The organism is Teichococcus aerophilus (assembly GCF_014490485.1).
GTDB lineage: Bacteria > Pseudomonadota > Alphaproteobacteria > Acetobacterales > Acetobacteraceae > Pseudoroseomonas > Pseudoroseomonas aerophila.
In genome coordinates this window covers 1-46,632 of record NZ_JACTVA010000046.1, presented here as the reverse complement: position 1 = coordinate 46,632, position 46,632 = coordinate 1, and the positions used below count along the sequence as shown (strand labels likewise).

42 protein-coding genes and 1 pseudogene are annotated in these 46,632 nt (G+C 68.9%); 22 read left to right on the top strand and 21 right to left on the bottom strand.

The window, feature by feature from the left end:
- From IBL26_RS20070 to IBL26_RS19995, 16 genes and pseudogenes are all read right to left on the bottom strand, one after another.
- Nucleotides 1-190: pseudogene (locus tag IBL26_RS20070) on the bottom strand (OmpH family outer membrane protein); the annotation flags it as partial.
- 125 nt (nt 191-315) lie between these two features.
- Nucleotides 316-2,649, bottom strand: coding sequence for an outer membrane protein assembly factor BamA (gene bamA, locus IBL26_RS20065; protein WP_187786291.1), 2,334 nt, complete (start codon nt 2,647-2,649; stop codon nt 316-318).
- 266 nt (nt 2,650-2,915) lie between these two features.
- Nucleotides 2,916-4,007, bottom strand: a complete 1,092-nt coding sequence (gene rseP / locus IBL26_RS20060; protein ID WP_187786294.1) for an RIP metalloprotease RseP — start codon at nt 4,005-4,007, stop codon at nt 2,916-2,918.
- Nucleotides 4,008-4,184: 177 nt separating this feature from the next.
- Nucleotides 4,185-5,351 carry a 1-deoxy-D-xylulose-5-phosphate reductoisomerase gene (gene dxr / locus IBL26_RS20055; RefSeq protein ID WP_187786290.1) on the bottom strand — a complete coding sequence of 389 codons (1,167 nt, stop codon included), beginning with the start codon at nt 5,349-5,351 and terminating at the stop codon, nt 4,185-4,187.
- Nucleotides 5,348-6,238 carry a phosphatidate cytidylyltransferase gene (locus IBL26_RS20050; protein WP_241749603.1) on the bottom strand — a complete coding sequence of 297 codons (891 nt, stop codon included), beginning with the start codon at nt 6,236-6,238 and terminating at the stop codon, nt 5,348-5,350. Before IBL26_RS20050 ends, dxr begins: the two co-directional genes overlap by 4 nt.
- Nucleotides 6,204-6,950: a polyprenyl diphosphate synthase gene (gene uppS / locus IBL26_RS20045; RefSeq protein ID WP_187786289.1), complete on the bottom strand. Its 747-nt coding sequence runs from the start codon at nt 6,948-6,950 to the stop codon at nt 6,204-6,206. Before uppS ends, IBL26_RS20050 begins: the two co-directional genes overlap by 35 nt.
- A gap of 28 nt (nt 6,951-6,978) precedes the next feature.
- On the bottom strand, nt 6,979-7,551 hold the full coding sequence (gene frr / locus IBL26_RS20040) for a ribosome recycling factor (RefSeq protein WP_187786288.1): 573 nt from the start codon (nt 7,549-7,551) through the stop codon (nt 6,979-6,981).
- Between the two features lie 28 nt (nt 7,552-7,579).
- Nucleotides 7,580-8,299, bottom strand: coding sequence for a UMP kinase (pyrH, locus tag IBL26_RS20035; RefSeq protein WP_187786287.1), 720 nt, complete (start codon nt 8,297-8,299; stop codon nt 7,580-7,582).
- 188 nt (nt 8,300-8,487) lie between these two features.
- Nucleotides 8,488-9,399 carry a translation elongation factor Ts gene (tsf, locus tag IBL26_RS20030; protein ID WP_187786286.1) on the bottom strand — a complete coding sequence of 304 codons (912 nt, stop codon included), beginning with the start codon at nt 9,397-9,399 and terminating at the stop codon, nt 8,488-8,490.
- A 26-nt stretch (nt 9,400-9,425) separates the two neighbouring features.
- On the bottom strand, nt 9,426-10,289 hold the full coding sequence (gene rpsB, locus IBL26_RS20025) for a 30S ribosomal protein S2 (protein ID WP_187786285.1): 864 nt from the start codon (nt 10,287-10,289) through the stop codon (nt 9,426-9,428).
- 230 nt (nt 10,290-10,519) lie between these two features.
- On the bottom strand, nt 10,520-11,179 hold the full coding sequence (locus IBL26_RS20020) for a DsbA family protein (protein ID WP_187786284.1): 660 nt from the start codon (nt 11,177-11,179) through the stop codon (nt 10,520-10,522).
- A 1-nt stretch (nt 11,180) separates the two neighbouring features.
- Nucleotides 11,181-14,609 carry a DNA polymerase III subunit alpha gene (gene dnaE / locus IBL26_RS20015; protein WP_187786283.1) on the bottom strand — a complete coding sequence of 1,143 codons (3,429 nt, stop codon included), beginning with the start codon at nt 14,607-14,609 and terminating at the stop codon, nt 11,181-11,183.
- Nucleotides 14,610-14,663: 54 nt separating this feature from the next.
- Nucleotides 14,664-15,350, bottom strand: coding sequence for an ABC transporter ATP-binding protein (locus IBL26_RS20010; RefSeq protein ID WP_187786282.1), 687 nt, complete (start codon nt 15,348-15,350; stop codon nt 14,664-14,666).
- Nucleotides 15,343-16,596: a lipoprotein-releasing ABC transporter permease subunit gene (locus IBL26_RS20005; protein WP_187786281.1), complete on the bottom strand. Its 1,254-nt coding sequence runs from the start codon at nt 16,594-16,596 to the stop codon at nt 15,343-15,345. Before IBL26_RS20005 ends, IBL26_RS20010 begins: the two co-directional genes overlap by 8 nt.
- 4 nt (nt 16,597-16,600) lie before the next feature.
- Nucleotides 16,601-17,917 carry a proline--tRNA ligase gene (gene proS, locus IBL26_RS20000; RefSeq protein ID WP_187786280.1) on the bottom strand — a complete coding sequence of 439 codons (1,317 nt, stop codon included), beginning with the start codon at nt 17,915-17,917 and terminating at the stop codon, nt 16,601-16,603.
- 394 nt (nt 17,918-18,311) lie between these two features.
- Nucleotides 18,312-18,572 (bottom strand): DUF1467 family protein, encoded by a 261-nt coding sequence (locus tag IBL26_RS19995; RefSeq protein ID WP_187786279.1) that lies wholly within the window; start codon nt 18,570-18,572, stop codon nt 18,312-18,314.
- Nucleotides 18,573-18,839: 267 nt separating this feature from the next.
- On the opposite strand from IBL26_RS19995, the gene IBL26_RS19990 reads away from it, so the two are divergent.
- The 9 genes from IBL26_RS19990 (at nt 18,840) to IBL26_RS19950 (ending at nt 28,635) form a co-directional block, all read left to right on the top strand.
- On the top strand, nt 18,840-19,955 hold the full coding sequence (locus IBL26_RS19990; protein WP_187786278.1) for an acyltransferase family protein: 1,116 nt from the start codon (nt 18,840-18,842) through the stop codon (nt 19,953-19,955).
- A gap of 127 nt (nt 19,956-20,082) precedes the next feature.
- The gene (locus IBL26_RS19985; RefSeq protein ID WP_187786277.1) at nt 20,083-20,322 is read left to right on the top strand and encodes a hypothetical protein; all 240 of its coding nucleotides are present in this window, start codon (nt 20,083-20,085) and stop codon (nt 20,320-20,322) included.
- Between the two features lie 117 nt (nt 20,323-20,439).
- Nucleotides 20,440-20,952, top strand: coding sequence for a hypothetical protein (locus IBL26_RS19980; RefSeq protein ID WP_187786276.1), 513 nt, complete (start codon nt 20,440-20,442; stop codon nt 20,950-20,952).
- Nucleotides 20,953-20,957: 5 nt separating this feature from the next.
- On the top strand, nt 20,958-21,944 hold the full coding sequence (gene dapA, locus IBL26_RS19975) for a 4-hydroxy-tetrahydrodipicolinate synthase (protein ID WP_187786275.1): 987 nt from the start codon (nt 20,958-20,960) through the stop codon (nt 21,942-21,944).
- A gap of 372 nt (nt 21,945-22,316) precedes the next feature.
- Complete coding sequence (locus tag IBL26_RS19970) at nt 22,317-24,761, top strand: ligase-associated DNA damage response DEXH box helicase (RefSeq protein WP_241749605.1); 2,445 nt, start codon at nt 22,317-22,319, stop codon at nt 24,759-24,761.
- Between the two features lie 270 nt (nt 24,762-25,031).
- A complete protein-coding gene (locus IBL26_RS19965; RefSeq protein ID WP_187786273.1) occupies nt 25,032-25,595 on the top strand; it encodes a DUF1003 domain-containing protein in 564 nt (187 codons plus the stop codon).
- Nucleotides 25,596-25,670: 75 nt separating this feature from the next.
- Complete coding sequence (gene pdeM, locus IBL26_RS19960; RefSeq protein WP_187786292.1) at nt 25,671-26,414, top strand: ligase-associated DNA damage response endonuclease PdeM; 744 nt, start codon at nt 25,671-25,673, stop codon at nt 26,412-26,414.
- The gene (locus IBL26_RS19955) at nt 26,411-27,883 is read left to right on the top strand and encodes a cryptochrome/photolyase family protein (protein WP_187786272.1); all 1,473 of its coding nucleotides are present in this window, start codon (nt 26,411-26,413) and stop codon (nt 27,881-27,883) included. The genes pdeM and IBL26_RS19955 overlap by 4 nt, the downstream gene beginning before the upstream one ends.
- A complete protein-coding gene (locus IBL26_RS19950) occupies nt 27,880-28,635 on the top strand; it encodes a metallophosphoesterase (protein WP_187786271.1) in 756 nt (251 codons plus the stop codon). Before IBL26_RS19955 ends, IBL26_RS19950 begins: the two co-directional genes overlap by 4 nt.
- A gap of 83 nt (nt 28,636-28,718) precedes the next feature.
- Here the strand turns inward: IBL26_RS19950 and IBL26_RS19945 are convergent, their stop codons facing one another.
- Entirely contained in the window at nt 28,719-29,471 is a 753-nt protein-coding gene (locus IBL26_RS19945; protein ID WP_187786270.1) for a FadR/GntR family transcriptional regulator, read from the bottom strand.
- Nucleotides 29,472-29,633: 162 nt separating this feature from the next.
- On the opposite strand from IBL26_RS19945, the gene IBL26_RS19940 reads away from it, so the two are divergent.
- The 8 genes from IBL26_RS19940 to IBL26_RS19905 all read left to right on the top strand — a co-directional run bounded on the left by IBL26_RS19940 (nt 29,634) and on the right by IBL26_RS19905 (nt 37,090).
- On the top strand, nt 29,634-30,818 hold the full coding sequence (locus IBL26_RS19940) for an alpha-hydroxy acid oxidase (RefSeq protein WP_187786269.1): 1,185 nt from the start codon (nt 29,634-29,636) through the stop codon (nt 30,816-30,818).
- A 104-nt stretch (nt 30,819-30,922) separates the two neighbouring features.
- The gene (locus IBL26_RS19935; protein WP_187786268.1) at nt 30,923-31,459 is read left to right on the top strand and encodes a SixA phosphatase family protein; all 537 of its coding nucleotides are present in this window, start codon (nt 30,923-30,925) and stop codon (nt 31,457-31,459) included.
- An 11-nt stretch (nt 31,460-31,470) separates the two neighbouring features.
- Nucleotides 31,471-33,015 (top strand): CYTH and CHAD domain-containing protein, encoded by a 1,545-nt coding sequence (locus tag IBL26_RS19930; RefSeq protein ID WP_187786267.1) that lies wholly within the window; start codon nt 31,471-31,473, stop codon nt 33,013-33,015.
- 61 nt (nt 33,016-33,076) lie between these two features.
- Nucleotides 33,077-33,637, top strand: coding sequence for a thermonuclease family protein (locus IBL26_RS19925; RefSeq protein WP_206684270.1), 561 nt, complete (start codon nt 33,077-33,079; stop codon nt 33,635-33,637).
- Between the two features lie 115 nt (nt 33,638-33,752).
- Nucleotides 33,753-35,048: a citrate synthase gene (gltA, locus tag IBL26_RS19920; RefSeq protein ID WP_187786265.1), complete on the top strand. Its 1,296-nt coding sequence runs from the start codon at nt 33,753-33,755 to the stop codon at nt 35,046-35,048.
- A gap of 302 nt (nt 35,049-35,350) precedes the next feature.
- On the top strand, nt 35,351-36,010 hold the full coding sequence (locus tag IBL26_RS19915; protein ID WP_187786264.1) for a hypothetical protein: 660 nt from the start codon (nt 35,351-35,353) through the stop codon (nt 36,008-36,010).
- 113 nt (nt 36,011-36,123) lie between these two features.
- Nucleotides 36,124-36,348: a hypothetical protein gene (locus IBL26_RS19910; protein ID WP_187786263.1), complete on the top strand. Its 225-nt coding sequence runs from the start codon at nt 36,124-36,126 to the stop codon at nt 36,346-36,348.
- Nucleotides 36,349-36,436: 88 nt separating this feature from the next.
- Nucleotides 36,437-37,090, top strand: coding sequence for an LbetaH domain-containing protein (locus IBL26_RS19905; protein ID WP_187786262.1), 654 nt, complete (start codon nt 36,437-36,439; stop codon nt 37,088-37,090).
- A gap of 44 nt (nt 37,091-37,134) precedes the next feature.
- Here the strand turns inward: IBL26_RS19905 and IBL26_RS19900 are convergent, their stop codons facing one another.
- Entirely contained in the window at nt 37,135-38,073 is a 939-nt protein-coding gene (locus tag IBL26_RS19900; protein WP_187786261.1) for a ring-cleaving dioxygenase, read from the bottom strand.
- 129 nt (nt 38,074-38,202) lie between these two features.
- Complete coding sequence (gene wrbA, locus IBL26_RS19895; protein ID WP_187786260.1) at nt 38,203-38,814, bottom strand: NAD(P)H:quinone oxidoreductase; 612 nt, start codon at nt 38,812-38,814, stop codon at nt 38,203-38,205.
- A gap of 99 nt (nt 38,815-38,913) precedes the next feature.
- Between wrbA and IBL26_RS19890 the strand changes: the two genes are divergently transcribed.
- From IBL26_RS19890 to IBL26_RS19875, 4 genes are all read left to right on the top strand, one after another.
- On the top strand, nt 38,914-39,843 hold the full coding sequence (locus tag IBL26_RS19890; RefSeq protein ID WP_187786259.1) for a LysR family transcriptional regulator: 930 nt from the start codon (nt 38,914-38,916) through the stop codon (nt 39,841-39,843).
- An 80-nt stretch (nt 39,844-39,923) separates the two neighbouring features.
- Nucleotides 39,924-40,577: a hypothetical protein gene (locus IBL26_RS19885; protein ID WP_187786258.1), complete on the top strand. Its 654-nt coding sequence runs from the start codon at nt 39,924-39,926 to the stop codon at nt 40,575-40,577.
- 81 nt (nt 40,578-40,658) lie between these two features.
- Nucleotides 40,659-42,197 (top strand): serine hydrolase domain-containing protein, encoded by a 1,539-nt coding sequence (locus IBL26_RS19880; RefSeq protein WP_187786257.1) that lies wholly within the window; start codon nt 40,659-40,661, stop codon nt 42,195-42,197.
- The gene (locus IBL26_RS19875; RefSeq protein WP_187786256.1) at nt 42,197-43,786 is read left to right on the top strand and encodes an ABC transporter substrate-binding protein; all 1,590 of its coding nucleotides are present in this window, start codon (nt 42,197-42,199) and stop codon (nt 43,784-43,786) included. Before IBL26_RS19880 ends, IBL26_RS19875 begins: the two co-directional genes overlap by 1 nt.
- A 67-nt stretch (nt 43,787-43,853) precedes the next feature.
- On the opposite strand, the gene IBL26_RS19870 is transcribed toward IBL26_RS19875, so the two are convergent.
- Together IBL26_RS19870 and IBL26_RS19865 are read right to left on the bottom strand one after the other, a co-directional pair.
- Nucleotides 43,854-44,726, bottom strand: coding sequence for an amidohydrolase family protein (locus IBL26_RS19870; protein ID WP_187786255.1), 873 nt, complete (start codon nt 44,724-44,726; stop codon nt 43,854-43,856).
- 69 nt (nt 44,727-44,795) lie between these two features.
- Entirely contained in the window at nt 44,796-45,677 is an 882-nt protein-coding gene (locus IBL26_RS19865) for an LpxL/LpxP family acyltransferase (protein ID WP_187786254.1), read from the bottom strand.
- Nucleotides 45,678-45,811: 134 nt separating this feature from the next.
- Between IBL26_RS19865 and IBL26_RS19860 the strand changes: the two genes are divergently transcribed.
- Entirely contained in the window at nt 45,812-46,564 is a 753-nt protein-coding gene (locus tag IBL26_RS19860) for an SDR family NAD(P)-dependent oxidoreductase (RefSeq protein ID WP_187786253.1), read from the top strand.
- The last annotated feature ends 68 nt before the right edge of the window (nt 46,565-46,632 follow it).

Genomic DNA, 46,632 nt, shown 5'->3' with positions numbered 1-46,632 from the left:
CGCGCTGCGGCGCCTGGGCCGGCCGCTGCGCCGGCGGGCGCTGCTGCTGCTGCGCCGGGCGCTGCTGCTGGGCGCCGCCCTGGCCCTGGCCAGGGACAAACCATTCCTGCTGCTGAGCCATGGCGGCGCCGCTCAGCAGAGTGCTGGAGAGAAGGATCGCCGCCAGGGCGACAGGTGCGCGTCGCGCCATCGTGGGAAAACTCCGTGGAAGCCGGGTCGCGGCATCCGGGCTTACGCCCTGGATGGCCGCGCCAGCATGTTGAGCGAAGGGCGTCATGCCGCCCTTCGTTGGCCGTGAAAACAGCCGGGACACAATCAGAAGCGGGTGCCGAAGCCGAAACGGAAGACCTGCGTCTCGTCGTAGTCCTTCTTCACCACCGCCTGGGCCAGATCGATGTTGATCAGACCGAACGGGCTGCGCCAGGAGATGCCGACGCCGGCACCGACGCGCGGGCTGGAGTCGTCCACCACGCCGGAACGCGCATCTACGTCGCTGAGCGAACCGACATCGACGAAGGCGCGGCCCAGCAGGCCGAGCTCGGACGGCACCGGCAGCGGGAAGCGCATCTCGGTGCTCTGCGTCCACATCACGCGGCCACCCAGCGAGTCGCGGTTGACCGAGCTGGTGTCGCGCGGGCCGGCGCCGGCGACGGCGAAGCCACGCAGGTTCTCGCCACCCAGGAAGAAGCGGTCGACGATGCGTTCCGGCTTGTCGGCGAAGCTGCGCATGATGCCGGCGCTGCCGGAGATGGCCAGCACGTAGTCCGGGTCACCCAGCCAACGCTCGAACGGAATGAAGTAGCTGCCATCCAGGCGGGCGCGGACATAGGCCACGTCGCCACCCAGGCCGGCGAGGTCGGTGCCGAGGCGGATGACGTAGCCGGTGCGCGGGTCGAGCCGCGAGTCGCGAGTGTCGTAGGTCAGCGTCTGGCCGACCTGGGACAGCCACGTCACGCCGCGCTGCTCCTGAATGGCCAGGCTGGCATCGCTGTCGATGTTGAAGACGTTACGGCGCGTCAGGGTATAGGCCCAGGACTGGCGCAGGCGCTCGTTGAACTCGTAGCCGGCACGGAAGCTGCCACCGACGCGGCGCTCCTCGTAGCCCGAATACTCGGTCAGGTCGCGGACCACGTAGTACAGGTCGAAGCCGAGCGCGAGGTTGCGATCCAGGAAGGATGGATCGGTGACCGACATCTCAACCTGGCTGCGGCGCTGCGCGATGACCGTGTTGATGCGGCCGTCGATGCCGGTGCCGAGCAGGTTGCGCTCACGCAGGCCCACATCGGCCAGCGCGCCCGCATCGGTCGAGTAACCACCACCCAGCGACAGCTCGCCCGTCGCACGCTCGGTGACCGTCGTGGTCAGCACGGTGGTGTCGGGGCGGGAGCCCTGCACGTTGGTGATCTGCACGCCCGGGTCGAAGTAGCCCAGGTCGCGGATACGCTGGCGGGAGCGCTGCACCTGTACGGCGTTGAAGGCATCGCCCTCGGCCAGGCGCATCTCGCGGCGGATGACACGGTCCTGCGTGCGGGTGTTGCCGGTGATGTCGATGCGCTCGACATACTGGCGCTGGCCCTCGGTCACCTCGAACACCACGTCGATGGTCTTGCCTTCGACGTTGCGGGTGATGCGCGGGTTCACCTCGACGAACGGCGCGCCCTGCGTGTTGGCGCTGTCCGAGATGGCCTGCGTCACGCGCTCGATGGCATCGCCGTCGTACCAGTCGCCGGACTGGATCTCGATGACGCGGCGCAGCTGGTCGGCGGTCACGTTGCGCAGGGTGGAGGTGATGTCCACCTTCGCCATGCGGTAACGCGGGCCTTCGTTGATCGTGTAGGTAACGAAGAAGCTGCTGCGGTCCGGGGACAGCTCGGCGGCCGCGCCCGTCACCTCGGCATCGGCGAAGCCCTGGCGGCGGTAGTACCGGCGCAGCAGCTCGCGGTCGAAGTTCAGGCGCTCCGGCTCATAGGTGTCGGAGGAGGAGAAGGGCCGGTACCAGGCTTCCTCGCGGGAGGAGACGATCTCCTTCAGGCGGCTGTCCGAGAACGCCTCGTTGCCGACGAAGTTGATGCGGGAGATCAGGGCGGTGTCACCCTCCGTGATCTCGAACACCACGTCCACTCGGTCGCGGTCGCGCTGGATGACCTTCGGCTCGACGCGGGCGGAGAAGCGGCCGCGGCGGGCGTACATCTCGATGATGCGGGTGCGGTCCGCCTGCGCCGCGGCGTCGGTGTAGACCGATCGGGCGCGAAGCTGCACTTCCTTGCCCAGCACGTCGTCCGAGAGCTTGCTGTTCCCCTCGAACACCACCTGGTTGACGATCGGGTTTTCCTGCACCTGCACGACGACCGTGTTGCCGTTGCGGCTGATCTGCACATCGCGGAACAGGCCGGTGGCGAACAGGGTGCGCAGGCTGCGGTCCTGGCGGTCGCTGTCGAAGCGATCCCCCGGCTGCAGCAGCATGTAGGAGCGGATGGTGTCCGCCTCGATTCGCTGGTTCCCGCGGATCTCAACCGCCTGGACCACATCGCCCGGGGCGGCGGCCGGGCGGGCTGGAGCCTGCCGCCGTGGCTGGGCCTCGGCAGCGGGTGACAGCATCACCGGGACAAGGCAGGTAGCGGCAAGCAGGATGGCGCGTGTGACGTGCAAGGCTTCGGTCCAGGACCTGGAGAAAAACGGGCGTCGTGATCGAGGCCACTGAAGGGCCGAGAGGCGGGCCGGAGGTTAGCCGGGAAGCCCCCCCGCCGCCAGCCCCCGTGGCCCGCCCCCGTTTATGCCGTGTTCACCTTCAGTTGCAACACGTTGCTGAGAAGCGGGCCCAAGCCAGGGCCCGGGGCGGAGCCAGCCACGCCGCCGTTCCGCCTTCTCCCCGCATGGCGCTCGCCTTTCGGCAAACGCCCCGCCACGCTCTGGCTTCAGCCGAACAGGCTGCTGAGCCAGCCGATATGCCGCACGTCGTTGAACGTGGAGAAAACGAACAATGCGATGATCACCACGAAGCCGGCGCGGAAGCTGTATTCCATGACCCGGGGGGAGACCGGGCGGCCGCGAATGGCCTCCGCCGCGTGGAACACCAGATGGCCGCCATCCAGGATCGGCACGGGGAACAGGTTGATGAGCCCCAGATTCACCGAGAGGACGGCGATCAGCATGATGGTGCTGGCGATTCCCATCTCGGTCACCTGGCCGGAGATCTGGGCGATGCGCAGCACGCCGCCCAGCTCCTCGGTGCCCCGGCTGCCGGTCAGCATCTCCCACACGCTCACCAGGGTCTGTCGGCTGACATCGATGGTCTGGTCGATGCCAGCCAGCGTCGCGGCGATCGGGTTCAGGCGGCGGAACTCGACGGCACCGGCGGTGACGCCGAGCACGCCGACCGTGGCGCCGTTCGATTCGCGGGCGGCGGGGGTGACGCTCAGCGCCTGCTCCGCCCCGTCGCGGCTGATGCGCAGTTCCACCGGCTGGCCGGCACGAGGCTGGATGTAGCGCTGGATCTGCTCAAATCGCTCCACCGACTGGCCGTCCAGGGCCAGGATGCGATCACCCGGGCGCAGGCCGGCGCCGGCAGCGGCGCTGCCCTCGGCCACGGTGCCGATGCTGGCGCTGGGCTGCGGCTGCCCGGCCGTCATGTACAGGCCGGCGAACAGCAGCATGGCGAGGACGAAGTTGAACACCGGGCCCGCGGCGATGACGATGGCGCGGTCCCGCACCGGCTTCTCGTGGAAGGTCTGGCCGGGGCGCCAGGCGGCGCGCTGCTCCGGCGTCACGTCATTCGGGTCTTCCTGGCCATGCAGCTTCACGTAGCCGCCGAGCGGCAGCCAGGAGAGGCGCCATTCCGTGCCGCGCCGGTCCGTCCATTTATGGATGGCCTTGCCGAAGCCGATGGAGAACGCCTCCACATGCACGCCCCGCCAGCGTGCCGCCAGGTAGTGGCCCATCTCGTGCACGAAGACGAGCACGCCCAGCACCAGGATGAAGGACAGGGGTGTACGCAGCCAGTCGAGCAGGGAATCCAAGGTCTTCTCTCCGCCCCCGATACGCGGGGGTTCGTGTCGGTCCGCGCGGCGGCGCGGGGTCGGAAACGCCGGGTGGCCGGTGGCCAGGGTAGAGGTACCAGCGGCGCAACGCACGCCGGGCAACAAGACATTACAGCGCTGCCATCAGTCCGGCGCGGGTTAGCACTCTTACAGCGCCCGCCGCCCGGCCTCGGCCGCCGCATGGCGGCGTGACGCGGCGTCCAGGACCAGCACGTCGCCCAGCGCCGGAATCTCCGGGCTGCCCAGGGCGTCCAGCGTGGCTTCGACGACCGCCGCGATATCCAGGAAGCCAAGGCGGCGGGCGAGGAACAGCTCCACCGCCACCTCATTGGCTGCATTCAGAATGGTGGTGGCCCCTGCCCCCGCCTGCAAGGCCTGCCGCGCCAGGCGAAGCGCCGGAAAGCGTTGGGGATCAGGCGCGTAGAATTCCAACCGGCCCAGCGCCACCAGGTCCAGCCTGGGCACATCCGCCCGCATGCGGCGCGGCCAGGCCAGCGCGTGCGCGATGGGCGTGCGCATGTCCGGTGTACCAAGCTGCGCCAGCACCGAGCCATCGGCGTATTGCACCATGCCGTGCACGGTGGATTGCGGGTGCACCAGGATCTCGATCCGCTCCTCCGGCACCGGGAAGATGCGTGCGGCCTCGATCAGCTCCAGCCCCTTGTTCATCATGGTGGCCGAATCGACACTGATCTTGGCGCCCATCGACCAGACCGGGTGGCGCACCGCCTGCTCCGGTGTCGCCGCCCGCATCTCCTCGAGGCTGGCCAGCCGGAACGGGCCGCCCGAGGCGGTGATGATGAGCTTCTCGATCACCGAAGGGTCGCGCGAATCCAACGCCTGGAAGATGGCGTTGTGTTCGGAATCGACCGTCAGAAGCGTGGCGCCGGAGGCCGCGGCGGCGGCCAGCACCAGATGCCCGGCGCAGACCAGCGATTCCTTGTTAGCCAAAGCCAGGGTGCCACCACGGGCCAGTGCCGCCAGGGTCGGCTCCAGCCCCGCGGCGCCGACAATGGCCGCCATGGTCCAGTCCGCCGGCAGGGCGGCGGCCTGCAGCACCGCGTCGCGCCCGCAGGCCCAGCGGATGCCGCTGCCGGCCAAGGCGGCTTCCAGCGCCGGCGCGGCGGCCTCGTCGGCCAGCACCGCGATCCGCGGGCGCAGGCGGCGGGCCTGCTCCGCCAGCCCGGCGGCATCCCGCCCCGCCACCAGGGCGGTGACGATAAATTCGCCTGGCGCGGCGGCATCCAGCAGCGCCACCGTGCTACGGCCGACCGAACCGGTACTGCCGAGGATGGTGATGCTGCGTGGGCTCACCGCCACAACACCACGCCGTAGCCGACGCCCATGGCAATCAGCGCGGCGATCGGCGCGGCGGCGATCAGCCCGTCCAGTCGGTCCAGCACGCCGCCATGGCCGGGGATCAGCGCGGAGCTGTCCTTGACGTTGAAGTGGCGCTTGAAGCCGCTTTCCAGCAAGTCGCCCGCCTGGGTGGCGATGCCCAACAGCGCGGCAATCATGGCCGCCTTCAGCATGTCGTCCCGGTACGGCGTGGCCCAGGCGGCGGTCAGCGCGCCGACCAGCATGCAGCAGAGCAGCCCGCCCACAGCACCGGACCAGGTCTTGCCGGGGGAGATGGAGGGCGCCAGCTTCGGCCCGCCGACGACGCGGCCGACCATGTAGGCACCGATATCGCTGGCCCAGACCACCGAGATCAGGAACAGCACGTTGGCGCGGCCGGCGTCGTTATCGTGCCGCAGCTCGATGAGGCTGATACCGGCGAGGCCGATATACAACACGCCGGAGGCCAGCCAGACCGCCGGGGCCGGCGCGCCATCCCGCCGGCGGATCCAGCGCGTGCTGGCCCAGGTGGCGGCGGACCCGACCACCAGCGCCAGCAGGGCCAGCGCCGTCAGTTGGAACACCGCGAAGCCGCAGGCGACGAACACCGCCAGCGGCACCGCCACACCCGGCAACTCCCGGCTGCGCAGGCCGCAGAGATGCACCCATTCCCACACCAGCCCGGCCATGGCGACAGCCATCAGCACAGTGAAGGGCAGCGCGCCCAGCCATATGCACAACAGGGCGCCTGGGCCGAGGATGGCCGCCGAGATCGCCCGCTTCTTCAAGTCCCGCCAGCGTTTGCCGGCTGCGGCGTCCGTCACGCCCTCAGCCCGCGCCATAGCGGCGTTCGCGGCGGGCATACTCGGCCACGGCCTGGGCAAGGTCGTTGGCGCCGAAATCCGGCCACAACGTCTCGGTGAACCAGAACTCGGCATAGGCGGCCTGCCACAGCAGGAAGTTGGACAGGCGCTGCTCGCCGGAGGTGCGGATGATCAAGTCGGGGTCCGGCATATCGTGCGTGGAGAGATGGCGGGTCAGCGAGGCTTCATCGACCGCCTCCGGGTCCATCCGCCCGGCCGCGACTTCGCGCGCCAGGAAGCGCGCGGAGGCGGCGATTTCCGACCGGCTGCCGTAGGAGAGCGCGACGGTCAGGTTCAGCCCGGTATTGTTGGCGGTCAGCGCCTCCGCATCGCGGATGGCGGCGGTGGTCTCGGGCCCGAAGCGGTCACGCTCGCCGATCACGCGCAGCCGCACCTTGTTCTTGTGCAGCGCCGCGATCTCGTGCCGCAGGTAGAAGCGCAGCAGCCCGGTCAGCTCCCGCACCTCGTCGTCCGACCGCTGCCAGTTCTCGGATGAGAAGGCGAACAGGGTCAGCCAGCCGATGCCGCTCTTTGCCGCGGCCTCCACCGTGCGGCGCACCGCATCGGCGCCGGCTTTGTGGCCCAGCGCCGCCGGCAGGCCGCGCGCGCGGGCCCAGCGGCGATTGCCGTCCATGATAACACCCACATGGACCGGTACGCCCGGAGGCGTACCACCACTGATGGCCGGGGCCGCGCCTGGCGCCGCGCTCATTGCCGTTCCGTCTGGCTGGAGGAGGGAGTCAGACCGTCTTAATATCCTTTTCCTTGTCCACGAGGGCCTCGTCCACCTTCTTGATGGTGGCGTCGGTCAGCTTCTGCACCTCGTCGGACCAGCGCTTGGCGTCGTCCTTGGAGATCTCGGACTTGGTCTCCCAGCCCTTGATCTGCTCCATGCCGTCGCGGCGCACGCCACGGGCGGCGACCTTGGCGGATTCGGCGTATTTATGTGCCTGCTTGGCCAGTTCGTTGCGGCGTTCCTGCGTCAGGGGCGGCAACGGCACGCGCAGGGTCTGACCCTCGGTCTGCGGATTCAGGCCCAAGCCCGAATCACGGATGGCGACCTCAACGGCCTTAACCGCCGAACGGTCCCACACCTGCACCGACAGCATGCCGGGGCCGGAGACGGCGATGTTCGCCACCTGGGTCAGCGGCTGGTTGGTGCCATAGACCTCAACGCGGATCGGCTCCAGCAACGCGGGGGAAGCGCGCCCGGCGCGAAGCCCGGAGAATTCTTTCTTGAGGGACTCGAGCGCGCCATCCATGCGACGCGACAGGTCCTGCTTCAGGGCGGGGAAATCGGCGGGAGCGGCCATGTCGGGGCGTCCTTCTTCTGGTCCAGGCTTACTGATCGACAACCGTAGTGAAGCGCCCCTCGCCCTGCATGACGGCGGTGAAGGCACCCGGCTCATGGATATTGAACACGATGATCGGCAACTTGTTCTCACGCGCCAGGCTGATGGCGGCGGCGTCCATCACCGCCAGGTCGCGCGCCAGCATCTCCAGATAGGTCAGCGTGGTGTAGCGCTCGGCGGTCGGGTTCTTGCGGGGATCGGCGGAATACACGCCATCCACCTGCGTGCCCTTGAACAGCGCGTCGCAGCGCATCTCGGCCGCGCGCAGGGCGGCGGCGGTGTCGGTGGTGAAGAACGGGTTGCCGGAGCCGGCGGCGAAGATCACCACCCGCCCCTTCTCCATATGCCGCTCGGCGCGGCGGCGGATGAAGGGCTCGCAGACGCTGCTCATCGGGATGGCGGATTGCACGCGGGTGGTGACGCCGGCGCGCTCCAGCGCGCTCTGCATCGCCAGGGCGTTCATCACGGTGGCCAGCATGCCCATGCTGTCGGCCTGCGCCCGGTCCATGCCGGAGGAGGCACCGGCGACGCCGCGGAAGATGTTGCCGCCGCCGACGACGACGCAGACCTCCACGCCCAGCTCCACCACGCCCTTGATGTCCTGTGCGATGTCCTTGACCGTCTGGTTATCCAGGCCGTAGTCGCGGTCGCCCATCAGCGCCTCCCCCGAGAGCTTGAGCAGGACGCGCTTGTAGATCGGGGCGGACATGCGGGGCAGACTCCGTGATTGTTACGGGGTAGTCAAATTCGGCGGGCGCCGAACGATAGGCAGGCGGCCGGGGCGCGGCAAGGCCGGCCGGGCAACTGAAGCGAGGCAACAGGGTCCGGCGGGCCTTCACGAAGACGGGGGCGCCGGCCATGCCGGCACCCCCGCCCGTCGTTCAGACCCGGCCGGTATCAGACCGTGCCGGCGGCAGCGGCCACTTCGGCGGCGAAGTCGCTGGTTTCCTTCTCGATGCCCTCGCCCAGCTGGAAGCGGGCAAAGCCCGTCAGCTTGGCGCCGGCCTTCTGGACAACCTGCTTCACGCGGCTCTCGCCGTCATGCACCCAGACCTGCTCCAGCAGCACCACTTCCTCGTAGTACTTGCGGACGCGGCCTTCGACCATCTTCTCGATAATGGCGTCGGGCTTGCCGGAAGCGCGGGCCTGCTCGGTCAGCACCGCCTTCTCGCGCTCCAGCGCCGACGGATCGACGAAGGAGACGTCCAGCGCATCGGGGCGCGCGGCGGCGACGTGCATGCCGATCTGGCGGCCCAGCGTCTCCAGCGCCTCGATCTCGGACGGAGCTTCGAGAGCGGCGAGGACGCCGATCTTGCCCAGGCCCGGCTTGACGGCGGAGTGCGTGTAGGTCGCGACGACGCCCGACGGCACCGTCAGGCGCTTGGCCCGGCGGATCGTCATGTTCTCGCCGATCGTGGCGATCAGGCGGGTCAGCTCTTCCTGCACGGAGTGGCCGGTGCCCGGGAAAGTCGCGGCCTTGATCGTCTCCACGTCGTCGCCGACGGAGAGGACGAGGCCGGCAACCTCAGAGACGAAGCTCTGGAACTGCTCGTTGCGCGCCACGAAGTCGGTCTCGGCATTGACCTCGATCATGCCGGCGACGTTCGGGCCGCTGGCGACGCCGACGAGGCCCTCGGCCGCGACGCGGCCGGACTTCTTGGCGGCGGCCGCGAGGCCCTTCTTGCGCAGCCAGTCGATCGCGGCCTCGATGTCGCCACCGGCCTCAACCAGCGCCTTCTTGCAGTCCATCATGCCCGCGCCGGTCTTCTCGCGCAGGTCACGCACCATCAGGGCGGTAACTTCAGCCATGTTCTAGCCTCCTGACTGTTGAGGGATCAGGCCTGGGGGGCCTGGGTCTCTTCGGCGGGGGCAGCCTGAGCGGGGACGGCCTCAGCGGGAACAGGCTCGGCAGCCTCAGCGGGGGCGACGTCGGTGGCGGTGCCCTCTTCGGCCAGCACGTCCTCGACCGGCAGCTCCTCGGAGGAGCCCAGGTCGACGCCGGAGGCCTGCAGCTCGGCGCTGATGCCATCGAACACGGCGCCGGCGATCAGGTCGCAATACAGGTTGATGGCGCGGATGGCGTCATCGTTGCCCGGGATCGGGAAGGCGATGCCCGAGGGATCGGCGTTGGAGTCGAGCACGGCCACGACCGGAATGCCCAGCTTGTTGGCTTCCTCGATCGCCAGCTTCTCCTTCACCACGTCGATGACGAAGATGATGTCCGGCAGGCCGCCCATCTCACGGATGCCGCCCAGCGCGCGGTCGAGCTTCTCGCGCTCGCGCGTCAGCATCAGCACTTCCTTCTTGGTGAGGCCGGCGGTGTTGCCACCCAGCTGCTCATCCATCTGCTTCAGGCGCTTGATGGAACCCGTGATGGTCTTCCAGTTGGTCAGCATGCCGCCGAGCCAACGGTGGTTCACGTAGTACTGGCCGCAACGGGTCGCGGCCTCGGCCACGTACTCGGCCGCGGACTTCTTGGTGCCGACGAACAGCACGCGGCCACCACCGGCGACGACGTCGCGCACGGTGCGGAGCGCGCGGTCCAGCAGGGGCACGGTCTGCTGCAGGTCGAGGATGTGGACCTGGTTGCGGATGCCGAAGATGTACGGAGCCATCTTCGGGTTCCAGCGGCGGGTGTGGTGGCCAAAGTGCACACCGGCCTCGAGCAGCTGACGCAGGGAAACTTCGGGCATCGCCATGGCGGCGGTCCTTCCTTCAAACGTAGTCCGGTTGAGCCTCCGCGGTGCAAAGCCCCTTTCGGGGACCGGACCCAGACGTCGTGAGGACGGAAGGGCGCGCCGCGTGCGGATTTACCGGCGAGGGACCACCCCGCGCCGGCGGGCGGCATATGGCATAGCGAGGCCGCCAGGGCAAGCGGAGCCGGCCCGGAAGGCCCTTAACCGCCCCCTGCCCTAAGCTGGCACCGGCTTCAGCGGATGGCTTCTTCGGCTTCCGGCGGCAGGCCCAGCCGCTCGGCCAGCAGGCCCGGCTCCTCGAACAGCACGCCGTTGGGTACGGCGGTGACCTTGTTGCCTTCCTGCAGCCGCACCAGGGCCGGCACGCCGCGGATGCCCAGCCCGGTCATCAACTGCTGCGCCATGGCCTTGCGGCGCTCCACCGCGTCGTCGATCTCCGGGCCACCGGCTTCCAGCAGCGCCACCGCTTCCTCCAGCCCAAGGTCCCGCAGCACGCGCAGCAGCTCGGCCGGGTCGGTATTGTCCCGCCCATCGGCATAGCGCAGGGCCTGGATGCGGTGCAGCGCCTCCAGCTCTCGCGCCGGCTCGGTCAGGTGCACGGCGGTCACGGCGCGGGTGGCGGCGGTGGAGTCGAAGCGGCCCTCCGGGTTGCCCAGCACCTTCTCCCGGTAGGCCTCGGAAAACACCTGGCCGGTCATCTCGGCGATGCGCTGGTCGTTCGTCCAGGCATAGGCGGCGAAATCCGGCGTCATCTTGCGGTCGTCGCCGGCGAACAGGCCGGTGGCCAGCGGGTGCAGCACGACGGAGGGCACCAGCTCCAGCTTCACCACGGCGGGCGTGGCGCCGTAGCACCAGCCGCAGAGCGGGTCGTACAGATAAAAGAACTCATGCATCTCAGCCGGCCTCCACATGCGCCACGCCGGGGAAGACCTTCATCGCCTGGGCCAGCCGGGGGGAAACGTTGAACAAACCGGGCAGCAGGACCTCGATCTCCTGCCCCGGGCCGACCCGCGGGATCAGCGCCACCTTGCCCTTGCCAGGGCCCTCCTTCGCCAGGAGCTCCCGGATGGGCTCGATGGCCGCCTCGCTCTCGATGGTCAGCCGCAGCATCTGGCGCAGACCGGCGGCGGCCTTGTCCAGCGATTCCAGGTCCATCGCCGTCAGGCGCAGCGTCTCCCCCTCCATCCGCGCCTCGCAGGTGATGAGGATGGCGTTGCCCTCCTTCAGCAGCTCGCGGGAGCGGAGCAGGACCTCGCTGAACAGCGTCACCTCCATGCTGCCGCTGGCGTCGGAGATGCGGACCCAGGCCATGCGGCTGCCGGTCTTGGTCGTGCGCTCCTTGCTGTTCACCACGGTGCCGGCCAGCTTCAGCCGGCCCACACCGGCTTCCGCCCGGCTCTGGGTATGGGCGATGGGCGTGGCGCCCAGCTTGCGCAGCGCTTCCCGGTAGGTGTCCAGCGGGTGGGCGGAGAGGTGGAAGCCGACCGCCTCGGCCTCCTGGGACAGGCGCTCCAGCTCCGGCCAATCGGCGATGTCGGGCAGGCGCAGCGGCTCCGGCCGCGAATCGCCGCCGCCGAACAGGCCGATCTGGCTGCTGGTGCGCTCCTCCGCCTTCGCCTGGGCGCGGCGCAGGATGATCTCGGCCCCGGCCACCACCTTGGCGCGGTTTTTCTCCAGCGTGTCGAAGGCGCCGGCGCGGGCCAGGTTCTCCACCTGCATCTTGTTCAGCAGCTTCGGGTCCACCCGCCCGGCGAAATCGGCGACGGATTCGAAGGGCCGGTCGCGCGAGGCCACCAGGTCCTTCATCGCCTGCATGCCGACGCGCTTGATGGCGGCCAGGGCGAAGCGGATGCACTCCTTGCCATCCTCCCGCTTCTCCACGCCGAAATCGGCGGCGGAGCGGTTGACGTCCGGCGGCAGGATGGGAATGCCGAGGCGCATCGCCTCCTGCATGTGGTTCGCCAGCTTCTCCGTCTTGTCCATGTCGAAGGTCATTGAGGCGGCGAGGAAGGCCACCGCGTGGTTCGCCTTCAGGTAGGCGGTGTGGTAGGCGACCAGCGCATAGGCGGCGGCGTGCGACTTGTTGAAGCCGTACTCGGCGAACTTCTCCATCAGGTCGAAGATCTCGCCGGCCTTCTCGGGCGGCACGCCGTTCTGCACGGCGCCGTCGCAGAAGATCTTGCGCTGCGCCTCCATCTCCGACCGGATCTTCTTGCCCATGGCGCGGCGCAGCAGGTCGGCACCGCCGAGGCTGTAGCCGGCGACGTCCTGGCTGATCTGCATGACCTGCTCCTGGTAGACCAGGATGCCGTAGGTCTCGTCCACCAGGTGCTTCATCGAGGGATGCACCGGCTCCCACTTCTCGCCATGCTTGCGGGCGCAATAGGCCGGGATGTTCGCCATCGGGCCCGGGCGGTACAGGGAGACGGCAGCGATCAGGTCCTCGAACCGGTCCGGGCGCATCATGCGCAGGCAGTCCCGCATGCCCTGGCCTTCGAACTGGAACACGCCGGCGGAATCGCCGCGCGCCAGCATGTCGTAGGTCTTCTTGTCGTCCAGCGGCAGGGTAGCGAGGTCGATGGTCACGCCCTGCTGCGCCAGGATCTCCACGGCGCGTTGCAGCACCGTCAGCGTCTTCAGGCCCAGGAAGTCGAACTTCACGAGGGAAGCGTTCTCGACGTACTTCATCGAGTACTGGGTGACGAGCATGTCCGAACGCGGGTCGCGGTACAGCGCCACCGTGTCGATCAGCGGCTTGCGCCCGATCACCACGCCCGCCGCGTGGGTGGAGGCGTTGCGGTACAGCCCCTCCAGCACCAGGGCGGTTTCCATCAGCCGGTCCACCGTCTCGTCCGCCCGCATGTCCTGCAGGCGCGGCTCACCGTCGATGGCCTGCTGCAAGGTCACGGGCTTGGCCGGATTGAACGGGATCAGCTCGGCGATGCGGTTCACCTGGCCGTAGGGCATGCCCATGACACGGCCGACATCGCGCACCACCGCCTTGGCCTGAAGCCGGCCGAAGGTGATGATCTGCGCCACCCGGTCCTCGCCATACTCGCGGCGGACATACTGGATGACCTCGTCGCGCCGTTCCTGGCAGAAATCGATGTCGAAGTCGGGCATCGAGACGCGCTCGGGGTTCAGGAAGCGCTCGAACAGCAGGCCGAAGCGCAGCGGGTCCAGGTCCGTGATCAGCAGTGCCCAGGCGGCGACGGAACCGGCGCCCGAGCCACGGCCGGGCCCCACCGGGATGCCCTGCTGCTTCGCCCACTGGATGAAGTCGGCCACGATGAGGAAGTAGCCGGAGAAGCCCATCTTCTCGATGACGTCCAGCTCGAACTCCAGCCGCTCCCGGTACACGGCGCGGTCGGTGGTGCCCTGGGCGTCCAGGCGGCCTTCCAGGCCGCGGCGGGCCATGTCCCGCACCGTCTCGGCCTCCGTCATGCCGGGCTGCACCTTGGGGCAGATCGGCAGTTCCGGCTTGCGGTTCTCCGCCATCACGGCGCAGCGCCGGGCGATGGCCAGGGTATTGTCGCAGGCCTCCGGCAGGTCCTTGAACAGGTCCCGCATCGCGGCGGCGGACTTGAAAGAGTGCTCCGCCGTCAGCCGCCGCCGCTCGGTCTCCTGCAAGGTGCGGCCCTCGGCGATGCAGAGCAGCGCGTCATGCGCCTCGTACATCTCCGGCTTGGCGAAATAGACGTCGTTGGTGGCGACGATGGGCAGGCCGGCACCATCGGCCAGGGCCAGCATCGCCGGCTCCAGCCCGCGCTCGACGGCCAGGCCGTGGCGGTGCAGTTCCACCGCCAGGTGGTCGCCGAAGCTCTCCTTCAGCGCGTCCAGCAGCCGAGCGGCGGCATCCCGCCGGCCTTCCTGCAACAGCCGGCCCAGCGGCCCGGCGGTGCCGCCGGTCAGCAGGAAGATGCCCCCGGCATGCGCCTGCAACAGCTCCAGCGTGATGGTCGGCTTGCCGGAGGGATCGTCGCGCAGGAAGCCGTGGGAGGACAGGCGCTGGACGTTCTCCAGCCCCTGCGAATTCATTGCCAGTGCCACGATGGGGTCCGGCAGCAGCCGGGCGATTTCCGGCCGGTCGTCGGTCGCGGCGCGGGTCAGGTTCAGCTGGCAGCCGATGATGGGCTGCACGCCCTTGCTGGCGCAGTAGCCGGAGAATTCCAGCGCGCCGAACATGTTGGCGGTGTCGGTCAGCGCCAGGGCCGGCATGCCGGCCTCCTTGGCCAGCGCCGCCAGCTTGTCCGCCTTGATGGCGCCCTCGGCGAGGGAATAGGCGGAATGGGTATGCAGATGGACGAAGGAGGAGCCGGGCATGGGGGGAGATATAGCACCTCCCCCGCCCGGCTTCACGCCCTCAAGCCCCCATCGTCAGGCGGGGACGACGCGGCCCTCGCGCAGCGTCACCACCCGGTCCATGCGGGCGGCAAGGTCCGGGTTGTGGGTGGCGATCAACGCAGCCACGCCGGCATTGCGCACGGCGTCCAGCAACTCGGTAAACACCAGGTTGGAGGTGCCGACATCCAGATTGCCGGTCGGCTCGTCCGCCAGCAGCAGGCCCGGGCGGTTGGCCAGGGCGCGGCTGATGGCGACGCGCTGCTGCTCGCCGCCCGAGAGGCGGCCGGGGCGGTGTGCCTCCCGCCCCTTCAGACCGAAGCTGGCCAACAGCTCATGCGCGCGCGCCTCGGCCGGGGCGCGGGCGGTGCCGATGGCCATCTGCGGCAGGACCACGTTCTCCAGCGCCGTGAATTCCGGCAGCAGGTGATGGAACTGGTAGACGAAGCCGATGGTCCTGCCGCGCAGCGCGGTGCGCGCCGTGTCCTTCATGCCGGTGGTATCCTGGCCATCGACCAGCACCTTCCCGGCATCCGGGCTTTCCAGCAGCCCGGCCAGATGCAGCAACGTCGACTTGCCGGTGCCGGAGGGCGCGACCAGCGCCACGATCTCCCCGGCATGCAGGTCCAGGTCGGCGCCGCGCAGCACGGGTAGTTCCCCGGCCTCGGTCCGGAAAGCGCGCTGGACACCGGCGAGGCGCAGGCGCGGAACGGTGTCATTCATTGCGCAGCGCCTCCACCGGGTCGGTCTTCGCCGCGCGCCAGGACGGATACAGCGTGGCCAGCAGGGAGAGGCCGAGACCCATCAGCACCACCTGCGTCACCTCGTTGGTATCGACGATGGCGGGCAGCCGGGTGAGGAAATACACCTCCGGGCTGAACAGCTGCGTGCCGGTCAGCGACTGCAACGCCTGCCGGATACTCTCGATGTTCAGGCAGAACACCAGCCCGATGACGAAGCCGATGAGCGTGCCGAGGATGCCGATCGAGGCACCGCAGAGCAGGAAGATGCGCATGATGGCGCCGGAACTCGCGCCCATGGTGCGCAGGATGGCGATATCCCGCCCCTTGTCCTTCACCAGCATGATCAGCGACGAGATGATGTTGAAGGCGGCGACGACGATGATCAGCGTCAGGATCAGGAACATCACGTTCCGCTCGACCTGCACCGCGGCAAAGAAGCTGCTGTTGCTCGCCTGCCAGTCCAGCACCCGGAACGGCATGGGGGAGAGCACGCCGGAGATCTCCCGCGTCACCTGCCGCACCTGGTCCGGGTTCTGCACAAAAATCTCGATCTGGGAAACGGCGTCCCGCAGCTGGAAGTAGGTCTGCGCGGCGGCCAGCGGCAGGAAGACGTAGCCGCTGTCGTATTCGTTCATGCCGGTGTCAAACAGCGCGACGACCGTATAGGCCTTCAGCCGCGGTACCATGCCGATGACGGTGGTGCGGCCCTGCGGCGAGACCATCGTCACCTTGTCACCCAGGCCGACGCGCAGCTTCTGCGCCAGCCGCGTGCCGATGATGATGGTGTCGTCGCCGCCGAACTGCGCCAGATTGCCGGCGCGGATATTATTGGCCAGGATCGGCCGCGCGCGCAGGTCATCCGGGCGGATGCCGCGCGCGAAGCCGCCGGTTGCACCGCCGGATTCGCTGGTCAGCAGCACCTGCCCCTCCACGACCGGCGCGGCGGAGACGATGTTGGGCAGGCCGCGCACGCGGGCGAGGATGGTGTCGAAATCCCGCAGCCCGCCACCATCGGCGGCGTAGATGCCGAGATGGCCGTTCAGCCCCAGGATGCGTCCCAGCAGTTCCTGCCGGAAGCCGTTCATCACGCTCATCACGATGATCAGCGTGGCGACGCCGAGCGCGATCCCCACCAGGGAGAAGGTGGCGATGACGGAGACGAACCGCTCACCCTTCCGTGCCCGCAGGTAACGGAAGGCGACCATGCGCTCGAAGGCGCCGAACATGGGGTCAGGCCCCCAGGATGCGGTGCAGGGCTTCTTCCAGCGACACTTCCACCCGCTCGCCCGTCGCGCGGCGCTTCAACTCGATGATGCCGTTGGCGGCGCCGCGCGGGCCGATGATGGCCTGCCATGGGTAGCCGGCCAGATCGGCGTCGTTGAACTTCACGCCCGCGCGGTCGGCACGGTCGTCGTAGACGGCATCGCCCTGCAAGGCGGCGTAGAGCTTCTCGCTCAGTGCATCCGCCGCCAGGTCGCCCGGCTTCAGGTTGAGGATGGCGGTGCGGAACGGCGCCACCGCATCCGGCCAGATGATGCCGGCCTCGTCGTGACTCGCCTCGATGATCGCGCCCAGCAGGCGAGAGACGCCGATGCCGTAGCTGCCCATCTGCGGCACCACCGGCTGGCCATCGGGGCCGGCGACGGCCAGGCCCATCTTCTCGGAATACTTGGTTCCGAAGAAGAAGATGTGGCCGACCTCGATGCCCTTGCCTTCGCGCTGGCGCTCACCGGGCACCTGGGCCCAGGCGGCCTCGTCGTGCATCTCGTCCGTCGCGGCGTAGAGGCCGGTGACCTGGTTGAAGAACTTCTCCAGGTCCTCGGGCTTCTCGGGGTCGTAGTCGGCGTGGGAGAGCTTCAGCTCCTCGAACGCCGCATCGTAGAACACCGTGCTCTCGCCGGTCGGCGCCAGAATGATGAATTCATGCGACAGGTTGCCGCCGATGGGGCCGGTATCGGCGCGCATCGGCACGGCGCGCAGGCCCATGCGCTGGAAGGTGCGCATATAGGCCAGCATCATGGCGCGGTAGGACCGCGTCGCGCCTTCCACGTCCATGTCGAAGGAATAGGCGTCCTTCATCAGGAACTCGCGGCCGCGCATCACGCCGAAGCGGGGGCGCACCTCGTCCCGGAACTTCCACTGGATGTGGTACAGGTTGCGCGGCAGGTCGCGGTAGGACTTGGCGTAGCCCTTGAAGATGTCGGTGACCATTTCCTCGTTGGTCGGGCCGAACAGCATCTCGCGCTCATGCCGGTCGGTGATGCGCAGCATCTCCTTGCCGTAGTCGTCGTAGCGGCCGGACTGCTTCCACAAATCCGCGCTCTGGATCGTCGGCATCAGGATTTCCTGGGCGCCGGCGGCGTCCTGCTCCTCGCGCACGATCTGCTCGACCTTCTTCAGCACGCGCAGGCCCAGCGGCAGCCAGGCATAGATGCCGGCGCTGGTCTGCCGGATCATGCCGGCGCGCAGCATCAGCTTATGGGACGCGATCGCCGCCTCGGCGGGGATCTCTTTCAGGGTCGGCAGGAAGGCGCGGGAAAGGCGCAAGGGAGCAGCTCCGGACCAAAGACGTTGGCGCGGAACCTAGGGGGGAATGGCCCAGGATGCCAGGGAGGGGATCGCAACGGAGCGTTGCCATGCTGCGTAGCAACAAAAGAACGTTTGCACCGCAGCAAAAGCAATTAATTGTCAATAAGTGCTTGTATGGAACAAATCCGTGCGATACAAAAAAAGGGCCGCACCAAGGTGCGGCCCGAGTTTAGGGAGGAAACGCCAGTCACACGGCAGGAAGAGAACCAGCTCTCTTCCTGAGACCAAGAGTGACTGCCCAAAGCCTGATCAGCAATGTAAAAGCAGGCCATTAGAGCCAAAAAATCAGGCGCTCGGACTCTATTCGCCCATAATTTGGGCTTAACTGCCGAATTCCGCAAAATGCCGCCTATTATGCAGGCATTGCCAGCCAGCCAGTGCGGAAGCTCAGCCAGTCGCTATTCACCAGGTACCAGATGACCAGCCAGACCGCGGTGGCCACCACCGTGGTCCACAGCGCCTTGGTGACGATGGCGGGACTGCGCGGGGTGCCGCGCCAGCCGCCGCTCTCACGCTCGGCCGCCTCTTCCGGCACCACGCCGAAGGGCAGCACGGCGAACAGCACGGTCCACCACACCACGAAATAGACCATCACGCCTGTGACCCAGCCCATGGCGGAGCCTCCCTTCGCTCTGTTCGCCTGCCAATAGTCCTTCGCCCCGGCGGAGGCCAGGGTGGGCTGCTGGCGCACCAGCCGGCCGTGCACCGCATGGCCGGGTCGCTCGCCACCCCGTGAAGGGACCGAACGGCACCTCTGGCGTTAGGAAGCCGACAGGTGCCAACACAGGCACCGGCCTCCACGCCGTGGTGACGTGCTTCCACGGCTTCATCGGCGCCAGCCCGCACCCGGCGGTGGCGCCCCTCATGGGCCCGGGAGCTGATGACGACCTCGCCGAAACGCCTGATCGAACTGGATGCCCTGCGTGGCATCGCCGCCTTCATCGTGGTGCTGCACCACGCCTGGCTCTCCCTCCCCGACAGACCCGATTGGCTGCAATGGCTGCTGGAGACGACGCCGCTGCGGCCCGTTGCCATGGGCAGGCAGGCGGTGGTGTTCTTCTTCGTGCTCAGCGGCTTCGTGCTGACCCGGGCCCTGGCTAGCCAGGAAAGCCGCCAACCGGGCAGCGTACTCAGCCTTCCTGGCGGCGCCAGCTATGCAGCCCAGCGCGCGGTGCGGCTGGGGTTGCCGGTCCTGGCGGCGGTGCTGTTCTCCGCCCTGCTGCAATCGGCGCTGTGGTCCGGCCCGCTGCCGGCGGAAACACCGCATATCGTCGGCGGCGCCGCGTGGGACGAAATGTGGGACTGGCGCTCCCTGATGACCCAGATAATGTTGCTCAGCTATGGCGACGGCTTCCAGCTGGACCCGGTGCTGTGGTCCCTGGTGCATGAATGGCGCGTGGCGCTGCTGCTGCCGCTGGTGCTGCTGTTGCGCGGCCGTCTGGCCATCCTGGGCGCCGTGGCCCTGCTCGGCGCCGGGGTGGCGCGGCTGGCTGGGATGCCGGAGGGCTCGGTCTCCCTGGGCGAGAGCGTGCCGCTGACCTTCGCCGCCAGTGCCGGCTTCCTGCCCGCCTTCGCCGCCGGCGCCGCGCTGGCGCTGCGCCCGGTGGGCCGGCTGGACCACGGCCAGGCCCTGGCGGCCGGGCTGGCGGTGGCGGTGCTGGCCATGACGGCGTCGGATTACGGCGTCATCATCGGCTCCGTCCTGCTCATTATGCTGGCGCAGCGGGATGGCACACTGGCGGCACTACTGCGCAGGCCGCTGCCGCTGTGGCTCGGGCGGATCTCCTTCAGCCTTTATCTGATCCACATGCCGGTGCTGCTGGCGCTGACGCATCTGCTGCGGGACTGGATCGGCCCGGTGTCGGTGGCGATGCTGGCCATACCACTCTCCCTGCCCCTGGCCGCGCTGATGTACCGCACGGTGGAGCAACCGGCGCACCAACTGGCCCGCCGCCTGCGCTGGTCCGCGCCGCGCACCGCCCCTGCGCGGGCCTGATGTGCCCCGGCGCGGGCCCTGCCCCGCGCCGGTCCGTGGAAGGCGTGAAGCAGCCATGTTCAAATTGGCACCGGGATGTCAGCGTCTCTTCATCACACAGCAACGGTTCCACGCCATATGAGGGGGCATGTACCTCGCCCCTTCCAGCGCCCGCCCGGCCGCCTCGCCCGAAACCCTGATCAGCCGGGGCGGTGCCGAGGCCCCGATGCTGGCCTTGTTCGAGAATGCCGCGACCGCGCAGGCCGCCATTCTGCACACGGGCGCGCGCGTGCTGCGGGACAAGTCTCCCGGCGTGGTGATGCTGGTGGCGGACCACGGCCTGCGGGAACGGCTCTATGCCGCCGGTGCCATGCTCGTGGTCGGCTGAGCAAGCCCGGCCTGCCTAAACGGCGTTGATGCCGCCTTTACGCACCACCCGCGCAATCCGCATCGCGCCTTTACGGCCCTTGGCCACACTGTTCCGGGCATGGAGGATACCATGCCCATGCGATGGTCTCGCACCCTGCCCGGCCCAAAGGCCGTCATGGGGCGTTCGCTGCTGAACCGGCCGGCGCGCCTGCACGCCGCCCTGGCCACCTCGACCGACCCGGACAATGACATGCTCGACGCGGTGGAAGCCGGGCCGGCCGACCGCGTGATGGTGGTCGGCGGCACCACGGCGGACCTGCTCTGCGCCAGCATCCGGCGCGGCTGCCGCGGCGCGGTCGGCCTGGCTACCGCCCCCGCCCACCCCGACCCCGCCGACGTGGTGCTGGCCCCGCGCGTCTCCACCGCCGAGGAAGCGCTGGGCATCGCCCGCAGCGCCCTCCGCGCCCTGCGGGGCAGTGCCCGACATGGCCGGCTGGTGGTCCGCCTGATCGGCCAGGGTGCGCAGGTCCGGGCAAGGGAACTGGCGCTGGCCCTGGCCGCGCTGGGCTTCGCCCGGATCCAGATCGGCCGTCGTGCCGGCGGCGTGCTGGTAACCGGCGAGTGCCGCCGCACCGGCCTGGCGGGCTGACGACCATGGGACGCCCCTATCTGCGCCAGCCCCTGCCCGGTGGCAGCATGCCCGCCCTGGTCACCCCTTTCCGCCCTGGCGATGGCGAGATCGACGACCATGCCCTGGCGCATCTGGCCGACCGCGCGGTGGAACGCGGCGCCAGCGCCCTGGTGGTCTGCGGCAGCACCGGGGAGGCACCTGCCATGACCCCGCAGGAACAGGCCCGCGCCCTGCATATCGTGGTGGAGGCGGCGGACGGCCGCGTGCCCGTCATCGCCGGCATCGGCGGTGCCTGCACCCAGGCGGCGGTGGCCCTGGCCGGCGCTGCCCGCCAGGGTGGCGCCGCTGCGCTGCTGGTGGCCGCCCCGCCCTACGTGAAGCCGTCGCAGGACGGGATGCGGGCACATCTGCGCGCCGTCTCCGGCTGCACGACGCTGCCGGTCATTCTCTATGATGTGCCAGGGCGCGTCGGCGTCGGCTTCAGCGACGACAACATCGCCCGCCTGTACGAGGAAGGCGTGGTGCAGGCGCTGAAGGACGCCACCGCCGATCTGGCCCGCCCGCATCGCCTGCGGCGCCTCTGCGGCATGGAGTTCCAGCAATACTCGGGTGACGACGCCACTGCCGCGGCGCATCGGCTGATGGGTGGCGCCGGCTGCATCTCCGTCACCGCCAATGTCGCCCCCGCCCTGTGCGCCGCCGTCATGGAAGCCTGGTCCCGCCAGGAGATCGACCGGCTGCTGGAACTGAACAACGCCCTGGCGCCGCTGCATGAAGCCTTGTTCGCCGAGACCAACCCAGGCCCGGTCAAGGCCGCGCTGGCCTTGTCCGGCCTCTGCGACGCCGCGCCCCGCCTGCCGCTGCTGCGCGCCGGGGCCACGCTGGTGGCGCGGCTGGAGGTTATCCTGGCCGAGCTCTCACCCCTGGAGGAAACGCTGGCCCGCAGGCGGCGGGAAGCACCCCGGATGATGGCGGAGGTTCTGGCGCTGGCCCGGCACGGACGGGCCTGACGGGCGCGCAGGAAAGCAAGACCGGGGAAGGAATTCCCCGGACCCTCCTTTTTATTTGCGGTGTTCCTTAGGCGGGGCTTTGGCGGGCGAACCTCCCTCGAACGCTTGCAGGCGAACTGCACGCGTTGCGTCGGCCCCCGTTGGCCATCGTCTCGGGCATCCGTGCGACGGCGGCTTGGAGACGACCCGGCGCTTTCGCTCCAGGCAAGGTACGCCTTCCGAAAAACCGACGAGGCCGGGGATTTGATGCGCCGCCGTCTTCCGGTGCCCGCCCCCGCTCCCATATCCTCTCCGACGATGAGAACATTGCCGGAACCCTTTGCCAGTTGGTTCGCCGCCCGTGGCTGGCGCCCCAGGCCGCACCAGATGGCGATGCTGGACGCGGCGGAGGCCGGGCAAAGCGCGCTGCTGATCGCGCCTACCGGCGGCGGCAAGACCCTGGCGGGCTTCCTGCCGAGCCTGATCCAGTTGCATGCCCAGCGCAGCGAAGGGCTGCACACGCTCTATATCTCTCCGTTGAAAGCGCTGGCGGTGGATATCGCCCGCAACCTGACCGCCCCGGCCGAGGAAATGGGCCTGGACCTGCGGATCGAAACCCGCACCGGCGACACCCCGGCCAACCGCCGCGCCCGGCAGCGGCAGAACCCGCCGCAGATCCTACTGACCACGCCGGAAAGCCTGACCCTGCTGCTCTCCCTGCCCGATGCCAACGAGATGTTCGCCGGGCTGCAATGCGTGGTGATCGACGAAATCCACGCCCTGGCCGGCACCAAGCGGGGGGACCAGCTGGCACTGTGCCTCTCCCGCCTCTCCGCCCTGGCGCCGTCCATGCGGCGGGTGGGGCTCTCCGCCACCGTCGCGCATCCGCGCGCGCTCGCCGCCTGGTGCGCGAAGGATGCCGATCCGGACTCGGTGCGGATCGTGCAGGAATCCGGCGGCGCGTCGCCCGACCTCTCGGTGATGCTGCCCGCCGGGCGGTTGCCATGGGGCGGCCATATGGGCCTGTCCTCAATGCCGGAGGTGTATGAGCGGCTGAAGGAGGCCGGGGTCACCATCGTCTTCGTCAACACGCGAGCGCAGTCGGAACTGTGCTTCCAGGCGCTGTGGCGGCTCAATGAGGACAACCTGCCGATCGCCCTGCACCACGGCTCTCTGACCATCGAGCAGCGGCGGAAGGTGGAAGCGGCGATGGCGGCGGGCAAGCTGCGCGCCGTGGTCGCCACCGCCTCGCTCGATCTTGGCATCGACTGGGGCGCGGTGGACCAGGTGATCCAGGTAGGGGCGCCGAAGGGCGTGGCGCGGCTGCTGCAACGCGTGGGCCGCGCCAACCACCGGATGGACGAACCCTCCCGCGCCATCCTGGTGCCGGCCAACCGCTTCGAGGTGATCGAGTGTCGCGCGGCGATCGAGGCCGTGGCGGCGCATGAGGTGGATGGGGACCCACCGCGTCCTGGCGGGCTGGACGTGCTGGCGCAGCACATCCTGGCCATGGCCTGCCACGCACCGTTCTTCCCGGACGACCTGTTCCGGGAAGTCACCGGCGCCGCGCCCTATGCCGCCCTCACCCGCCAGGATTTCGAGGACACGCTGCGCTTCGTCGAGGATGGCGGCTACGCCCTCTCCGGCTACGAGCGCTTCCGGCGGTTGTTCCGCGACTACCAGGGCATGGTGCATGTGCGCGGCCCGCAGGTGGCGCGGCAGTTGCGCATGAATCTCGGCACCATTGTCGAGCTGCCCTTGCTGAAGGTGCGGATGCGCGGCGGCCCGATGCTGGGCGAGGTGGAGGAATGGTTCATCTCGACGCTGGAGCCGGGCGACAACTTCATCTTCGCCGGCCAGGTGGTGAAGTACGAGCGGCTGGACCCTACCGCCGTCATCGTCTCCCGCGGCGGGGAAGGCGAGCCGCGCGTGCCGGCCTATGGCGGCAGCCGCATGCCGCTGACCACCTTCCTGGCCAGGCGGGTGCGGGAGATCCTTTCCCACCCGGAGCAATGGCGCGGCCTGCCGGCCTCCGTGCGGGAATGGCTGGCGATGCAGCGCCACCGCTCGGAGATGCCGCCGCAGGAGGGCCTGCTGATCGAGGTGTTCCCGCGTGGCAGCCGCTGGTTCATGGTCGCCTATTGCTTCGAGGGGCGGCTGGCGCACCAGACGCTGGGCATGCTGGTGACCAAGCGGATGGAACGGCTGGGCATGGCGCCGATGGGCTTCCTCGGCACCGACTACGTGCTGGCCACCTGGTCCGCCTTCGAGCCGACCAACCCGGAGCGGCTGTTCGAGGAAGACCTGCTGGGCGAGGAGCTGGAGGAGTGGATCGCCGAAAGCTCCATGCTGCGGCGGACCTTCCGCAACATCGCCACCATCGCCGGGCTGCTGGAGAAGAACCATCCGGGGCAGGAGAAATCCGGCCGGCAGATGACCATGTCCTCCGACCTCATCTACGACGTGCTGCGCAAGCACGAGCCCGACCACATCCTGCTGCGGGCCACCCGTGCCGAGGCCGCCGGCGGGCTGACCGACGTCTCCCGCATCAGCACGCTGCTGGCGCGTGCCAGCGGCCAGATCCGCGTGCGGCGGCTGGAGGCGGTCTCCCCCCTCGCCGTGCCGGCCCTGATCGAGGAAGGGCGCGAATGGGTTTCCGGCAGCGCCGAAGACGCGTTGCTGGCCGAGGCCACCGCCCTGGTGGATGAGGCGACGGAGGGCGAGGAGAGCTTCACCGGCCAGTTGGGTCTGGAAGCCATCTCCGGCCCGCTGCCACAGCCCAGCCGGCGGGAAGCGCGCCCCAGGCGGTCCCGCTTCGCCCGCCAGCGCGCCGGTTAGGGCGTGATGGCTGGAGGTGGACACACCTGAACCGCCCGACCTAACAACGGCATAGAGCATGGTGCGTGAACGAATGTGACCGCAGCAAGACCGGCGGCGGTAGGATCGTCGGCGGCCGTGCTTCTCCGTTAAGCCTTCCATCACGGCATTGCTGCCCCTGCGTGTGAAGCGCTGCCCAGTGCAAGCGGCCAGCCCTACTCTCCGCCGCACAGGCCGAGTCGTGCGGGCTCACCCCTTTTGCCGCACCGGCGCCGCCGCAGAGGCACTCAGATGGACCAGCGCGTTACCCTCCTCGCCCAACAGTTGCTGGAAAGCGGCTTCGACCGGTTCAACGACCGGGAACAGCGGGTGCTGCTGCGCATCGCGCAGAAGCACACCGTCACGCGCGGGGTGAACCGGGTGATGGCGGAATCTGACAGCGTCGGTGACCGCATCGCCGACCGGGTGGCACGGTTCGGCGGCTCCTGGGCCTTCATCCTCAGCTTCATGGGGATGCTGGTGGTGTGGGTGGTGGGCAACGGCGCGTTGCTCGCCGGCTGGTTCACGCCCTTCGACCCCTATCCTTATATCTTCCTCAATCTGATCCTCTCCATGGTCGCGGCCCTGCAGGCGCCGCTGATCATGATGTCCCAGAACCGACAGGCGGAGCGCGACCGGGTAGCGGCCAGCCTGGACTACGAGGTAAACCTGAAGGCCGAGATCGAGATCATGGCCCTGCACGAGAAGCTGGACGAACTCCGCTCCCACCAGCTGGCGGAGGTGATGGCCGAGCAGAAGGCGTTGCTGCGGACCCTGGTGGAGCGGCAAGGCGCGGCGAAGCCGGGCGAGGCCTGAGCGGGCGGCTCGGCACCCGGCTGTTGCTTTTCCACCTTCCCGCGCCCCCCGGCCTCCGCTAACCCACTGTTGAACATGATCTCCGCACCCTTCCATCTGGCCGGCGAGCGCTTGCTGCTCGATCCCTCCGGCGCCTTGTTCTGGCCGTCGCGGCATTTGCTGGTCGTCTCGGACCTCCACCTGGAAAAGGGCAGCCACTTCGCCAGCCGTGGGCGGTTCGTCCCCCCCTACGATACGCGGGAGACGCTGGCGCGGCTGGCGCCGCTGATCCGCCGCTATACGCCGGAGCGAATCGTCTTCCTGGGCGACAGCTTCCACGATGCCGATGGCGCCGCGCGGATGCACGCGACCGACCGCTCCACCCTGATGCACCTGCTGGGTAACCGGCACATCACCTGGGTGCTGGGCAACCACGACCCGGTGGCACCGGACGACCTGCCGGGCGACGCGGTGCCGGAATACCGTGACGGCCCGTTGGTGTTCCGCCACGAAGGCGTGCCGACGCGGGAAGCGGGCTTCGAGCTGAGCGGCCATTTCCACCCGAAGGCCAGCCTGCCGACGCGCTGCGGCCCGGTGACGCGCCCCTGCTTCCTGGCCGATGCGCGGCGGGTGATGCTACCGGCCTTCGGTGCCTTCACCGGTGGGCTGGACATCACGTCACAGCCGATCGCCGCGCTGTTCCCGCGCGGCGGGCGCGCCTTCCTGCTGGGCAAGGACCGGCTGCACAGCGCCGCCGTCGGCCCGATGCGGCACCTGGCGGCGGCACAGTCCACCGGATCGGTGAACAGAATGGCGGATGCGCCGTTACACTCGTTATGAGCGCATCGCCTTCCCCCGCCATCCTGTGGTTCCGCAACGATCTGCGGCTGGCCGACAACCCCGCCCTGCATGCCGCCAGCGAAGGCGAGGTACTTCCGGTCTATGTGCTGGATGACGCGGCGGCCGGCCGTTGGGCCGCCGGCGGCGCCGGCCGATGGTGGCTGCATTACAGCCTGGAAGCCCTGGCCGCCGCGCTGAAGGAAAAAGGCGCCGAACTGCTGCTGTTGCGGGGTGAGGCGGCGACGCTAATCCCGCAACTGGCGCAGAAAATCGGCGCCTCGGCCGTGCACGCCTGCTCCCTCATCGCGCCCTGGGCGCGGGAACGGGACGCCGCCATCGCCAAGGCCATGGAACAGGCGGGCGGCGAGTTGGTGCTGCACAACCCGTTCCTGACGACGCCGGAGGCCATCCGCACTGGCCAGGGCAAGCCCTATTCCGTCTACACCCCCTTCGCCAACGCGGTGATGAAGCTGGGCGACCCGCCGCCCGCCATTCCCGCCCCCAAGCGCCTGGACGGCGTGAAGCCGCCCGTGAAGGGCGAGACGCTGGCGCAGCTGGGATTGCTGCCAAGCAAGCCGGTGCCCGACTGGGCCGCCGCCTTCAACGAGATGTGGGAGCCGGGCGAGGCCGGCGCGCACCGCCAGCTGGACCGCTTCCTGGAAGATGCGCTGGCCGACTACCCCGCCGGCCGCAACCGCCCGGGGGAGGATGGCTCTTCCCGCCTCTCCCCACATCTGCACTGGGGTGAGGTCTCGCCCCGGCAGGTCTGGCACGCAGTGCGGCAGCGCAAGGCCCCGGCCACCGCCACCGACACCTACCTGAAGGAAATCGTCTGGCGGGAATTCAGCCACAGCATCCTGTGGCACCAGCCCGAATTGCCGGACAAGCCGCTGCACGCGGAGTACGGCCACTTCCCCTACCGGCGGGACCCCAAGGCGCAGAAGGCGTGGCAGCAGGGGAGGACGGGCTACCCCATCGTCGATGCCGGCATGCGGCAGCTGTGGCAGCACGGCTGGATGCACAACCGCGTGCGGATGATCGTCGCCAGCGTGTTCATCAAGCACCTGCTGCAGCCTTGGCAGGATGGCGAGGCCTGGTTCTGGGACACGCTGGTGGATGCCGACCTTGGCAACAACAGTTTCAACTGGCAGTGGGTGGCCGGCTGCGGCGCCGATGCCTCGCCGTTCTTCCGCGTCTTCAACCCGGTGCTGCAGGGTGAGAAGTTCGATGCGGACGGCGCCTATGTCCGCACCTTCGTGCCCGAGCTGGCGAAGCTGCCGGACCGCTGGCTGCACCGCCCCTGGGAAGCGCCCGCCGACGTGCTGCGCGGCGCGGGCGTGACGCTCGGGCGGGATTACCCGGAACCGATCATCGACCACGCCACCGGCCGCGCCCGAGCGCTGGAGGCGCTCGCCACCATGAAGGCCCAGGCGGCCAAAGGGATGCCGGCCGAGGCAGAGCGGGGATGAACGTCGCCCCGGTCCATGCCCCCTACCCCTGGCCGACCCTGGCCCGCCTGAAGGCGGAATTCGCCGGGTTGCGCGTGGTGGGGGACGTGCATGGCGACGCCGTCGGCTTCGGCGTGGCCATCGAGGGGGCGCGGCAGAAGCGGCTGTTCACCATCCAGTTAGGCGACCTGACCGACCGCGGGCCGGACAGTGCCGCCACGCTGCGGATGGCGCTGGAATTGCGGGCCCAGCACAAGGGCCTGTTCCTGCTGGGCAACCATGACCACAAGCTGCGTCGGGCGTTGACCGGCGCCCTGGTCCGGCCGGACCCGGAGGGCCTGGGCGTCACCCTGCGGCAGATCGACAGTGCGCCGGATGCGGAATCGCTGCGGGAGCACGCGGTGGATGCCATCGCCGATGCGCCGGCATGGCTGCGGCTGGGGAGCTGGCTGTTCGTGCATGGCGGCTTCCATCCGCGCATGTTGCGGGAAGCGCCGCCGGTGAATGCCGGCAGCAGCAAGCCGGACGGGCTGGTGCCCCGCGCCCTGTTCGGCCAGGTGACCAGCCGGACGCGCATCGACGGCTATCCGGAGCGACTGCACAACTGGGTGCACCGCATCCCTTCCGGCATCACCGTCTATTGCGGGCATGAGACCCGCAGCGCCGATGGCCGCCCCTACGTTGCCGTGGCGGCGGCGGGCGGGCGGGCGGTGTTCCTGGATACCGGCGCCGGCAAGGGCGGGCATCTGTCCTGGATCGACCTGCCCTGGTGATGCGGCTGGCCTGACGGAACGCAGGCGCAGTTCGCCTAAGATCGCAGCTCTGGCCTGCAAGATTCGCCGTCAGCAGGCCCGCTTCAGCGCGCCACCAGCCCTTCGCGGTTGCGCTTGCGCAGGGCGGCGGACAGCCGCGCCTCTTCCCCCCGCCATTCGGAAAAGATCTGCGCGGCGAAGACGATGTGCTCGCGCATTGCGGCTTCCGCACCCGTCTCGTCGCCCTCCAGCACGGCGGTGGCGATGGCGCGGTGCTGGGCCAGCATCGCTTCCCGCACCGTCTGGCGCTGCCAGAAGCGCTCCCGGCTGTAGAGGATGCCCTGGCGCAGCAGCTCGGCGAACATGCGCAGCACGTGCAGCAGCACCAGATTATGCGTCGCCTCATGGATCAGCAGGTGCAGGCGGGTATCGGCGGCGGCTTCCAGCGCCGGGTCGGCGGCTTCGTGCGCTGCCTCCATCTCCCGCAGGCAGGCGGCGATCGCCTCGCGGTCCGGCGCGGTGGCGCGGCGGGCGGCCAGGGCGGCGGCCTGGGGTTCGATCAGGCGGCGGTACTCGAAGTAGTCCTCGCCGATGCGCGGGTTGCTGCCCAGCAACCCGGCCAGCGGCGCCAGGAACTGCGCCACGGTATGGCCCGCCTTCCCGCGTACCAGCAGCCCTTTGGCCTCCAGCATGTCCAGCCCCTCCCGCAGTGACGGGCGGGAGACGCCGAGCGTCTCGGCCAGTTCGCGTTCGGGCGCCAGCCGCTCGCCGGGGGCGAGCACACCTTCCAGGATCAGCCCTTCCAGATGCGTGGCAACGGCGGCGGCCAACGGGGGCGGTCGGAGCGGTTCGGTCATGGTCAGATCTTTTTACCAGCGAACTTCCCTGGTAAGAAGCCCATGCGGCACTGGTGCGCCGGATATTCCCCGCACCACGCCAAGACCATCGCGTGATCGGGCGAACCCGGCCATCACGCTTCAGACCACCACCACGTTCCAGCCTGGGAGGCGCGCGTATTCATGCCGACGGTCACCAATATCGAGGATCTGCGCGTCCTCGCCCGCCGCCGCATTCCGCGCGCCATCTTCGACTACGCCGACCGTGGCTCCTATGACGAGGCGACCTACCGCGCCAACCGCGAGGACCTTGCGGCGCTGAAACTGCGTCAGCGCGTGATGATCGACGTCTCTGACCGTAAGACCGAGACCACCATGCTGGGCGAGACGGTGCGCATGCCCGTCGGCATCGCGCCCACCGGCCTGACCGGGCTGTTCCACGCGGATGGTGAGATCCATGGCCTGCGCGCCGCCAGCGCCTTCGGCATTCCGTTCTGCCTCTCCACCATGTCCATCTGCTCGATCGAGGACGTGGCGGAGGTGGGCAAGCCGTTCTGGTTCCAGCTCTACGTCATGCGGGACCGCGGCTTCGCGGAATCGCTGGTGCAGCGGGCCATCGCGGCGAAATGCTCGGCACTGGTGCTGACGCTGGACCTGCAGATCCAGGGCCAGCGGCACCGGGACCTGAAGAACGGCCTGGCCGTGCCGCCGAAGCTGACCCTGGCCAACGCGCTGGACGTGATGACCAAGCCGCGCTGGGCGATGGAAGTACTGCGCGGCAAGCGCAAGACCTTTGGCAACCTGACCGAGGCGCCGGGCGCGAAGGAAGGCCTCGCCACCCTCTCCCACTGGATCGCCGGGCAGTTCGACCCGTCGCTGTCCTGGAAGGACGTCGAGTGGATCCGCCGCATCTGGCCCGGCAAGCTGATCCTGAAGGGCGTGCTGGATGTCGAGGATGCGGTGATCGCCGCGGGCCTCGGCGCCGATGCCATGGTGGTCTCCAACCACGGTGGCCGGCAGCTGGATGGTGCACCGTCCTCCATTTCCGTCCTGCCTTCCATCGTCGATGCGGTGGGCGACAAGACGGAGATCATGTTCGATGGCGGCGTGCGTTCCGGCCAGGATGTGCTGAAGGCACTGGCGCTGGGGGCGAAGAGCTGCCTGATTGGCAAGGCGTGGCTCTACGGCCTCGCCGCCGGCGGCGAGAAGGGCGTCACCCAGGCGCTGGAGATCATCCGCAAGGAGCTGGATGTCAGCATGGCGCTGACCGGCACCAAGGATGTGCGCCACGTCACCGCCGACGTGCTGCACGCGCCCCGGCATGGCGAGGTGGTGCGCCCGCCCGGCGGGCGCGAAGCGGCGGAGTAAGCCGGCCGCGCCGCCCGGTTTAGGTCCGGTCCGTTCTGTATTTGTCATACAGGACGGACCGTTGCCCCCGTTACAGCCGCGCCCTGGCGTGCCACATTACTGCGATGCGGCAATTGCTCCTGCTGCGGCACGCAAAATCGTCCTGGGACGATCCTGACCTGCCGGACCACGCCCGCCCGCTGAACGCGCGTGGAAAGCGCGCGGCTGCCGTCATGGCAGCGGTCATGCAAGACCTCGGCCTGGCGCCCGATATCGTCCTCGTCTCCTCCGCCCGGCGGACATTGCAGACGCTGGAGGCGATGACACCCCTGCCCGACAGCCCGATGATCGAGCCGCTGGACGACCTGTACCTGGCCACATGGCAACGGATGCTGGACATCCTGCGCACGGTGCCGGAGACGGCGCGCAGCGTCATGCTCATCGGCCACAACCCCGGCATGCACGACCTGGCGCTGAGCCTGGCCGGGGCCGAGGCGATGGAACGCGGCGGCGCCCCCGGCACGCGGCGCCTGGCCGGTGGCTACCCGACCGCGGCGCTGGCCGAGTTCTCCGTACCTTCCACTTGGAAGGGGCTGGAAGCCGGGCAGGCAAGGCTGGTGCGCTTCATCGCCCCGAACGACCTGCCCGAAATGGCGACCTGAACCGGAACCCCATGACCGATACCATTCCGTTGCCGGACCCGGTCCCGCCCGCGCCAGAGCTGGCGGAGCCTACCCCACCGGTCGCGGTCACGCCGGTTCCGCCTACCCCCCTGGTGATGCAGGTAGCGCTTGACCCCGCCGTGGTGCCGGCACTGTGGCGGCACCCGTTGCTGGTACGCCATGCCGGGCGCAAGCCGCGCGGCAGCGTGGATGAATGCGTGTGGCTGGACACCGCCGAAGCCGCCTTGGCCCGCAAGGGCCAGGCGCTGGAGGCACCGCGCAAGGGCGCCCGCCTGCACCTGCACAGCCTGCCGGCCGTGGGCTTCTGCCTGCCCGGCACCGTGCCCGCGCCGCTGCGCGAATACCCGCCCGAGGAAGGTCCGGACACCACGGCAGGCGAGGTGCTGCTGCCCCTGGCTGCCTTCACCGGCCGCCGGGTCGAATTGCAGGCCGGCGACGTGGTGCTGACCCTGCGGCACGGCAATCTGCGCTGCGTGGCCGCCGAGGCGCCGGTGGCGCGGCTGGAGCTCTCCGGCCCGCCCGACTCCGTGCTGGCCCTGGCTGCCGGGCTGGCCGAGGACCTGCCGCTGCTGCCGGCCGCCGCCACGCTGGCCGAGACCGCCCGCGCCCTGGCGCGCCAGGAAGCTCCCCGCCCCCGCCGGCTCGGCCCGCCGGACCTGGGCCAGGTGGAGACCATCGAGGCGGCGCTGGCGCTCGCCATCGCGCATCTGACGGAAGTGCTGCTGGTGCAGGCACCGCGCGCGCGGCTGGAGGTGGGGCCGGAAGGCGTGCACCAGTCCCGCGTCGCCGCCCGCCGCCTGCGCTCCTGCCTCAAGCAGTTCCGTACCGTGCTGGATGGCCGCAACCTGCGGGAACTGGATGCGCGGCTGGCCGATTTCGCCCGCGCGCTGGGCGATGCGCGGGACCTCGATGTGTTCCTGCTGAACCTGGGCGCCGAATTGGCCGATGCTGTCGGCCCGGGCGAGCGGCGCGTGGCGGTGTTGCTGCGCACCGCGCGGCAGAAGCGCGAAGCCGCCTACCTGGCCCTGCGCGCCATGCTGGACGGCCCGGAATTCCGCCAGTTGATTTGGACCGCCACGCGCATCGCCGCCTTGCGGGACTGGGGTTCGGACCGGCCGGTCGATGCCGACGCGCCGTTGCGGCCTTTCGCCAAGGCCACCCTGGCCCGCCGCTGGCGCCGCCTGTTGAAGCGCGGCGCCGATATCGAGGAACATGCGGCCGAGTCGCTGCATGAATTGCGGCTGGACGCCAAGCGGCTGCGTTATTCCGCCGAATTGTTCTCGCCGCTCTGGGCCGGCAAATCCACCCGCCGATTCCTCAAGCGCCTTTCCGGCGTGCAGGACGCGCTGGGGGTGGCGAACGACACCCATGTCGCCCGCGTCCTGGTGGCCGGGCTCGGCGGGCGCGGCGGTGCGGGGCCGTGGGCGATCGGGCTGGCGGAAGGCTTCGCGCTGGCCCATGGCGCTGGTGCGCGGGACCAGGCGCTGGAGGCGTGGAAGGAACTGGAGGGGCTGAGCCCCTTCTGGGAGAACTGAGCGATGGATGGGCACATCCCCGCTTGAACCGCCCCCCACCCCTGGTTTAACGCTTGGCCGCGTGTTGAACCGTCGCCGCATCTTCCGCTCTTCCTACTCTCCCCCCAGCCGCTGGCGGGGGGTGGCGCTCGGTGCCGCCTTCTCCTTTGTCTGCGTGGCGCTGGTGGGCCTCGGCCTGCCGGCCAACCTGTTCGGCTCCGCACCGCGGGAGCAGGACTGGCAGGCCAGCGCCGCCACCGTCCTGGTCGTCGATGGCGATACGCTGCGGCTGGGTGAGCGCACCCTCCGCCTCTCCGGCCTGCTGTCGCCCGAGCGGGGGCAAACCTGCCGCACCTCCTCCGGCGTCGGCTTCGATTGCGGTGCCACGGCCGCCCAGGCGCTGGCGCGGCTGGTGCAGGGCCGGGACCTGACCTGCAAGGTGCAGGGGCGCGACCATTTCGGCCGGCCACTCGGCACCTGCGTCGCGAATGGGGAAGAGGTGAACGCCGCGCTCGTCGCTTCCGGCTGGGCGTTGGCCGATGGCAATGCCGATATGGCAGGGCTGGAGGCCACCGCACGCGCGGCTCAGCGCGGCCTTTGGTCCTATCTGCAAGGCGCGCCAGAGCGTTGGCAGCAACGTTGAGCCACAAGGCCCGCCCGGGGCCGGATAGACAAGCGGCAGCACCGCTGACTATCTTGCGCTGCATCATGGCGGCGCCGCAGCACACGACGGCACCGCCCCCCTAAAGGAAGACGCCATGAGCAATACGGCAAAAGGCTCCGTTACGGTCACGCTGGACGGATCGAACAAAAGCGCCACGCTTCCGCTGCTTCAGGGCTCGATCGGCCCCGATGTCTTCGACATCCGTAAGCTCTACAGCGACCTCGGTGTCTTCACCTTCGATCCCGGCTATGGCGGTACGGCGGCTTGCGAAAGCGAGATCACCTATATCGATGGTGACCAGGGCGTCCTGCTCTATCGCGGCTATCCCATCGAGCAGCTGGCCGAGAAGAGCGACTTCATCGAAGTCTCCTACCTTCTGCTGAACGGCGAGCTGCCCACCCCCGAGCAGCGCAAGAAGTTCGAGCACGACGTGACCATGCACACGATGGTGCATGAGCAGCTGCGCTCCTTCTTCCAGGGTTTCCGCCGCGACGCGCACCCGATGGCTATCCTCTGCGGCGTCGTCGGCGCGCTCTCGGCCTTCTATCACGACAGCCTGGACATCAACGACCCGGCGCAGCGCGAGATCAGCGCGTTCCGCCTGCTCGCCAAGGTGCCGACCATCGCTGCCTGGGCCTATAAGTATTCCATCGGCCAGCCCTTCATGTACCCGCGGAACGACCTCTCCTACGCGGAGAACTTCCTGTACATGATGACCGCCGTCCCGGCGGAAGACTGGAAGCCGAACCCGATCCTCTCCCGCGCCATGGACCGCATCCTGGTCCTGCACGCGGACCATGAGCAGAACGCCTCCACCTCCACGGTGCGGCTGGCGGGCTCGACCGGCGCCAACCCCTTCGCCTGTATCGCCGCCGGCATCGCGGCGCTGTGGGGCCCCGCGCATGGCGGCGCCAACGAGGCGGTGCTGAAGATGCTGGGCGAGATCGGCAGCGTCGAGAACATCCCCGACTTCATCGCCAAGGTGAAGGACAAGAACAGCGGCGTGAAGCTGATGGGCTTCGGGCACCGCGTCTACAAGAACTTCGACCCGCGCGCGAAGATCATGCAGGCGACCTGCCATGAAGTTCTGAAGGAGCTCGGCATCAAGGACGAGCCGCTGCTCGACCTGGCCGTGGCGCTGGAGAAGATCGCGCTGGAGGACGAGTACTTCGTCAGCCGCAAGCTGTACCCGAACGTCGATTTCTATTCGGGTATCATCCTGAAGGCGATGGGCATCCCGACGCATATGTTCACGGTGCTGTTCGCCGTGGCCCGCACCATCGGCTGGGTCAGCCAGTGGAAGGAAATGATCGAGGACCCGGCGCAGCGCATCGGCCGTCCGCGCCAGATCTATACCGGCCCGGCGCAGCGCGACTACCCGACCCGCTGAACCGGCGACAGGCGGCCCGCCCAGGGCCGCCATCCTGGCGACAAGACCCCGTCCGGCGCTGCCGGGCGGGGTTTATTTTTGTTTTCTAGCTAAACTTTATGTCAAGCCTCAGGAATATCTTGCAGACCACTGATACGTCTTGAATTCCAGCTGATTTATACTCCACGAAGACTTTTCGCGACTTCGATTCGGTCATTTGATCCACAGAAAACTCGCTAAAAAGTGAACACTGGCTCTTGATCACAACTGCGCGATTGGAGTTGATGGTACCAGATTGCCTCAAAGGTCCGGAACGCTCTCCGATGATTCAAGTCGACAGGCCAGAACTCACCTACCGTTCGCTGGACGACCTCGTGCGTCGCCGTCTCCGCACCTGGCCCCAGCGGCCGCCCGGTGCCATCGAGACCCCGAAGCAGCGCGGCGTCTGGATGCGCGCACGCCCAGGGGAGGCCGATACCAGTACGCATCCTTTCCTGCGCCTCCCCGGCTCCAACCGCCTCCGCACGCTGCCGGACGGGCTGTGGCTGCATTTCAGCCCCGACCCGGCGGATGCCTTTTGCGACATCCTGTGCATCGAGGCGTGCTCCACCCTGCAGAACCTGCTGGACAAACGGTCCCGCTTCGCGCCCTCCACCAACTCGCTGCTGGTGGTGTGCCCGGTGCCCTGGCTGCTGGCGTCGCAGGACAACCGAGCCACGTCGCCGCCGCGCTGGAAGACCATCCGCCTGATGAAGGAGGAACCGACGACGCCGCTGGTGCTGCCGGTGCGCGACGTGCGCGTGCTCTACGGGCTGAAGCAGCGGCAATACGATGGTTTCGCCCGCACCCAGATGCCGCAGGCGCATGAGTATTTCTGCCCGATGGACGCGCTGACGGATGAGGACGGCCATAGTAACCCGGCGATGCAGGCGTTGATCTCCCGCGCCTCCGGCGCCGCCAACTTCATGCGGCTGCCCTGGTAGAAGCCTGGAGCGTGGAGATGCCCGCCGCATCTGCCGCGGCGGGCACGCCCCAGAGGCGGCGCAACCTTCCGGCGCCGGCGCCGGTTGAAGGAGCAACAGAAGGAGATGCTCCGATGACCGACAAAGCCAATCTGGAAGGCCTGAAGAACTGGGGCACCGGGCCCGCGACCGGCCGCCCCACCAGCGTCGGGCCGCACGACATCGACAAGGACCAGACCGACCCGAACAACAAGGGCCTGGACCCGGAGACCGACTACAACGGCCAGCCGGGGGACAACAAAGGCCTCGGCATCACCGGCAAGCCCGGTGGTCCGGTGAACATCCAGCCCAAGAAGTAGAGACGACCCTGCCACGCGATGTGGCAGTTCCATGATGTTTCCGCCGGGGCGATTGCACCGCCCCGGCAGCCGGCGCCAGCCTCGCGCCATGCAGGACACACAGCTTCACCGCGAACCGGACACCGCCAGCAAGACCCTGGGCGAGACGCCGGCCATCCACCCCGACGCCCAGATCCGCGATAGCCGCTTCGGCCGCTATTGCGAGGTCGGGCCACGCAGCAAAGTCGCCGAGACCACCTTCGGCGACTACAGCTATGTCGGGAACGACAGCGACATCATCTACAGCACCCTGGGCCGCTTCTGCTCCATCGCGGCGCAGGTGCGGATCAATCCAGGCAACCATCCGCTGGAGCGTGTGGCGCTGAACCACTTCACCTACCGCGCATCCGCCTACGGGCTGGGGGAGGATGACGCCGCCTTCTTCCAGTGGCGGCGGGACCATCACGTGACGCTGGGCCATGATGTCTGGATCGGTCACGGCGCGGTGGTGCTGCCGGGCCTCCGCATCGGCAACGGAGCCGCGATCGGCGCGGGCGCCGTGGTCACCAAGGATGTGCCGCCCTTCGCCATCGTCATCGGTGTTCCGGGGCGGGTGCTGCGCTACCGCTTCACGCCGGAGATCATTGCCTCGCTGGAGCGGATTGCCTGGTGGGACTGGCCGCATGAGCGGCTGGGCGAGGCCCTGGCCGATTTCCGCAACCTGGGCGCCGAGGCTTTCTGCGCCAAGTACGACCCAGCCTGACAACCGGCAGCCACCGGGCGGTATTCCCGCCCGGTGGCCCTTCGTCACAACGGCTTCAGGCCCTTCTCGATCTGTGCCCGCTTCGGCTCCAGGAACGGCGGCAGGGCAAGCTTCTCGCCCAGCGTCTCCATCGGCTCGTCCGTGGCGAAGCCGGGGCCGTCGGTGGCGATTTCGTACAGGATGCCGGAGGGCTCCCGCACATACAGGCTGCGGAAGTAGAAGCGGTCCACCGGGCCGCTGGACCGCAGGCCGAGGGTCTCCAGCCGGGTCACCCAGTACTCGTATTCGTCGTCATTCACGCGGAAGGCCACGTGGTGGACGCTGCCGGCACCGGGCTGGTGGCGTGGCAGGTTCGGCTCCACCCGCATGTGCAACTCCGCCGCCGGGCCACCCTCTCCCATCGCATAGACACGGGTGACGATGCCGTCCGCCCCGGTCACCTCCCGGTCCAGCCGCATGGCCATGACGCGGGTGACGAAGGCGTCCGAATGCGCCGGGTTGGCGACGCTCATGGTGATCGGGCCGAGGCCGCGGATCTGGAAATCCGCCGGCACCGGGCTGCGGTCCCACGGATGCGCCGGGCCGGTGCCGCCATCGTCCAGCAGCGCCAGGCGCTGGCCCTCGAAATCCTCGAAGGCGAGTTCCAGGCGTCCATCGACCTCCTGCACCGGGCCATGCGTCACCTTGTGCTCATCGAGCCGCGCCGCCCAGTAATCTAGCGCCGCGCGGCCGTTCACCCGCAAGGCGGTGCGGACGATGCTGTTGGTGCCGCGCTGCTCCTTCGGGGTCGGCCAGTCAAAGAAGGTCAGGTCGGTGCCGGGGCTGGCTTGGCCGTCCGCGTAGAACAGGTGGTAGGCGCTGACATCGTCCTGGTTGACGGTCTTCTTCACCATCCGCATCCCCAGGATGCGGGTGTAGAAATCGTGGTTGCCACGCGCATCGGCCGAGACGGCCGTCAGGTGGTGAATGCCATGGAGTTGCATTGGTAATCCTCCTGCCGGCCGCCTGGGGATCTACCCCCGTGCCGGTGTTGCTAGAGCCTGTCCGCCGCGGGGCTCCGCGGCGAAGATGCTCCAGCCCTGTGTTCAGTCCTGCGCGTCACGTGCCGCGCGTCAGGCGCGGCCGCGCACCAGCGCGCCGGTCACTTCCGCCACGTGGCGGCCCTGGCTCTTCGCCATCTCCAGCTCCGCTTCGCTCGGCTGGCGGGAGCCGTCGCCGGCCGCGATCGTCGTGGCGCCGTAGGGCGTGCCGCCGGCCACCGTCGCGACATCCAGCATGCGCTTCTCGGTGTAGGGCAGCCCAACGACGGTCATGCCGAAATGCAGCAGGTTGACGATGGTCGAGGTCAGCGTCGTCTCCTGCCCGCCATGCTGGCTGGCGGTGGAGGCGAAGACCGAGCCGACCTTGCCCACCAGCTTGTCCTGGAACCAAAGCCCACCGGCCTGGTCGAGGAAGTTGGCCATCTGGGACGCCATGCGGCCAAAGCGCGTCGGCGTGCCGATGATGATGGCGTCGTAGTCGGCCAGCTCGTTGATGGTGGCGACGGGGGCGGCCTGATCCAGCTTGAAGTGGGCGCCCTTGGCGACCTCCTCCGGCACCAGTTCCGGCACCCGCTTGATGGTCACTTCGGTGCCGGGCACGGCGCGAGCGCCTTCGGCCACCGCGCCTGCCATCGTCTCGATGTGGCCGTAGCTGGAATAGTAGAGGATCAGAACCTTGGTCATCGCGTGCTCCTGCGCCGGTTTCGGTGAGCCACAAATTGCGTTCTTGCCGGATATCCGCAATGCCTTGCCGGGGAACGCTGCGTTCGCTAATCGAGAACGATGCGACCTAGTGCGGACGACCTGGCCACCTTCGTCCAGGTGGTGGATAGCGGCACCCTGACAGCGGCGGCCTTGCGGCTGGGGCTGGCGAAGTCTGTCGTCAGCAAGCGAATGGCGGGGCTGGAGGCGCAGCTGGGCGCCAAGCTGCTGCACCGGGCGCCGCGCAGCGTAACGCCGACCGAGACCGGCACGCTGCTCTACGCCCGCGCCCGCGCCGTGCTGGCGCAGCTGGACAGCCTGGCGGAGGATGTCTCGGCGCAGTCCGGCGCGCTGCGCGGGCTGATCCGCATGGCGGCGCCGATGAGCTTCGGCACCCGCTACCTCGGCCCCGCCATCGCCGACTTCATGAAGCGTTACGAGAGCATCGAGATCCACCTGGATTTCGACGACCGCCATGTGAACTTGCAAGGCAGCAGCTACGACCTTGCCTTGCGGATCGGCCGGCTGGCGGATTCCTCGCTGCGGGCGCGGCGGCTCGGCACCAGCCGGCGGGCGCTCTGCTGTTCCCGCGACTATGCCGAGCGCGCGGGGATGCCGGAGACGCTGGATGCGCTGACCGCCCATGAGTGCCTGGGTTACGCCAATGCGCCCTCCGGCCATGTCTGGCGGTTCGCGCCGGAGGGCGATCCGGGCGGGCCGCACCGCTCCGTCGCGCTGCGTGGGCGGATGATCGCCAACAATGGCGAGGCGCTGCTGGATGGCGCTCGGGCCGGGCTGGGGCTGACGGTCCTGCCCAGCTTCATGGTCGGCCCCGCCGTCGCGGCCGGGGAGTTGGTGCAGATCCGGATTCCCGGCTGGGTGCCGGTGCCGGATACCATCCACGTGGTCTATCCGGAGACGCCGTTCCTTCCCTTGAAACTTCGGGCTTTGATCGAACATCTGGCGCAGTGCGTCAGCGAGCCTTTCGCCTGGGACTCGGCGCTTTCCTGAGGATGGCGCTACCGAGCGACACGGCGAGGCGTTAGAACACCCCCTGGCTTCTGCCATCACTGAAAGTTCCGAATTTGCAATTGACCGAAGCCCAAGTGGCCACTGCCGAGGCCCAGGGATGCCGCTTCGTCCCCGCGAGCGAGGGACAGGTGCGGCAGTATTCGATGCAGCGTCGCGTCTTTCAGGTGAAGGGCCAGGCTTTCCTCATCATGCGACATGACGGCTTCTATGAGACAGCCGGCACCTTGCTGGCGCTGATCGCCAACGCGCCGATGCCAGCTACCCCCGCCCCCACGCCCCCACCACCCGTCCTGCCGACCGAGCCAACGCCTGAACCGGCGATCGAAGCAGCCCCGGAAGCCGAGCAGGTTTCAGAAGCCGAGACCGAGGCCGAACAGCCGGCAGCGCCCGATGCCGATGCCGATGCCGATGCCGATGCCGATGCCGATGAAGACATCGTCAAGGCTGCCGAGCCCGCCAAGCCCCTGAGGCAGGCCACCCTGTCCCTGCCGGAGCCGCAGGCCGGCAAGCGTGGCCCGCGCGGCAAGGCCAGGGTCGAGGCCGCGGTCGAAGCGCCTGTCCCAGCGTCGCCGGAGGCGCAGGCGGATGTATTGGCGGCGATGAAGACCATCACCACCGGCTACGTCGCCGGCCACCAAGTGGATGCGGCGCAGCTCACCGATCTGCTGACCACCGTCCATCGCTCGTTGCGCGCGCTGCCCCGCAAGGGCTGAAGCGGTTTTACGTTGCCGGGGCTTCCGCCCCGGCGCCGGAGGGGGTGAAATCGGCGCCTCCCTGCCGCAGGACTCGCGCCGATGCCAGACTGGACCCGTGCCACCGCCCTCGCCGCCGCCCTGACCGGGGCGTGGGCGGAAGCCAGGGGGCCGGGCGGCGCCATCGTGCTGTTCGACGCCAGCGGCCCGCAGGCCAGCCTCGCCGGCGGCTTCGCCAGCATCGAGCACGCGCTGCCCTTCACGCCGGAGACGACCAACCGCTACGCCTCCATCAGCAAGCACTTCATGGCGGCGACGCTGCTGCTGGAAGGGATTCCGCTGGAAGCGCCGCTCGGCACCCTGCTGCCGGAGCTACCGGCCGCCATCGGCGCCGTACCGCTGGTGCGGGCGCTGGATATGACCGGCGCGCTGCCGGACATGATGGAGGTCCTCTGGCACCAGGGCGCGCCCTATACCGCCAGCCTCTCTGCCACGGACGTGGAGTCGGTGCTGCGCCGCCTGCCGGGGGTGAATGCCGAGCCCGGGACCGAGATGGCCTATTCCAACACCGGCTGGCGCCTGGCGCAGTCGGTGGTGCAGGCGCAGCGTGGCGTCCCGTATGCCGAAGCCCTTGCCCGCCGCCTGCTGCGGCCGCTGGACCTGCGCATCCACTTCCCCGCCGATGAGGCCGAGCCAGTGCCCGGCCTTGCCACCGGCTACTGGCACGATGGCGCGGCATGGCGGCGCGGTCGCTACGGCATGCATTTTTCCGCCTCCGGAGGGCTGGCGGGCAGTGCGTTGACCCTGGCGCGCTGGGCTGCGGCGCTGCTGGCTGGGCGTGGGCCGCTGGAGGGTGTGCTGGAACAGCTGGCAGCCCCGCGCAGCTTCGCCGACGGCTCGCCCAGCGCCTACAGCCTGGGGCTGGTGCACAGCATGCTGGGCACGATGCCGGTGGTGGGCCATGGCGGCTCCCTGCCCGGCTACCGCAACCACATGCTGATGGCGCCGGAACTCGGCGTCGGCGTGGTCGTGCTGACCAACCGGGAGGAGGACGCGCTGTGGCCGGCGCTGCGCGTGCTGGCGGAGCTGGTCGGCCAACCGCTGCCGGCCCCGGCACAGGGCCTGCCAACCGGCCTGTTCGCCACCAGCGAGGGGCCGTTCTGGGCTGAACTGACGGCCGACGCAATGTCCTTCATGGGTGGGTTCGAGAGGCTGGTCGCGGCACAAGGTGGCGGCGCGCGTACCCTGCCGGCCTATCTGGATGCCAGCCTGCAACCGGCGGCGGATGGCAGCCTGCATGCGCGCATCGGTGGTGCCGCCCGCATCCTGCACCCGGTGCCACCGGCGCAGACGCTGGACCCCGGGCTGGTGGGGCGCTGGCGGGAACCGCTATTCGGTGCCGTGCTGACCATCCGCGCCGACGGTACCGCGACCTGGCCCTGGGCCGGCGGCTTGGGGGCGGAGACGCGGCTGACCGCCCTGCCCGGCGGCCGTGCCCTGGCGGACCTGCCGCATGGCCCCTGGCGGCACCGCCCCTGCCTGATCCTGACCGAAGCTGGAACGTTGCGGGTTGCCAGCCATCGCGCCCGGGTGCTGCAATTCGAACGGGACGACGAGAAGCAGGACAGGAATCCAACGTGATGACACCAACCGGGTACGTGCGGCTGATGCTGCTGGCGGCCACCGCCCTGGGCGGCGCCGCGCTGCCACAGGCCCAAGCCCAGCAGCCCGCCGCCAACCGCGTGCTGCGCGTGGCCCCGCATGCCGATTTGCGGACGCTGGACCCGGTGGTGGCCTCCATCCTCGTCACCCGCATGCACGGAACGATGATTTACGAGACGCTGTTCTCCTGGGACGCGCAGCTGAACCCGCAGCCGCAGATGGTGGACCGGTTCGAGGCCTCTCCCGACAACCTGACCTGGACCTTCCGGCTGCGGGAGGGGCTGCGCTTCCATGACGGGCAGCCGGTGACGTCGCGCGATGTCGTCGCCTCCCTGAGCCGCTGGATGGCGCGGGACACGGTGGGGAGCAAGCTACGGGAATACACCGCGTCGCTCGACGTCGTGGATGACCGGAGCTTCGTGTTGAAGCTGAAGCGGCCGCACGGCGCCGTGCCGTTCTCGTTGGGCTCGGCCGTGGGGCAGATCCCCGCCATCATGCGGGAGAGCGATGCCCGGACGGAGCCGACCACGCCCGTCACCAACACGATCGGCAGCGGCCCGTTCCGCTTCAACCGGGACGCGTGGCGGCCCGGCGCGCTGGTGGTCTACGACCGCAATGCCGATTACGTGCCGCGCAACGAGCCTGCCAACGGCATGGCCGGCGGCCGCGTCGTGAAGCTGGACCGCGTCGAGTGGCACATCATGCCGGACCCGGCGACCGCCGCCGCCGCGTTGCAGACCGGCGAGATCGATATCTGGGAGCAGCCGGCGCAGGACCTGATCCCGGTGCTACAGCGGGCACGCGGCATCCAGGTGGAGAAGTACACCACCAACCAGGCCATGCTGCGGCCCAACCACCTGTTCCCGCCCTTCAATGACCCGCGCGCCCGGCTGGCCATGGCGTATCTGGTGAACCAGCCGGATGCGCTGACCGCCGGCGTGGGCGACGAGCAATGGTGGACCGCCTGCGGCTCCTACTTCGTCTGCGGCAGCCCGAACGGTACGGCGGTGGGCTCGGACGCCTATGCCCAGCCGAATGTGGAGACCGCCCGGCGACTGCTGGCCGAGTCCGGCTACCGGGGCGAGCGGGTGGTGCTGATGACCACCAACGACATCCCCGCCATCGGCCGCATGGCCGAGGTCGCCGCCGCCGCGCTGCGGGAGGGCGGCATGAACATCGACCTGCAGTTCCAGGACTGGGGCGCTGTGACCACCCGCCAGCCGAAGAAGGACCCGCCGGACCAGGGTGGCTGGAACCTGTTCGTCACCTTCGCATCCGGCGCCACCATGCAGTCGCCGATCACCAATATCGGCACGAACATGGCCTGCGACCGCGCCTGGGCCGGCTGGCCGTGCGACGAAGAAGCGGAGCGGCTGCGCAACGCCTATGTCGAGGCGGTGGGCGACGAGGCCCGCCAGAAGGCGCTGGAAGCCCTGCACCTGCGGCTGACGGCGATGCAGCCCTACCGCCTGCTGGGCCAGTTCAACCAGCCCTATGCACGGCGCGCCAACATCACCGGGCTGCTGCCGGGTTCGGTGATGACGTTCTGGAATGTCGAAAAGCAGTAGCGGCGCGCTGCCTGGAGCACGCGCCGGTCGCGGGGCGTGCTCCAGGTGTTCGGTGATGGTCCGATGCTCAGAAGCCGTAGAGGCGCGCCGGGTTTTCCACCAGCACCCGGTGACGGGTGGCTTCATCAGGCGCCCAATCCGCCACCAGATCCAACAGGTCGCCCACCTTCGGCATGGTCCCCCAGTGGGTGACATGCGGCCAGTCCGAGCCCCACAGGCAGCGATCTGGCGCCACTGCCAGCAGGGCGCGCGCCAACGGCACCACATCCGCAAAATCCGGCGCCAGCTGGCTCAGCCGGAAGGCGCCGGAGAGCTTCACCCAGGCGCCGTCCCCTACCAAGCCGACCAGGGCCTGGAATCCTGGGTGCTGCGGGCCTTCAGCCGCGGGGAAATTCGCCATGTGGTCCAGCACCAACGGCACTGGCAGGCGGGACAAGGCGGGGGCGAGTTCCGGTAGCTGGCGCGCATCCAGCAGCAATTGCAGGTGCCAGCCCTGTTCCTTGCACAGCGCGGCGGTGTCCTGCAGGCCATCCAGCCCCAGCCCGCCGCCTTGCAGCAGGTTCATGCGCAGGCCAGTGACGCCGGCTTCCTTCAGGCGGCGGTACTCGGCATCCTGCAGGCTCGGGGTGGTGACGGCAACGCCGCGCAGCCGCTGCGGGTTGGCCCGCAGCACGCTTTCCATCAGGCTGTTGTCGGTGCCGTGCACGCTGACCTGCACCAGCACGCCATAGGTCATGCCGACCGCATCGAGCATCGCCAGATAGGCCTCGGCAGTCGCTTCCTCCGGCGTATAGGCGCGGTTCGCGATCCAGGGCCATTGCGGCGGCAGGCCGATGACATGCGCATGCGTATCCACCGCGCCGTTCGGCACGGTAAAGCGGCGTGGCGCGGCCGGATGTGGGTCTGGCCCTGGGCAGGCGGGCGGCTGGTTGGGTGCCATGCGGGGACGTTTCCTTGGTGCTTGCGCACAGGGTCGCACGCCGGGCCCGCCGGTCAAGCCAGTGGTCGTTCAGCCCCGCTGGTAATAGTGCTTCTGCAGGCGTCGATGCAGCCATAGCCATTGGCCCGGCCGTTCCCGCAACCAGGCCTCGATGCGGCTATTAACGGCGATCGTCAGCAGGCGGGCATCCTGGTGCCGGTCCCCCGTCTTGGGCCAAGGCAACGGCGGCTCGACCACGATGCGGAAGCGGCACGGCCCTAGCCGGATGACCTGGGCGGGAATGAGCGGGCAGTCGAAACGGAGCGCGAGTTCCGCGGGCGCCGAGGTGGTCATGGCGCCGTGCCCGAAGAAGGTCAGTTCCAGACCCTCATTCAGCTTCTGATCCGCGAGTACGCCCAACGCGCCGCCCTGCGACAAATGCTTCAGTGCCATGCGCGCCCCAGCGGAGCCTTTGGGAAACAGCGGCAGCGCGGCCTCGGTCGCGCGCATGTCCCGCAACAGGCGATCGACCAGCGGGTTGTCGGGGGCACGGTAGAAACCGCCCATGTTCAGCCCTGCCCGTGCCGCCGCCAGCGGAAGCACTTCCCAGTTGGCCATATGAGCCGAGACCAGAACGGCACGCCCGCTGCTGGGCAGGTGCTCGGCGCCGACCACCTCCCAGCCCGGGCCCTCGGCGCTGTGCGGCAGTTGGGCGATATGTGGCAGTTCCAGCATGGTACGGCCAAGATTGTCCCAGCAATCCTTCAGCACCTGCTCCCGCCACGCGGGGGTCTGTTCCGGGAACGCCAGTTCCAGGTTCCGGCGTGCGATGCGCGAGACAGGAATCCAGGGGCCCAGGAAGCGGCTGACCCGCCCCCCCAGATTGGAGGCGCGCAACGGACCCAGCAGGCGCGAGAAGCCGAGTAGGGCCTGCACCAGCGCCGCCTCAATCCGCCACTTGAGTTGCCTCATCGACCCCCGGTCCTGCTCGAATGGGGCGTTTTGCCGGGTTTCGGGCTGGGTGGCCAGTGCGGCGGCGCCCACTCGACCGAATCGCCCGGCTGTGCCCTGATTACGCGGTGGGAAGCTGAGGACGATGCATCACGATGAAACTGGACTTTACTGGCAAGACCGTCGCCGTCAGTGGTGCCGCTATCGGCATCGGAAAGGCGATTTGTGGCTTGTTCCAGGCTGCTGGCGCGCAGGTCCATGGCTGCGACATCCAGGAGGATGCACTGCATGAGTTGGCCCGGATGGGAGTCAACACGCAGGTCGTTGACCTGACGGACCGCCAGGCGGGCGGCGCTTGGATTCATTCTGTCGAGGCCGCTTCCGGCGGCGCGGTCGATATCCTCGTGTGCAATGCCGGCGGCGTCGCCGGGCAGAGCCCGAAGCCTTTGGAAGAGGTCGAGGACGCCGATTTCGACCGGATCATGGAGATCAATCTGGGCGCTGCCTTCCGCCTGTGTCGTGCTGCTGTACCCGCCATGAAGCATGCCGGCCACGGAGCGATCGTCACCACGACGTCCGGCGCTGCCCTCCAGGCTTCGCTGACAGGTATCCAGGCCTATTGCTCTGCCAAGCACGCCCTGTTGGGACTGACGCGGCAGTTGGCGCATGAGCTGGGGCCGCATGGCATTCGGGTCAACAGCGTCGCACCCGGCTTCATCCGCAGTAATGCCGCGACCGAACGCCAGTGGGACGCCTATGGGCCGGAGAAGCAACGCCAGCTGGTACAGGGCATCGCGCTACAGCGCCTGGGGACGGTGGAGGAGATTGCCAAGGCGGTGTTGTTCTTGGCGTCCGACATGGCGAGTTTTGTGAACGGCCAAGTCCTGTCGGTGGATGGAGGCCGTTAGAAACGCGAAATCCGCCTGCGGAGGTGTTTCCGAGGCGGTTGTGGTGGTGGTTGTGGTGATGGGATGCG

What these genes read in the sequence shown, in the direction of transcription:
- pdeM (WP_187786292.1), top strand. Translation starts at nt 25,671, where the DNA reads ATGATCTCCGCACCCTTCCATCTGGCCGGCGAGCGCTTGCTGCTCGAT.
- IBL26_RS19900 (WP_187786261.1), bottom strand. Translation starts at nt 38,073, where the DNA reads ATGCAACTCCATGGCATTCACCACCTGACGGCCGTCTCGGCCGATGCG.
- IBL26_RS19990 (WP_187786278.1), top strand. Translation starts at nt 18,840, where the DNA reads ATGACGACCTCGCCGAAACGCCTGATCGAACTGGATGCCCTGCGTGGC.
- IBL26_RS19945 (WP_187786270.1), bottom strand. Translation starts at nt 29,471, where the DNA reads ATGACCGAACCGCTCCGACCGCCCCCGTTGGCCGCCGCCGTTGCCACG.
- IBL26_RS19980 (WP_187786276.1), top strand. Translation starts at nt 20,440, where the DNA reads ATGCGATGGTCTCGCACCCTGCCCGGCCCAAAGGCCGTCATGGGGCGT.
- tsf (WP_187786286.1), bottom strand. Translation starts at nt 9,399, where the DNA reads ATGGCTGAAGTTACCGCCCTGATGGTGCGTGACCTGCGCGAGAAGACC.
- IBL26_RS20050 (WP_241749603.1), bottom strand. Translation starts at nt 6,238, where the DNA reads ATGCCCGCCGCGAACGCCGCTATGGCGCGGGCTGAGGGCGTGACGGAC.
- IBL26_RS20010 (WP_187786282.1), bottom strand. Translation starts at nt 15,350, where the DNA reads ATGAATGACACCGTTCCGCGCCTGCGCCTCGCCGGTGTCCAGCGCGCT.
- IBL26_RS19985 (WP_187786277.1), top strand. Translation starts at nt 20,083, where the DNA reads ATGTACCTCGCCCCTTCCAGCGCCCGCCCGGCCGCCTCGCCCGAAACC.
- IBL26_RS19875 (WP_187786256.1), top strand. Translation starts at nt 42,197, where the DNA reads ATGACACCAACCGGGTACGTGCGGCTGATGCTGCTGGCGGCCACCGCC.
- IBL26_RS19860 (WP_187786253.1), top strand. Translation starts at nt 45,812, where the DNA reads ATGAAACTGGACTTTACTGGCAAGACCGTCGCCGTCAGTGGTGCCGCT.
- dapA (WP_187786275.1), top strand. Translation starts at nt 20,958, where the DNA reads ATGGGACGCCCCTATCTGCGCCAGCCCCTGCCCGGTGGCAGCATGCCC.
- IBL26_RS19915 (WP_187786264.1), top strand. Translation starts at nt 35,351, where the DNA reads ATGATTCAAGTCGACAGGCCAGAACTCACCTACCGTTCGCTGGACGAC.
- IBL26_RS19970 (WP_241749605.1), top strand. Translation starts at nt 22,317, where the DNA reads ATGCTGGACGCGGCGGAGGCCGGGCAAAGCGCGCTGCTGATCGCGCCT.
- IBL26_RS19950 (WP_187786271.1), top strand. Translation starts at nt 27,880, where the DNA reads ATGAACGTCGCCCCGGTCCATGCCCCCTACCCCTGGCCGACCCTGGCC.
- IBL26_RS19965 (WP_187786273.1), top strand. Translation starts at nt 25,032, where the DNA reads ATGGACCAGCGCGTTACCCTCCTCGCCCAACAGTTGCTGGAAAGCGGC.
- IBL26_RS20005 (WP_187786281.1), bottom strand. Translation starts at nt 16,596, where the DNA reads ATGTTCGGCGCCTTCGAGCGCATGGTCGCCTTCCGTTACCTGCGGGCA.
- rpsB (WP_187786285.1), bottom strand. Translation starts at nt 10,289, where the DNA reads ATGGCGATGCCCGAAGTTTCCCTGCGTCAGCTGCTCGAGGCCGGTGTG.
- dnaE (WP_187786283.1), bottom strand. Translation starts at nt 14,609, where the DNA reads ATGCCCGGCTCCTCCTTCGTCCATCTGCATACCCATTCCGCCTATTCC.
- gltA (WP_187786265.1), top strand. Translation starts at nt 33,753, where the DNA reads ATGAGCAATACGGCAAAAGGCTCCGTTACGGTCACGCTGGACGGATCG.
- IBL26_RS20020 (WP_187786284.1), bottom strand. Translation starts at nt 11,179, where the DNA reads ATGCATGAGTTCTTTTATCTGTACGACCCGCTCTGCGGCTGGTGCTAC.
- IBL26_RS19935 (WP_187786268.1), top strand. Translation starts at nt 30,923, where the DNA reads ATGCGGCAATTGCTCCTGCTGCGGCACGCAAAATCGTCCTGGGACGAT.
- IBL26_RS19865 (WP_187786254.1), bottom strand. Translation starts at nt 45,677, where the DNA reads ATGAGGCAACTCAAGTGGCGGATTGAGGCGGCGCTGGTGCAGGCCCTA.
- frr (WP_187786288.1), bottom strand. Translation starts at nt 7,551, where the DNA reads ATGGCCGCTCCCGCCGATTTCCCCGCCCTGAAGCAGGACCTGTCGCGT.
- IBL26_RS19870 (WP_187786255.1), bottom strand. Translation starts at nt 44,726, where the DNA reads ATGGCACCCAACCAGCCGCCCGCCTGCCCAGGGCCAGACCCACATCCG.
- IBL26_RS19905 (WP_187786262.1), top strand. Translation starts at nt 36,437, where the DNA reads ATGCAGGACACACAGCTTCACCGCGAACCGGACACCGCCAGCAAGACC.
- pyrH (WP_187786287.1), bottom strand. Translation starts at nt 8,299, where the DNA reads ATGTCCGCCCCGATCTACAAGCGCGTCCTGCTCAAGCTCTCGGGGGAG.
- wrbA (WP_187786260.1), bottom strand. Translation starts at nt 38,814, where the DNA reads ATGACCAAGGTTCTGATCCTCTACTATTCCAGCTACGGCCACATCGAG.
- IBL26_RS19955 (WP_187786272.1), top strand. Translation starts at nt 26,411, where the DNA reads ATGAGCGCATCGCCTTCCCCCGCCATCCTGTGGTTCCGCAACGATCTG.
- uppS (WP_187786289.1), bottom strand. Translation starts at nt 6,950, where the DNA reads ATGAGCGCGGCGCCAGGCGCGGCCCCGGCCATCAGTGGTGGTACGCCT.
- IBL26_RS19890 (WP_187786259.1), top strand. Translation starts at nt 38,914, where the DNA reads ATGCGACCTAGTGCGGACGACCTGGCCACCTTCGTCCAGGTGGTGGAT.
- IBL26_RS19995 (WP_187786279.1), bottom strand. Translation starts at nt 18,572, where the DNA reads ATGGGCTGGGTCACAGGCGTGATGGTCTATTTCGTGGTGTGGTGGACC.
- IBL26_RS19930 (WP_187786267.1), top strand. Translation starts at nt 31,471, where the DNA reads ATGACCGATACCATTCCGTTGCCGGACCCGGTCCCGCCCGCGCCAGAG.
- IBL26_RS19910 (WP_187786263.1), top strand. Translation starts at nt 36,124, where the DNA reads ATGACCGACAAAGCCAATCTGGAAGGCCTGAAGAACTGGGGCACCGGG.
- IBL26_RS19880 (WP_187786257.1), top strand. Translation starts at nt 40,659, where the DNA reads ATGCCAGACTGGACCCGTGCCACCGCCCTCGCCGCCGCCCTGACCGGG.
- IBL26_RS19940 (WP_187786269.1), top strand. Translation starts at nt 29,634, where the DNA reads ATGCCGACGGTCACCAATATCGAGGATCTGCGCGTCCTCGCCCGCCGC.